Annotated in this window: 50 protein-coding genes and 1 riboswitch (2 of these 51 only partly in view); of the genes, 24 read left to right on the forward strand and 26 right to left on the reverse strand. The window is 70.0% G+C overall.

Annotation, left to right across the window (positions count from 1 at the left end):
• The 3 genes from ACIBVQ_RS08755 to ACIBVQ_RS08765 all read left to right on the forward strand — a co-directional run.
• On the forward strand, positions 1–1,826 hold the 3' portion of the coding sequence (locus ACIBVQ_RS08755; RefSeq protein WP_399176496.1) for an AAA family ATPase. It extends 1,015 nt beyond the left edge of the window; 1,826 of the gene's 2,841 nt are visible here — the last part of the coding sequence; its start codon lies off the left edge, out of view; it ends in the stop codon at positions 1,824–1,826.
• Positions 1,827–2,014: 188 nt separating this feature from the next.
• A complete protein-coding gene (locus tag ACIBVQ_RS08760; RefSeq protein ID WP_399176498.1) occupies positions 2,015–4,780 on the forward strand; it encodes a CDP-glycerol glycerophosphotransferase family protein in 2,766 nt (921 codons plus the stop codon).
• Complete coding sequence (locus ACIBVQ_RS08765) at positions 4,777–5,871, forward strand: glycosyltransferase (RefSeq protein ID WP_399176500.1); 1,095 nt, start codon at positions 4,777–4,779, stop codon at positions 5,869–5,871. Before ACIBVQ_RS08760 ends, ACIBVQ_RS08765 begins: the two co-directional genes overlap by 4 nt.
• On the opposite strand, the gene ACIBVQ_RS08770 is transcribed toward ACIBVQ_RS08765, so the two are convergent.
• The 3 genes from ACIBVQ_RS08770 to ACIBVQ_RS08780 are packed head-to-tail and all read right to left on the reverse strand — an operon-like array spanning position 5,863 to position 8,760.
• A complete protein-coding gene (locus ACIBVQ_RS08770) occupies positions 5,863–6,915 on the reverse strand; it encodes a sulfotransferase family protein (protein WP_386193772.1) in 1,053 nt (350 codons plus the stop codon). The genes ACIBVQ_RS08765 and ACIBVQ_RS08770 overlap by 9 nt on opposite strands.
• 2 nt (positions 6,916–6,917) lie before the next feature.
• Positions 6,918–7,928, reverse strand: coding sequence for a sulfotransferase (locus ACIBVQ_RS08775; protein ID WP_352010112.1), 1,011 nt, complete (start codon positions 7,926–7,928; stop codon positions 6,918–6,920).
• A gap of 25 nt (positions 7,929–7,953) precedes the next feature.
• Complete coding sequence (locus ACIBVQ_RS08780) at positions 7,954–8,760, reverse strand: CDP-alcohol phosphatidyltransferase family protein (protein ID WP_399176503.1); 807 nt, start codon at positions 8,758–8,760, stop codon at positions 7,954–7,956.
• Positions 8,761–9,011: 251 nt separating this feature from the next.
• Here ACIBVQ_RS08780 and ACIBVQ_RS08785 point away from each other — a divergent pair, with 251 nt between their 5' ends.
• Entirely contained in the window at positions 9,012–9,812 is an 801-nt protein-coding gene (locus ACIBVQ_RS08785) for a polysaccharide deacetylase family protein (RefSeq protein ID WP_386193781.1), read from the forward strand.
• On the opposite strand, the gene ACIBVQ_RS08790 is transcribed toward ACIBVQ_RS08785, so the two are convergent.
• Positions 9,719–10,978 carry an acyltransferase family protein gene (locus ACIBVQ_RS08790; RefSeq protein ID WP_399176505.1) on the reverse strand — a complete coding sequence of 420 codons (1,260 nt, stop codon included), beginning with the start codon at positions 10,976–10,978 and terminating at the stop codon, positions 9,719–9,721. The two genes, ACIBVQ_RS08785 and ACIBVQ_RS08790, sit on opposite strands and share 94 nt — an antisense overlap.
• Positions 10,979–11,173: 195 nt before the next feature.
• On the opposite strand from ACIBVQ_RS08790, the gene ACIBVQ_RS08795 reads away from it, so the two are divergent.
• A complete protein-coding gene (locus ACIBVQ_RS08795; protein ID WP_399176507.1) occupies positions 11,174–11,536 on the forward strand; it encodes a nuclear transport factor 2 family protein in 363 nt (120 codons plus the stop codon).
• A gap of 131 nt (positions 11,537–11,667) precedes the next feature.
• A complete protein-coding gene (locus ACIBVQ_RS08800; RefSeq protein ID WP_399176510.1) occupies positions 11,668–12,060 on the forward strand; it encodes a hypothetical protein in 393 nt (130 codons plus the stop codon).
• A 59-nt stretch (positions 12,061–12,119) separates the two neighbouring features.
• Here ACIBVQ_RS08800 and guaA read toward each other — a convergent pair whose 3' ends face one another.
• The 3 genes from guaA to ACIBVQ_RS08815 all read right to left on the reverse strand — a co-directional run bounded on the left by guaA (position 12,120) and on the right by ACIBVQ_RS08815 (position 15,511).
• A complete protein-coding gene (gene guaA / locus ACIBVQ_RS08805) occupies positions 12,120–13,670 on the reverse strand; it encodes a glutamine-hydrolyzing GMP synthase (protein WP_352010118.1) in 1,551 nt (516 codons plus the stop codon).
• A 146-nt stretch (positions 13,671–13,816) separates the two neighbouring features.
• Positions 13,817–15,346 (reverse strand): DUF885 family protein, encoded by a 1,530-nt coding sequence (locus ACIBVQ_RS08810; protein WP_399176512.1) that lies wholly within the window; start codon positions 15,344–15,346, stop codon positions 13,817–13,819.
• A 15-nt stretch (positions 15,347–15,361) separates the two neighbouring features.
• Positions 15,362–15,511: a hypothetical protein gene (locus tag ACIBVQ_RS08815; RefSeq protein ID WP_362916176.1), complete on the reverse strand. Its 150-nt coding sequence runs from the start codon at positions 15,509–15,511 to the stop codon at positions 15,362–15,364.
• Here ACIBVQ_RS08815 and ACIBVQ_RS08820 point away from each other — a divergent pair.
• Positions 15,510–15,917, forward strand: coding sequence for a hypothetical protein (locus ACIBVQ_RS08820; protein WP_352010120.1), 408 nt, complete (start codon positions 15,510–15,512; stop codon positions 15,915–15,917). The two genes, ACIBVQ_RS08815 and ACIBVQ_RS08820, sit on opposite strands and share 2 nt — an antisense overlap.
• A 59-nt stretch (positions 15,918–15,976) precedes the next feature.
• On the opposite strand, the gene ACIBVQ_RS08825 is transcribed toward ACIBVQ_RS08820, so the two are convergent.
• The 3 genes from ACIBVQ_RS08825 to ACIBVQ_RS08835 form a co-directional block, all read right to left on the reverse strand.
• Positions 15,977–17,353: a pyridoxal phosphate-dependent decarboxylase family protein gene (locus ACIBVQ_RS08825; RefSeq protein WP_386193792.1), complete on the reverse strand. Its 1,377-nt coding sequence runs from the start codon at positions 17,351–17,353 to the stop codon at positions 15,977–15,979.
• 113 nt (positions 17,354–17,466) lie between these two features.
• Positions 17,467–18,030, reverse strand: coding sequence for a PIN domain-containing protein (locus ACIBVQ_RS08830; RefSeq protein WP_386193795.1), 564 nt, complete (start codon positions 18,028–18,030; stop codon positions 17,467–17,469).
• A 19-nt stretch (positions 18,031–18,049) separates the two neighbouring features.
• Positions 18,050–18,496, reverse strand: coding sequence for an excisionase family DNA-binding protein (locus tag ACIBVQ_RS08835; RefSeq protein WP_399176515.1), 447 nt, complete (start codon positions 18,494–18,496; stop codon positions 18,050–18,052).
• Between the two features lie 99 nt (positions 18,497–18,595).
• Between ACIBVQ_RS08835 and ACIBVQ_RS08840 the strand changes: the two genes are divergently transcribed.
• Positions 18,596–18,991, forward strand: coding sequence for a VOC family protein (locus tag ACIBVQ_RS08840; protein ID WP_362772947.1), 396 nt, complete (start codon positions 18,596–18,598; stop codon positions 18,989–18,991).
• 54 nt (positions 18,992–19,045) lie between these two features.
• Here ACIBVQ_RS08840 and ACIBVQ_RS08845 read toward each other — a convergent pair whose 3' ends face one another.
• From ACIBVQ_RS08845 to ACIBVQ_RS08855, 3 genes are all read right to left on the reverse strand, one after another.
• Entirely contained in the window at positions 19,046–20,437 is a 1,392-nt protein-coding gene (locus ACIBVQ_RS08845) for an alpha/beta hydrolase family protein (RefSeq protein WP_399176517.1), read from the reverse strand.
• A gap of 435 nt (positions 20,438–20,872) precedes the next feature.
• Positions 20,873–21,328: an RloB family protein gene (locus ACIBVQ_RS08850; RefSeq protein ID WP_399176519.1), complete on the reverse strand. Its 456-nt coding sequence runs from the start codon at positions 21,326–21,328 to the stop codon at positions 20,873–20,875.
• A gap of 101 nt (positions 21,329–21,429) precedes the next feature.
• Positions 21,430–22,701 carry an ATP/GTP-binding protein gene (locus tag ACIBVQ_RS08855; protein WP_399176521.1) on the reverse strand — a complete coding sequence of 424 codons (1,272 nt, stop codon included), beginning with the start codon at positions 22,699–22,701 and terminating at the stop codon, positions 21,430–21,432.
• 341 nt (positions 22,702–23,042) lie between these two features.
• Here ACIBVQ_RS08855 and ACIBVQ_RS08860 point away from each other — a divergent pair, with 341 nt between their 5' ends.
• Positions 23,043–24,281, forward strand: coding sequence for a histidine kinase (locus ACIBVQ_RS08860; RefSeq protein ID WP_362916190.1), 1,239 nt, complete (start codon positions 23,043–23,045; stop codon positions 24,279–24,281).
• Positions 24,278–24,976, forward strand: coding sequence for a response regulator (locus ACIBVQ_RS08865; RefSeq protein ID WP_399176523.1), 699 nt, complete (start codon positions 24,278–24,280; stop codon positions 24,974–24,976). Before ACIBVQ_RS08860 ends, ACIBVQ_RS08865 begins: the two co-directional genes overlap by 4 nt.
• A 122-nt stretch (positions 24,977–25,098) precedes the next feature.
• Here ACIBVQ_RS08865 and ACIBVQ_RS08870 read toward each other — a convergent pair whose 3' ends face one another.
• Positions 25,099–25,455 carry a DUF5335 family protein gene (locus ACIBVQ_RS08870; RefSeq protein ID WP_352010128.1) on the reverse strand — a complete coding sequence of 119 codons (357 nt, stop codon included), beginning with the start codon at positions 25,453–25,455 and terminating at the stop codon, positions 25,099–25,101.
• An 87-nt stretch (positions 25,456–25,542) separates the two neighbouring features.
• Positions 25,543–27,243, reverse strand: a complete 1,701-nt coding sequence (thiC, locus tag ACIBVQ_RS08875) for a phosphomethylpyrimidine synthase ThiC (RefSeq protein WP_399176525.1) — start codon at positions 27,241–27,243, stop codon at positions 25,543–25,545.
• A riboswitch (TPP riboswitch) is annotated at positions 27,238–27,349 on the reverse strand. Its footprint overlaps the gene before it by 6 nt.
• A 209-nt stretch (positions 27,350–27,558) precedes the next feature.
• On the opposite strand from thiC, the gene ACIBVQ_RS08880 reads away from it, so the two are divergent.
• On the forward strand, positions 27,559–28,143 hold the full coding sequence (locus ACIBVQ_RS08880; protein WP_386193807.1) for a cysteine hydrolase family protein: 585 nt from the start codon (positions 27,559–27,561) through the stop codon (positions 28,141–28,143).
• Between the two features lie 12 nt (positions 28,144–28,155).
• A complete protein-coding gene (locus ACIBVQ_RS08885) occupies positions 28,156–29,088 on the forward strand; it encodes a GlxA family transcriptional regulator (protein WP_399176527.1) in 933 nt (310 codons plus the stop codon).
• Between the two features lie 39 nt (positions 29,089–29,127).
• Here the strand turns inward: ACIBVQ_RS08885 and ACIBVQ_RS08890 are convergent, their stop codons facing one another.
• The 3 genes from ACIBVQ_RS08890 to ACIBVQ_RS08900 all read right to left on the reverse strand — a co-directional run bounded on the left by ACIBVQ_RS08890 (position 29,128) and on the right by ACIBVQ_RS08900 (position 31,696).
• The gene (locus tag ACIBVQ_RS08890) at positions 29,128–29,700 is read right to left on the reverse strand and encodes a hypothetical protein (protein WP_399176529.1); all 573 of its coding nucleotides are present in this window, start codon (positions 29,698–29,700) and stop codon (positions 29,128–29,130) included.
• 108 nt (positions 29,701–29,808) lie between these two features.
• Positions 29,809–30,174 carry a hypothetical protein gene (locus ACIBVQ_RS08895; protein ID WP_362772965.1) on the reverse strand — a complete coding sequence of 122 codons (366 nt, stop codon included), beginning with the start codon at positions 30,172–30,174 and terminating at the stop codon, positions 29,809–29,811.
• Positions 30,175–30,346: 172 nt separating this feature from the next.
• On the reverse strand, positions 30,347–31,696 hold the full coding sequence (locus ACIBVQ_RS08900; RefSeq protein WP_399176531.1) for a hypothetical protein: 1,350 nt from the start codon (positions 31,694–31,696) through the stop codon (positions 30,347–30,349).
• Positions 31,697–32,340: 644 nt separating this feature from the next.
• Here ACIBVQ_RS08900 and ACIBVQ_RS08905 point away from each other — a divergent pair.
• The 8 genes from ACIBVQ_RS08905 to ACIBVQ_RS08940 all read left to right on the forward strand — a co-directional run bounded on the left by ACIBVQ_RS08905 (position 32,341) and on the right by ACIBVQ_RS08940 (position 36,698).
• Positions 32,341–32,556, forward strand: coding sequence for a hypothetical protein (locus ACIBVQ_RS08905; RefSeq protein ID WP_399176533.1), 216 nt, complete (start codon positions 32,341–32,343; stop codon positions 32,554–32,556).
• Positions 32,553–32,927: a hypothetical protein gene (locus ACIBVQ_RS08910; RefSeq protein ID WP_362772979.1), complete on the forward strand. Its 375-nt coding sequence runs from the start codon at positions 32,553–32,555 to the stop codon at positions 32,925–32,927. Before ACIBVQ_RS08905 ends, ACIBVQ_RS08910 begins: the two co-directional genes overlap by 4 nt.
• 59 nt (positions 32,928–32,986) lie before the next feature.
• Entirely contained in the window at positions 32,987–33,277 is a 291-nt protein-coding gene (locus tag ACIBVQ_RS08915; RefSeq protein ID WP_362772982.1) for a hypothetical protein, read from the forward strand.
• A gap of 414 nt (positions 33,278–33,691) precedes the next feature.
• The gene (locus ACIBVQ_RS08920; protein ID WP_362916217.1) at positions 33,692–33,925 is read left to right on the forward strand and encodes a hypothetical protein; all 234 of its coding nucleotides are present in this window, start codon (positions 33,692–33,694) and stop codon (positions 33,923–33,925) included.
• Positions 33,926–33,938: 13 nt separating this feature from the next.
• Complete coding sequence (locus ACIBVQ_RS08925; RefSeq protein ID WP_352010139.1) at positions 33,939–34,157, forward strand: BldC family transcriptional regulator; 219 nt, start codon at positions 33,939–33,941, stop codon at positions 34,155–34,157.
• A 54-nt stretch (positions 34,158–34,211) separates the two neighbouring features.
• Entirely contained in the window at positions 34,212–34,940 is a 729-nt protein-coding gene (locus ACIBVQ_RS08930) for an AAA family ATPase (RefSeq protein WP_399176536.1), read from the forward strand.
• 91 nt (positions 34,941–35,031) lie between these two features.
• Positions 35,032–35,355, forward strand: coding sequence for an ArsR/SmtB family transcription factor (locus ACIBVQ_RS08935; RefSeq protein WP_399176538.1), 324 nt, complete (start codon positions 35,032–35,034; stop codon positions 35,353–35,355).
• A gap of 11 nt (positions 35,356–35,366) precedes the next feature.
• Entirely contained in the window at positions 35,367–36,698 is a 1,332-nt protein-coding gene (locus tag ACIBVQ_RS08940; protein ID WP_399176540.1) for an alpha/beta fold hydrolase, read from the forward strand.
• A 93-nt stretch (positions 36,699–36,791) separates the two neighbouring features.
• Here ACIBVQ_RS08940 and ACIBVQ_RS08945 read toward each other — a convergent pair whose 3' ends face one another.
• Positions 36,792–37,205, reverse strand: a complete 414-nt coding sequence (locus ACIBVQ_RS08945) for a hypothetical protein (protein ID WP_399176542.1) — start codon at positions 37,203–37,205, stop codon at positions 36,792–36,794.
• 315 nt (positions 37,206–37,520) lie between these two features.
• Between ACIBVQ_RS08945 and ACIBVQ_RS08950 the strand changes: the two genes are divergently transcribed.
• Entirely contained in the window at positions 37,521–37,745 is a 225-nt protein-coding gene (locus ACIBVQ_RS08950) for a hypothetical protein (RefSeq protein ID WP_399176543.1), read from the forward strand.
• Between the two features lie 93 nt (positions 37,746–37,838).
• Here ACIBVQ_RS08950 and ACIBVQ_RS08955 read toward each other — a convergent pair whose 3' ends face one another.
• The 3 genes from ACIBVQ_RS08955 to ACIBVQ_RS08965 all read right to left on the reverse strand — a co-directional run bounded on the left by ACIBVQ_RS08955 (position 37,839) and on the right by ACIBVQ_RS08965 (position 42,938).
• A complete protein-coding gene (locus ACIBVQ_RS08955) occupies positions 37,839–41,483 on the reverse strand; it encodes a GDSL-type esterase/lipase family protein (protein WP_399176545.1) in 3,645 nt (1,214 codons plus the stop codon).
• 327 nt (positions 41,484–41,810) lie between these two features.
• The gene (locus ACIBVQ_RS08960; RefSeq protein WP_386194089.1) at positions 41,811–42,293 is read right to left on the reverse strand and encodes a DUF2690 domain-containing protein; all 483 of its coding nucleotides are present in this window, start codon (positions 42,291–42,293) and stop codon (positions 41,811–41,813) included.
• A gap of 327 nt (positions 42,294–42,620) precedes the next feature.
• A complete protein-coding gene (locus tag ACIBVQ_RS08965; protein ID WP_399176547.1) occupies positions 42,621–42,938 on the reverse strand; it encodes a hypothetical protein in 318 nt (105 codons plus the stop codon).
• Between the two features lie 136 nt (positions 42,939–43,074).
• Here ACIBVQ_RS08965 and ACIBVQ_RS08970 point away from each other — a divergent pair, with 136 nt between their 5' ends.
• Positions 43,075–43,986: a helix-turn-helix domain-containing protein gene (locus ACIBVQ_RS08970; RefSeq protein ID WP_399176549.1), complete on the forward strand. Its 912-nt coding sequence runs from the start codon at positions 43,075–43,077 to the stop codon at positions 43,984–43,986.
• 576 nt (positions 43,987–44,562) lie between these two features.
• Here the strand turns inward: ACIBVQ_RS08970 and ACIBVQ_RS08975 are convergent.
• Positions 44,563–46,128 carry a succinic semialdehyde dehydrogenase gene (locus tag ACIBVQ_RS08975; protein ID WP_399176551.1) on the reverse strand — a complete coding sequence of 522 codons (1,566 nt, stop codon included), beginning with the start codon at positions 46,126–46,128 and terminating at the stop codon, positions 44,563–44,565.
• A gap of 85 nt (positions 46,129–46,213) precedes the next feature.
• On the opposite strand from ACIBVQ_RS08975, the gene ACIBVQ_RS08980 reads away from it, so the two are divergent.
• Together ACIBVQ_RS08980 and ACIBVQ_RS08985 are read left to right on the forward strand one after the other, a co-directional pair.
• Positions 46,214–48,286, forward strand: a complete 2,073-nt coding sequence (locus tag ACIBVQ_RS08980; RefSeq protein ID WP_386193847.1) for a beta-propeller domain-containing protein — start codon at positions 46,214–46,216, stop codon at positions 48,284–48,286.
• A gap of 199 nt (positions 48,287–48,485) precedes the next feature.
• Positions 48,486–51,410, forward strand: coding sequence for a M36 family metallopeptidase (locus tag ACIBVQ_RS08985; protein WP_399176553.1), 2,925 nt, complete (start codon positions 48,486–48,488; stop codon positions 51,408–51,410).
• Between the two features lie 96 nt (positions 51,411–51,506).
• Here the strand turns inward: ACIBVQ_RS08985 and ACIBVQ_RS08990 are convergent, their stop codons facing one another.
• The 3 genes from ACIBVQ_RS08990 to ACIBVQ_RS09000 form a co-directional block, all read right to left on the reverse strand.
• Positions 51,507–52,007, reverse strand: coding sequence for an NUDIX hydrolase (locus tag ACIBVQ_RS08990; RefSeq protein ID WP_362916227.1), 501 nt, complete (start codon positions 52,005–52,007; stop codon positions 51,507–51,509).
• 64 nt (positions 52,008–52,071) lie between these two features.
• Positions 52,072–55,713 carry a CDP-glycerol glycerophosphotransferase family protein gene (locus ACIBVQ_RS08995; protein ID WP_399176555.1) on the reverse strand — a complete coding sequence of 1,214 codons (3,642 nt, stop codon included), beginning with the start codon at positions 55,711–55,713 and terminating at the stop codon, positions 52,072–52,074.
• 76 nt (positions 55,714–55,789) lie between these two features.
• Positions 55,790–56,877 carry the 3' portion of a glycosyltransferase gene (locus tag ACIBVQ_RS09000; protein ID WP_399176557.1) on the reverse strand. 631 nt of this gene lie beyond the right edge of the window, so only the last 1,088 of its 1,719 coding nucleotides appear in the window; the start codon falls outside the window, past its right edge — the gene reads right to left on this strand; it ends in the stop codon at positions 55,790–55,792.

The raw sequence follows: 56,877 nt of genomic DNA on the forward strand, positions 1-56,877 counted from the left end.
ACGCCCTGGCCCAGCAGGCGGTCTACGAGGCGATCCCGGGCCCGGAACGGCGGGCGGGGCACGAGCGGGCGATGGCGGCGCTGCAGGAGTCCGACCCGCTGGCGCTGGTGCAGCTCGCCTTCCACGCCAGGCAGGCGGGGATGCGCGAGGCCTGGCTGCGGTACGGCACCGCGGCGGCGGACCACGCCGCGAAACTGGGCGACACCCCCGTGGCGGTCGAGCTGATCGAGGACATGCTCGCCTCCCCCGACCTGCCCCCGCGCGACCGGGAACCACTGGTGCTGACGCTGAGCCGCCTGGCCACGACCGGGCTGTCCCACCAGCGGGTGGTACGGCTGCTGCGCCGCCTGCTCGGCGACGGCCTCCTCGAACCCGACGCGCGCGGTGAGGCGCGGCTCAACCTGGGGCTGCTGTTGTGCAACCAGGCCAACGACAGCGCGGCGGGCAGGCCGGAGATCACCACGGCGGTCGGGGAACTGCGGGACCGGCCGATGCTCGCCGCCCGCGCCTGTTCGGCGCTCGCGATGCCGTGGTGGGGCTCCGACCCCCTGTCGGCCCACCGGAAGTGGATCGACCGCGCCGAGGAGCTGATCGTGGGGGCCGACGATCCGGCGCTCGCGACCGCGGTCCTGGTCAACCGGGTCTCCTTCGAGATGACCCTCGGTTCCCCGCGCGCGTTCGACCTGGTGGCGAGGCTGCCGGTCACCGACGGGAACCCGAGTGTGCGCAGGGAGGTCGCCAGGGCCTACGCCAACCTCGTCGACGCGGCGGCGACCCTGGGGCACCTTGAGTGGGCCGAGCGCTTCGCCCGGGAGGGTGTACGGCTGGCCACGGCGGCCAACGCCCCGGTCTCCGCCTACCAGCTCAACGCGACGGCGATCCGCAGGGACTGGCTCGCCGGCCGCTGGGAGGGGCTGCGGGAACGGGCCCACGCCCTGGTCGAGCTGGTCCCGGAGAACCCCCTGTCCGCGGCGGACGTCTGGCTGGTCATGGGGATGCTGGCGCTGGCCAGGGGCGAGTGGGAGGAGGCCGCCAGGCACCTGCGCGCGACCGGCCTTGAGGAGCCGGACGGCCACTTCCTGCCGGTCACGTTCACCGCGGCGAGCGGCATGATCGAGCTGTGCCTGGCCAGGGGGCTGGCGCAGGAGGCCGTCGGCCACGCCGCGCGCGCGGTGGCCCGGCTGCGGCACAAGGACGTGTGGGTGTGGGGTGCCATGCTGGTGCCCTCCGCCGCCTCGGCGCTGGTCAGGACCGGCGGCACCGAGGAGGCCGCCGCCCTCGTGGCCGAGTTCGCCCGTGGGGTCGAGGGGTGTGACGCGCCCGCAGCGCGGGCCGGTCTCGCCCTCGCCGAGGGGACGATCTCCGCCGCGGCCGGGCGGCACGCCGCCGCGGCCGACCGTTTCGCCAGGGCCGACGAGGCCTACCGGGCTCTGCCGCAGCCCTACCAGGCGGCCAGGGCGCAGGAGGGCAGGGCGCGGTCCCTGCTCGCCCTGGGCGATCCGGCCGCCGCCTCGCTGCTGGCCGGGCTCGCCGGGTGGTACGACGAGTTCGGCGCGGTCCACGACGCGGCCCGGTGCAGGCGGACGCTGCGTGACACGGGGGTCGGCGTCGCGCCGCCGAGGTCCCGGGGCAGGGGCGGTTCCGGCGCGCTGTCCCGGCGGGAGCGAGAGGTGGCCAGGCTGGTCGCGCTCGGCAAGACCAACCGGGAGATCGCCGACGTGCTGTTCCTGTCGCCTCGTACGGTGGAGACCCATGTGGCGACCGTGCTGCGCAAACTGGGCGTGCGATCGAGGACCGAGGTGGTCGCCCTCGCTCCCCCGCTCTGAGGGATCCGCCCGACGTTCAACGGGCCGCATAAACGACATGAAAAGTTAGGAACGCCATGAAACTCATGATCAACGGAGGTGAGAGCAAAAAGAGGGACGCGTCCCCTTAAGACAGAAAGCCGCAAAAATAAATTCATAGGTCCATAAAGCGGACAATACCGATCACAGTCCAGGGAAAGCCCCATACTGTGATCAAGGCTCCCGAGTGCAGTGTGATCGTCATCACCTACAACGACTCCGCCCGGCTGCCCAGGGCCGTACGGTCCGCGCTCGGTCAGTCGTTGCGGAACATCGAAGTGATCATCTCCGACGACGGCAGCACGGACGGGACGGAAAGCGTCGCCCGCGCGCTCAGGCGGGAGGACCGCCGGGTGCGCTACCTGCGCAGGGACGTCAACAGCGGCGGCTGCGGGGCGCCGAGGAACGACGGGGTCGCCGCCGCCCGCGCGCCGTACGTGATGTTCCTCGACAGCGACGACGAGCTGCCCCCGCACGCCTGCAAGAGCATGCTCCTGGAGATGGAGCGCACCGGCGCCGACTTCGTCACCGGGCAGATCTCCCGGCTACACGAGTGGAACGGCAGGATCAAGCCCTACTATCCCGGGCTTTTCGCCTGCCGCAGGGTCGTCGAGGGGATCGCCGGGGAGCCGGACATGTTCCTCGACTCCTTCAGCACCAACAAGATCTACCGGACCTCGACGCTCCGGGGGCTGCCGTTCCTTGAGGACCTCCACTACGAGGACCACGTCTTCACCACGGAGCTGTACTGCGTGGCCCGGCGCTTCGCCGTCGTCCCGTGGGTCGTCTACCTCTGGCACCGGGCCGCCGAGGGGGACGGCAGGCCGTCGATCTCGCTGAACCTCCAGGAGATGGACAACATCGGGCACCGGATCAGGGCGGCCCGGCTGAGCGACGACATCCTGCGCGGCAACGGCCTGGCCGGGCTGGTCGCCGACCGGCAGCGCCGGTTCGTCCGCCACGACCTGCCGGTCTACCTCAACCCGCTGCCCGCGCGCGGCCCGGTCTGGGCGCGGGAGTTCACCCGGCTGGTCCGCCCCTACCTCGCGGGCCTCGACCCCGGCGTCATGGACGGCGCTGACCCGCTCGTGCGGGTCTGCTGCCGCCTGATCCTCGACGAGGACGCGGACGAGCTGGTGGTCGCCGCCCGGTCGCTGACCACCCCGAGGGCCGCGCCCCGCTTCGCCGTACGGCGGGCGGGACGCACCTACTGGGGCACCGTCCCGAAAGGGGAGCTGGACATCACCCCGCTCAGGATGGCCGAGCTGCCCTACGGCGCCGCCAGGCTGCGGCACGAGGCGGCCTTCCACGGCGACGGCCCCCGGCTGGCGCTGACGGTCAGGACCTACGACCCGTTCGGGGTGCTGGCCACGGCGCCGGACTGGCGCGCGTTCGCGCGTTTCGGCGGGCACCGGGTCGAGCTGGCGCCGCGCGCGCTCGACGACGGCTCCTACCTGAGCGAGGCGACCGTCGATCTGGCCAGGGCGGGCCGGGGGCGCTTCGGCCACGAGAGCTTCCGTGACCCGAGGATCTCCATCGTCCGCGCCGACGGCCGGGCCACCTCCGACCGGCTGCTCGTCGATCCGGCGGCCGAACCGGTCAGGGTCGCCGTCCCCGGTCACGAGATCGTCGCGGGGCCGGAGGGGCAGTCGGCGTTCCTGCGGGTGCGCTGGCGTCGCAGGGGGGCGCTGCGGTGGCTCGCGCCCAGGCTGGGCAGGCTCCGGGCCGGGCTGGTGCGGCGGCTCTGCGCCCCCCGGGTGAAGCTGCGCGTCTACCGGACGCTGATCAGGCTCCTCCCGCCGCGCGAGAACCTGGTGCTGTTCGAGGCGGACGTGGGCGCCGGATACACCGGCAACCCCCGCTACGTCTACGAGGAGCTGAAGCGCAGGCGGGCGCCGTTCGAGATGGTCTGGTCGGTCGCCGGGAACCGGCGCAACTTCCCCGCCGACGTCCGCCTGGTGCGGCGGATGAGCTGGCGCTACCTGTGGACCATGGCCAGGGCGGGGCACTGGGTGGACAGCCACGGCCTGCCGCTGGCCTATCCCAAGCCCGCCGGGACCCGCTACCTGCAGACCTGGCACGGGCAGGGCGTCAAGACGGTCGGCTTCGACGCCCCCGACCTGCGCGCCGACTTCGAGGCGCCCAGAAGGACCTGGCGTGGGGCCGTGGCCCGCTGGGACGCCCTCGTCATGCCGAGCGCCGAGTTCGAACGGATCTTCGTCACCTCCAACGGATACCGGGGACCGGTCCTGCGGCACGGCTCACCCCGGTGCGACGTGCTGGTCAACGGCGACCCCGAGGCCGTACGGCGGGCCAGGGAGCGGCTCGAACTGCCCGGCGACCGCAAAGTCCTGCTGTACGCGCCCACCTACCGGGACAGGGCCAAGTTCTCCGGCGCCTCGGTCAGGGCCGACCTGGCCATGATGGCCGAGGAACTGGCCGACGGCTGGGTGGTCGTCCTGCGCACCCACCCCGTCGAACGCTACGCCGTACCCGAACGGCTGCGGCACTTCGTACGGTTCGCGGGGGGTTATCCGGAGGTGAACGACCTGATGCTGGCCTCGGACGCGCTGCTGACCGACTACTCGTCGCTGATGTGCGACTACGCGGTCACCGGAAAGCCGATGTTCTTCCTGCTCGACGACTGGGAGGAGTACCGGCGCGCGGAACGGGGCGTCAACCACGACCTGCCCGCGATCGCCCCCGGCCCCTGCGTGACCGGGACCGAGGAACTGATCAGGGCGATCCGCTCCCTCGACGCCGACCCGGCCGCCTTCGCCGCCGAGCACGCCGCCCGCTACGCCGGCTTCCGCGCCACCTGGTGCGCCGAGGAGCGCGGGGACGCCTCGGCCAGGGTCGTCGACGCCTTCTTCGGCCCCGTGCCCGTGCCCGCCGTACGGCCGGCGGCGGCGCCCGAGGTGGAGGAGGTCCGGTGAGCGGCGAGACCGTGGTGTTCGCGTGCCTGGACGCGGACACGCTCGGCGGCGTGCAGCGGGTCACCCACACGCTGGCGCAGGGGCTGGCCGGGCGGGGGTACGACGTGCACGTGCTCGGCCTGCACCGCGCCGCCCGGCCGTTCCGCTACGTGGAACAACCCGGCTATCGGCGTCACGTGATCAACCACTTCCCCACCGGCAGGCTCTCCTGGACCGCCGCGCACCGGGAACGTCACCGGCTCCGCGGCATGCTGCGCACGCTCGGATCGGGCTTCGCCGTGCTCTCCTCGCCCGGGGTGGTCGCCCGGCTCAAGGACGTGATCCCCCGGCGGCTGCTGCCCATCGGGCAGTACCACGGGTCCTACGAGCACGCGCGGGGGTCGTGGCACCTGCGCTCGGTCGGCCGTGACTACGGGAGGCTGGAGAAGGCGGTCTTCCTCAGCGAGGAGGACGCCTGGTCCTTCTCCGAGCACGCGCTGCTGCCCAACGCCTGCGCGATCCCCAACCCGCTGCCCGGCTGGCCGTCCCGGATCTCGCCGCTGACCCGTCACCGGGTGCTCGGCGTCGGCAGGCTGGAGGGCGTCAAGCGCTTCGACCGGCTGATCACGGCCTTCGCCGGGGCGAGCCGTACGGTGGGGGACGACTGGGAGCTGCACCTGATCGGGGAGGGCGCCGAGCTGGGCAGGCTCAGGGCGCACGCGCGCGAGAGCGGGGTCCGCGACCGGGTGGTGTTCCGTGGCGCGGTACCCGCGGCCGAACTGGGCCGCGAGTACCTCGACGGGGCGATCGCCGCCCTGTCCAGCGAGCACGAGGGCCTGCCGCTCGTGCTCGCCGAGGCCGCCTCGTACGGCGTGCCCTCGGTCGCGTTCGACGTCTCCGGCGGGGTGCGCTCCCTGGTCCTCGACGGCGAGACCGGGCTGCTGGCGCCCGCGGCCGACGTGCCCGCGCTCACGGCGGCGCTGACCACCCTGATGACCTCGCACGAGGAGCGGCGGCGGCTCGGCGCCGCCGCCCGCGCCCACGTCGAGGCCTTCCGGCTGGAACGGGTCCTCGACCGCTGGGAGTCGCTGTTCGAGCAGGTCCTACGCTGACCGCTCGCTGACCGCCGCCGGTTCGTTGCGCGGCATGGGAACCCCGGCGAGCACGAGCTGGCCCGAGGTGAGCCTGGCGCCCAGCGGGTTCGGTTCGCGGAGCCGTACCAGACGGTCGAAGGCGACCCGTTTCACCCGGGCCAGCTTGCGTTTCGCGGCGATCCGCTCGTAGGCCACCATCCGGGAGGCCTCGGTCCTGGGCGCCCCGCTGAGCTCGTAGCCGTAGGTTTCCAGCCGGTCCCCCAGGACGCTCTCGCACAGCGAGATCTCCCAGGGTTCGAGCCGTTCACGCCAGGTGCCCGTCCGCGCGGCGGTCACCTCGCCGTGGGTGCGGGAGTGCCAGGTCTTGTGCGCGGGTACGGCCACGTCCGCGATCAGCCTCGGTTCGCACATCGCCGGGGCGAAGTCCTCACCCAGGAAGTCGCACAGCCTGCGCAGCTGGGCCTCGGGAGCGGCGGTCAGGTCCTCGTAGCGCAGCTCGTGATAGCTGCCCTCGGGGAGCTTCGGCGCGCCGTGCCTGGCGAAGTCGACCGCCTCGGCCCAGGCGGAGACGGCACTGTAGACGCTCCCGTTGTACCAGGGCATCTCCTTCAGCGAGGCGACGCAGTCACGGCCGTCCCTGATCAGGTGGACGAACTGCGCGTCGGGGAACAGCCTCAGCAGCACGTCGATGTTCTGGAAGTAGGAGGGCCGCTTGTCGCCCCAGCGGGGCTTGCCGTGCTGGGTCGCGTAGAAGCGCAGCACGATGCCCAGCGCGGAGCCCAGCGTCGGCGGCCCCTCGACGATCTGCCTGGTCACCTCCTCCCCGTCGAGTTTCAGCTCGTGGAAGCGTGACTGGCGGCGGCCGACCACCCAGTCGGCCAGTTCGCGTCTGCGCGCCGGGTCGTTCAGATCGCCGAAGCGCAGCCGCCTCTGGTAGGCGGCGACCATGAACCGGGTCTCCGGGGGAATCGCGATGCGGGGGTGGGAGTGCAGCATGAGCTGCAGCAGAGTCGTCCCCGAGCGGGGACAGCCCACGACGAAGATCGGTCGGTCCGACTGCATGCTCAGACCTTCGCCAGCTCGCCAAGCTGCCGGGTGGTGAGCTGCGCGGCCACCGGCCCCGGCTCGCGGAGACGGTTGATCCGGTCGCGGAACCCCTTGCGCCTGCGGGCCCAGCGCCGCTTCGCCGCGACGCTCGCGCACGCGTCCACGTGGGACCTGCCCGCCACGGGCGCGCCGCTCAGCTCGTAGCCGTTGGCCGTCAGCCGCTCACCGAGCACGGTCTCGCAGAGCGAGATCTCCCACGGTTCGAGCCTGTTGCGCCACGACCCGGTCCTGGCGGTCGTCACGTCGCCGTGGGTGTTGCTGTGCCAGACCTTGTGCTGCGGGATGGCCAGCCTGCCCACGTGGTACGGCTCGCTCATCGCCGGGTCGTACTCCTCGCCCAGGAAGTCGCAGAGCTTGCTCAGCTCGGTCTCCGGGTAGGCCGTCAGGTCCTCGTAGCGCAGCTCGTAGTAGGTGTCCGCGGGCAGGTTCCTGGCGTGCCTGCGGCCGTAGTCGATGGCCTCGGCCCAGTTGGTCACCGCGTGGAAGACGTCCTTGGTGTACCAGGGCATCTCCTTCAGCGAGGCGACGCAGTCGCGGCCGTCCCTGATCAGGTGGACGAACTGCGCGTCGGGGAACAGCCTCAGCAGCAGGTCCACGTGGTGGAAGTAGCTGGGCCGCTTGTCGCCCCAGCGGGACTTGCCGTACTGCTCGGCGTAGGAGCGGAAGGCGATGCCCAGCGCGGAGCCCAGCGTCGGCGGCCCCATGACGATGTCCTCGACCAGCTTGTCCCCGTCGAGCCTGAGCTCCTTGAACTTGGTGTCCTTGTCGCCGACGATCCACCGGGCCAGCCTGCGCCGGTTGACCTGCTCACGCAGGTTCCCGAAGGCCAGCCTGCGGTAGTAGCCGGGCACGACGAAACGGGTCTCCGGCGGCACCGCGATGCGCGGGTGGGAGTGCAGCATGAGCTGCAGCATGGTGGTGCCGGAACGCGGACATCCGATCACGAAGATCGGTCGATCGGACTGCATGACAACGAACCCCCGAAAAAGATGATCAAACAGGTACGCGCTGCGTGTTCTCCGGGCGCGGGACGAAAGGCGTCGACCGGGTGAACCGCCACATTCGGTAGATCAGCACGATCTCGTTCAGCAGCAGCAGCGATCCCGCGACGGCCGCGACGGGTATGAGCACCGCGGGCCCGGCCGGCGCGCTGAGCAACGGGCCGACCACGAAGACCGCGGCGTGGAACTCGATTCCGCTGATCAGGTGGGTGCGCACCCGGTGCCTGATGAGAAGACGGCCGATCCTGCGCCGCAGGCTCGGCGGCTTCGGTGGCCGGTAGGCGGCGGCACGGTCCTTCTGCGGCTGTTCCGCCCGGTTCTCCCTGACCGCCTCACGCACCCGCCTCATCTGCGGAGCGTTCACATATCTGAACAGGTCGAGCACCGCGACCCCGGCGCCGAGCAGGACGAACGAGACGTCCCCCGACGCGGCGTACTGACCGAACGCCAGGCCCGTGGCACAACAGACCACCCTGATGCGGTCGCCCACGTAGTCGAGCCAGAGCCCGAACGGGGTCCCCGTCCCCTTGAGACGGGCGATCTTCCCGTCCATACAGTCGACCATGAAACTCACGTAGAACAGCGCGGCCCCCGCCACGACCTGTCCCAACGCGAAACAGACCGCCGACCCCAGCCCGAGGAGCAGCGACAGCCGGGTGAGCCCGTTCGGCGTGACGTCTGTGCGGTTGGCGACGGCGAGCGTGAGCCTGCACGCCACCGGGTCGACCAGGAAGACAGTCCACCAGGAGTCTTTTCGTTTCCGGGTCGCGTGCACATCGTTCAACGAATAGGCCCTCATGCCTACCAGGATGACCACCTGGAGCGACCGGAGAGTCACACTCTGACGCCAAGAGAGGATCTCCATACTGGTTCTTGACCGGCCGTGGCATACCGTGCCGCCTCCACCCAACCGGTCACGACCCCGGCGGTACGGAAACCAGAGCTATCCGCTTTTCACAGGACATCGTGACACATGCCCCTCAATGGCGTTGACAGGCCTCGATAGGCTGTTTGCTTCCCAGAAGTCACTCGACCCGGAAGCTCACCCTCATGAAGTCTCCCGTCCGACTGCTCCTGGCCGCCGCGTGCACCGCGGCCCTGCTGTCCTCGCCCACCGCGGCATGGAGCGCGAACAAACCCAAAGCGGAAAAGGCACCCCCGGTGGACTGCGCGAAGGTCAAGTGCATCGCGCTGACGTTCGACGACGGCCCCGGCAAGTACGCCGACAAGCTGCTCGACACCCTCAAGAAGACCAACTCCAAGGCCACCTTCTTCCTTGAGGGCCAGTACGCGAAGTCCCGCAAGGCCTTCGCCAAGCGGATGGCCGTCGAGGGCCACGAACTCGGCAACCACAGCTACACCCACCCCCACCTGCGCGAGCTGAGCGAGGAGAAGATCCGCGAGGAGCTGACCCGGACCCAGGACATCGTCAAGCAGGCCACCGGCAAGGCCCCCACCCTGCTGCGCCCGCCGTACGGCGAGCTGGACGAGAGGGTCCGGGCGATCGCCGCGGAGATGCGCCTGCCGATCGTGCTGTGGAACGGCGGTTCCCGCGACTGGGCGACCAAGAACGAGAAGGCCATCTACGACGAGGTGCTCAAGAACGCCAAGCGTGACGGGGTCATCCTCATGCACGACTGGGTCGAGCAGACCGTCAAGGTGATGCCCAAGCTGATCGCGGCCCTGCAGAAGCAGGGCTACCACGTCGTCTCGGTCTCCTCGCTGCGCGGCGCTCAGGACCTCAAGGCCGGCGACATCTACCCGGTCGGCTCGGAGAAGGACGACGACCTGGCCTCCGAGACGCCCGACTCCCCCGGCCCCGAGGCGGCCTCCCCCGACGACGGCATGTGAGCCAGTCTCCGGCCGAAGCGCTGCATCGGTAGCTCGACGTAGCGGTAGGTCAGCCAGCTCAGCCCGACCACGACGGCGACACAGGCCGCCGAGACCGACAGCTGCACCGCCTGCGGCATGGCCCGTACGTCGCCGAGAACGGCGGGGACGAGCTTCAGCAGCGGGTGGTGCAGCAGGTAGAGCGAGTAGCTGATCAGCCCGAGCCAGACGACGGGCCGTGGCAGGCGGCGTCCGCGCAGGGCCATGGCCCCGGCGAACGTCGCCCCCGCCAGCACGAGCGTGGTGATCCACACGTCGGGCTGGACCCACCACCAGCCCGCCTGGATCGACCACACCGGGGCGAGCGCGACGAGCACGGCCGCGGCGGCCACCGGGAGCGGCCCGCCCACGCCCTGCTCCCAGCGGCGGATCGCGGTCCCGGTGAACATCACCGCCAGGATCGTCGCCCCCAGCCACGGGACGAACCCCGAAAAGAGCGTCAGCACGACGGCCATCACGCCGAGCACGCAGGCGGCGGCCGTACGGAACCGGCCGCCGACCACGCACACCATGCCCACGCAGAACAGCACCCCGGCGACGTAGGCGGGCCAGGGCCCCCCGAGCAGCGGCGCGGACAGCACCAGCCCCGCCCCGACCCCCATGACGCCGAAGAGAACGGCGAAGAGCCCGCTCCTGAGATGCAGGCCCCACACGAACAGCGCGGTCACCAGCAGGTAGAAGACCATCTCGTAGGAGAGCGTCCACATGGTGTCGGCCAGGCCGCCCATGTGCAGGACGTCCTGCAGCATCGTGACGTGCCCCGCCACGGCCGACAGGTCGCGCGGCACCTGCTCACGGACCGGGATCCAGAACCCCATGGCCAGGACGAGCCCGACGACCAGCAGGTAGATCGGGTAGAGCCGGAACGCCCTGCTGATCCAGAAGGCCCGCACGTCCCCCCGCCCCTCCAGGGAGACCGGGATGATGTAGCCGCTGACCAGGAAGAACACCAGGACGCCGTACATCCCGAGGTTGAACCAGTAGGGCCGCAGCGCCGGCATGAACCACGGCAGCAGGTGTTCGAGCAGCACCGCGACCGCGCCGACACCGCGAAGCGCGTCCAGCCACGCCAGCCGCTTGCCGGTCGTGGGCAGCGGAGACGTCGGAGGGAGGGCCGGGGGAGACATTCGCCCCAAGTTACCCCCTCATTCCCTCTGAAACAGGACCGATCCCCGTCGGGGTCCTCCATCCACAGGACACTCCCAGGTTGACCGATAGGGAGCGTCAGAAGTACCGGTCGATGACGGATTCCCCGTTCCGTGCCGCTCCGTAACGTTGTGACCTGCGAGAACGAGGCACGCGAACGACGAGGAGAGACCGACATGACCGACGCAGCCAAGCTGGTCGAGCGCTACCTGGCCATCTGGAACACCACCGACGCCGCCGGACGGCGCGCGGAGATCGACGCCGTCTGGACCGAGGACGCCCGCTACGTGGACCCCCTGGTCGACGTCACCGGGCGTGACGCGATCGACGCGACCATCGCCGCCGTCCAGCGGCAGTTCCCCGGCCTGGTCTTCACCCCGGGCGGCGACGTCGACGCCCACCACGACCTGGCCCGCTTCACCTGGAGGCTCGGCCCCGAGGGCGGCGAGGCGATCGTGGTCGGCTTCGACGTCGCGACGCTGACCGAGGACGGCCGGATCAGGACCGTGCACGGCTTCCTCGACCAGGTCCCCGCCTGACCGCTTCCGGCCCCTCCCTGGACGGCCCCCGCGGTGCCGTCCCGGGCCCGTTCCCGAACCCCCGGGAAACTTCCGGGAAAGCTCCCGGAAAGCCTTCACAGAATCCGAAGAACCCTGGAAAGGCCCCCGACATGACCACCACCGCCACCACCACCCCTCTCCTGCGCCTGGCCCTGAGGCTCGACGCCGTCGTCACCGGCGCCAACGGCCTGGCCCACCTGCTGCTCTCGGGCCCCGTCAACGACCTGCTCGGCCTGGCCGTACCCCTCCAGCGTGGCGTCGGCGTCTTCCTCCTGGTGTACGGCGTCGCGGTCTGGCTGCTGACCGTGCCCAGGGTCGTCAACCGGGGCGCCGCGGCCGCGGTCGTCGCCCTGAACGTCGTGTGGGCCGTGGTGAGCGTCGCCGAACTGGCGCTCGGCGGGCTGGGCACGACGACCCTCGGGGCCGTCTGGGTGGTCGCCCAGGCCCTCGTCGTCGGTGGCTTCGCCGCCCTGCAGTACGTCGCCCTCCGCCGCGAGCGGTGAGGGCCGAAGGAAACGGCACGGCCCCGGAGAGGTTCTCTCCGGGGCCGTGCCGTCGTGTCCTACTCCCACTCGATGGTGCCCGGGGGCTTGCTCGTCACGTCGAGGACGACCCGGTTGACCTCGCGGACCTCGTTGGTGATCCGGGTGGAGATGCGGGCCAGCACGTCGTAGGGAAGGCGGGACCAGTCGGCCGTCATGGCGTCCTCGCTGGAGACCGGGCGCAGCACGATCGGGTGACCGTAGGTGCGGCCGTCGCCCTGGACGCCGACCGAGCGGACGTCGGCGAGCAGCACGACCGGGCACTGCCAGATGTCCCGGTCGAGGCCGGCCCTGGACAGCTCCTCACGGGCGATGACGTCGGCCTCGCGCAGGATCTCCAGGCGCTCGCGGGTGACCGCGCCGACGATGCGGATGCCCAGGCCGGGGCCGGGGAACGGCTGGCGCCAGACCATCGCGGACGGCAGCCCGAGCTCCTCGCCCGCGCGGCGGACCTCGTCCTTGAACAGCGCGCGCAGCGGCTCGACCAGCGTGAACCGCAGGTCGTCCGGCAGGCCGCCCACGTTGTGGTGCGACTTGATGTTGGCGGTGCCGGTGCCGCCGCCGGACTCGACCACGTCGGGGTAGAGGGTGCCCTGGACGAGGAACTCGACCGGCCCGTCGGCGAGGATGGCGCGCTGCTCGTCCTCGAACACCCGGATGAACTCGCGCCCGATGATCTTGCGCTTCTCCTCGGGGTCGGTCACGCCGTCGAGGGCCTTCAGGAAGCGCTCCTGGGCGTCGACAACCCTGAGCTTGACCCCGGTCACATCGACGAAGTCGCGCTCGACCTGCTCGGCCTCGCCCTGACGCAGCAGGCCGTGGTCGACGAAGACGCAGGTCAGCCGGTCGCCGATGGCCCGCTGCACCATCGCCGCCGCCACCGCGGAGTCGACGCCGCCGGACAGGCCGCAGATCGCGCGGCCCTCGGGGCCGATCTGGGCGCGGATGGCCTCCACGGCGTCCTCGACGATGTTGAGCATCGTCCACGCGGGGCGGCAGCCCGCCGCGTCGAGGAAGTGCTTCAGCACGGCCTGACCGTGGTCGCTGTGCAGGACCTCGGGGTGGAACTGCACGCCGTACAGGCCGCGGCCGGGGTTCTCGAAGGCGGCGACCGGGGTCTCGGCCGTCGTGGCGGTGACCAGGAAGCCCTCGGGGGCGGCGGCGACGCTGTCACCGTGGGACATCCAGACCGACTGGGCGACGGGCAGCCCGGCGAAGAGCACGCCCTCGCTGACCACGTCGAGCCGCGTCCCGCCGTACTCGGCGACACCGGTCTTGGCCACCTGGCCGCCGAGCGCCTGGGCCATGGCCTGGAAGCCGTAGCAGATGCCGAAGGTGGGAACCCCGGTCTCGAACAGGCCCACGGGGGCGGCCGGGGCGCCCTCGGCGTAGACCGAGGAGGGACCTCCGGACAGGATGATGGCCTTGGGATTCTTGGCCATCATCTCCTCGACCGGCATCGTCGAGGGGACGATCTCGGAGTAGACGTGGCATTCACGCACTCGCCGCGCGATCAGCTGCGCGTACTGCGCGCCGAAGTCGACGACGAGGACCGTGTCGAACTCAGACACAAGACCCCCAAAGAAAACACAGCGGTCCTGTCAGTCTATCGGCGCCCGTCCGCACGCTTACTCACGAGCCGTTCCCCTCGGACGTGCCTGGACAGACGCCTAGGTTGCCGCCCAGGTAGTTGACTAGGCAACAACCCAGGCGGCAACTAGGCGGACGGCTGGGCGAGGGCGTCACCGAGGAGGCCGAGGGGCGGGGAGCCGAGGTCGAGCATCGCGGTGTGGAAGCGCTTGAGGGTGAACCCCGCGCCCCACTCCGCCCTGGCCCGTGAACGCAGGTCGAGGATCTCCAGCTTGCCCCACGTGTAACGGCCGTAGGTCGGGTCGAAGGTGGCCCTGGCCGCCTCGGAGAGCGCGGCGGGCCCCGCGAGGTGGGTGTCGGCCTCGAAGCGCCTGGCCCCCTCCTGGACGGTCATCGCGCCGCTGTGGACGCCGATCGCGCAGGCCAGCCGGGTCACCCTGATCAGCGCCTCAAGCCAGACGCCGATCTCGAAACGCGGGTCCTCGGGGGCGAAGCCCTCCTCGACGCACAGCTCCTCCGCGTAGTGCGCCCAGCCCTCCGCGAACGCCAGCGACATGAGCGTACGGCGCACCGGCGAGGGGGCGCGCCGCAGGGCACGAGCGTGGGAGAAGTGCCCGGGGGCGACCTCGTGCACATTGATCGCGGGAAGCGTGGTGGCGCTGAAGACCTCAAGCCACTCCTCGATGTCGCGTTCCGGCCACGACGGGTCGGGCGGGGTGACGTGGTACCACGAGGGGGCCTCGGGTTCACCGGGCGCCGCCCAGCTCATCATCGCCATCGCCCATCTGCGCGACTCCGGCGCGATCCCGACCAGGCACTCGCCGTCGTGGTAGGGCACCAGGTCCTTCTCCCTGGTGAAGGCGATGGCCCGCTCGGTGCCGACCCTGGCGGCCTCGATCACGCCGTCGATCCCGGGGTGGTCCTTGACCAGTTCGCGGGCGACGTCGAGCGGGGGCCTGCCGCCCTGCCCGAGGCGCTCGCAGGACTCGGCCAGCCTGGCCAGCAGCCGGTCGCGCTCGGCGTCGGCCCGTACGGCCAGCGCGCCGAGATCGACCGGGAGGCCGTCGCCCGTCCCCATCAGCCAGGCCAGCCCCGCCGCGCCGAGGGAGGCGTCGGGGTCGCCGGAGCGGCTGGCCTCCTCCACGTGCTCGACGAAGCGGGCGTGGGCCTTGAGCGCGGCCTCACGCACGGAGGCGTCGGCGTCGGCGGGCACCCCGGCGGCCAGGCCGCGCGCGGCGCCGAGCAGCGCGGTCGCGACGGGGGCGCTGAGCCGGTCGAGGGAGGCGATCGCGTGCTCGACGGCCTCGGGCCACCGGGCGAGGTGGGCGTTGCGCGCGGCGGCCCGTTCCGCCTCGGGGGCGTACTCGCGGTCGTAGGTCGCCAGGTCGAGGTTCGCCAGGTGCGGGAGCGGACTGCTCCGGTGCAGCTCCAGCTCGCCGTACCTGACCCGGGCGTCCTCCTCGAAGATCCGCAGGTGCGCCGCGTCGTGGGGGTCGGCGGGCGGCTCTCCCCTGCCGAGCGCGGCCAGTCCCGCGCGCACCCCCTCGGGGGAGAGGTCCTGGATCCGGCCGTCGTACTCGTGTCTGCCCGCCATCTCCCGGATCTCCGGGAGGGACAGGTCGCACACCGCGCGCAGGCGGCTGTCGAGTTCGGTCATGGCTTCGACGCTATATCAGACGATCAGGGCAGATCCCCTGTTTCCTCCCGGCGCATTTGGCAGGAAAACCGTGATTTTTGGCGCTTTATCCACTCGTGGAAGAACACCGGAGAAAAGTAGTTTGATGAACATCAAACCGTAATCGGCCAAGGAAAGAGGCTCCATGCGCAAGCTCTTCCTCACCGTGCTGGCCGTTCTCGCCGGCCTCACGCTCCTGTCCGTCCCCTCAACGGCCCAGGCCGCCCAGTCCAGCAAGGCGCTGGTCAGCTGCCCCGGCAGCAAGGCCGAGACCGGCGACGGCATCACCATCAGGGTCTACTACGTGGTCTACGGCAGTAACTGCCAGGTCAACCACGTGCAGGCCTGGAGCGCCGCCGGCTCCAAGTACGGGCACTTCAACCTCTTCGGCCCCTACGGCTGGTCGGACAACAGCCCCACCAAGAGCTGGGGCTGGGGCGAGCCGTACAACTCCTACCCCTGGGTGATCGCCTGGCCGGACCACCTGTGGTGCGCGAAGTTCTACAACGAGAACAACCAGCCCATCACGGACAACATCTGCGTCACCATCTGACGGACTCCCCGCGCCGCCGTCGTCTCACCGGCACGGCGGCGCGGTGATCCGTCCCCGTCTCACCCCGGCTCGGCGATCCGGTCGAGCAGCGCGTGCAACGTCTTGTCGTCGGTGGCCGGGGCCATCACACTGGCCCGCAGGTGACGGACCCCGCCGATCTCGGCGGAGGTCAGATGGAAGGCGCCGTCGGCCGTCAGCGACTCCCGGATCGCCGCCTGGTCGCCGGTGCCGTACCGGAAACAGACGATGTTGCTCTCCGGCTCGTACGGCAGCGCGAACCCGGGCCGTTCCCGGGCCAGTTCCCACAGGCGGCGCGCGGTGGCGTACCGCCCCGCGACGTACTCGCCCAGGCCCCGCTCCCCCCGCCAGGCCAGGTTGAGGAAGATCTTCAGACCGAGCTCGGCCTTGCTGCACTCGACGGTCCTGCCGATCGAGTCGAAGCCCTGGTCACCGTAGAACAGGTAGCTCGCCCGCTGCCTGAAGGCCGCGTCCAGGGCGCCTCCCCTCTTGACCAGCACGGCCGCCGCGAGACTTGAGGTACGCAGCATCTTGTGCGCGTCCCAGGTGAGCGAGTCGGCCAGTTCGACCCCGTCGAGCAGGTGCCGGTACCCCTCGGACAGCAGCGCCGAGGCCCCGTGGGCGCCGTCCACGTGGAACCACAGGCCGTTGGCCGCGCAGAACTCCCCGATCGGCCGCAGGTCGTCGTACAGACCGGTCCCGGTCGCGCAGGCCGCCGCGACCAGCGCCATCGGCCGCCGCCCCGCCCGCCGTACCCGGTCGAGGGCCTCCGGCAGCCGCGCCACGTCGATCCGGCCGAGGGGGTCGGTGTCCAGCGGCACGACGGCCCGCTCACCCAGTCCGAGGATCGCCGCGGCCCTGGTGAGCGAGTAGTGCGCCGACTCGGGGGCCAGCAGCGCCAGATCACCGGGAACCCCGTCCTCCCACGCCTCGGGCACGGCCGCCGCCCGCGCGGCCAGCAGGGCGGTGAGGTTGGCCAGCGACCCCCCGTGGGTGAGCACGCCCCCGCCCGCCGGGCCGTACCCGGCCTTGTCCAGCATCCAGCGCACGACCTCGAACTCGACGGTCGCCGCCGCCGCGCCCATCTCGTAGACCGCCATCGGGTTGTTGGCGGCGCCGTGCACGAGGTCGGCGAGCGCGGCGGGGAAGTCGGGCGCGGCGATCTGGTGCCCCAGGTGGCCGGGATGGTGGAACCTGGTCCCCTCGTCGAGGTAGACCGCCAGGAACTCGGCGTACGTCTCCGGCGTCATCCCGCCCTCGCGTATCCACCGCGCCAGCCCGAGCCGCTCGGCCAGTTCCCCCCGCGGACGCCGCCCGACGACCGGGGACAACCCCCGCTGACTGCCGTCCACGTAGGCCGCCAACCGCTCGACGGTCACACCCGCGGCGCCCACGAACTCCTCAACGTTCCAGATCACACCGGGGATACTGAAGGATTTCCCCGCGAATCTCCACTTCGGGGTACGGCTCCCGCCGACATCCCCGAGGGCCGTGGTCAGATCGTGCTGAGCGCGTTCGCCGGGGAGCCGGGTCAGACGAGCAGCCGATCGCGAACACTCCGCGCGAAAAGCTTCACTCCCGCCCGCTCCAGGGCATCGACGATGTCCAGCACGGTCATGGGCGGACGCCGCTTTCCCTCGGCCATTCGCCGCAGAACCTCTGTCACCTCACGAGGACTCCGGTTCGGCAACGAACACAGATAAGTGTCGGGATCGGCGACGGCCACTCCGTACCGGGCGAGGAAAGCCTCCGGAAAGTCCGCGAGATTCCAGGTCACCAGGACACGAACACGGCCTGCGACGGCAGCGGCCATATGGTGGCAGTCATCCGGGTCGGGACCTTCCATCCGATCGAGCAGGTGTTTGTAGTCGTCCTCCGGAATCCGGCCATCGGCGAAGAATTCTTGGATCGCCGCGCTGATACGCGTCGCCGCAGGGGCCGAGCGCTGCCGCTCGCGCACGATGACCCGCTCCCACTCCGCCGGCAGGTGATCGCTCCGAACCAGGGTGTGCACCGCGTCCTCGGTCAGGGCGAGCATCAGGTCCATCAGCGAGAACGGGAACAGCACGTTGGTGTCGACGAAGACACGGGCCATCGGCCAGTCTCCAGGGAGGTCAGTAGGGCAGGTCCGCCTCTTCGGCGAGTTCCATGATCCTGCGTCGCCCCTCCGCCCGCCGTTCACGCCGGGCCTGGAACTCCAGGACATCCGTGAGGCGGATCAGACGATGACGACTGCCGGGCAGGTGCTGGAAGGGGATCTCCCCCTCGTCGAGCAGACGTGCGACGAAGGGGCGCGACAACCCGAGCACCCGGGCGGCCTCACTCGGGGTCAGCCTGGCCTCCATCGGAAGCGCGAGAACGGCGTTGCCCTTGGCGAGATCGTGCGCCGCGGCCAACACGAGGGCGAGAAGCGACTCGGGCAGCACGACGTCGCGGCTGTCCGGGCCGCGCAACACCAGCTGCACATGCTCGGCGACGTCCCCGAGCCGGGCCAGCAGCTCACGATCATCGTTGTCGGCTTCGACACGGACGGCATTGGCGAGAACTCCGGCGCGAGCCATGAGCACCTCCTGCAGGCTATCTGCAATAAGTGTAATCGGCGGCGTCCCCAGAGAGGTGAACTCCGGCCAGGCCCTGCCGGCGCCCCTACGATCGGGGGCGTGCGAATCGATCTGTTCACGATCGTGGTGGACGACTACGACCCGGCCATCGAGTTCTTCGTCGGGGTGCTCGGGTTCGAGCTGGCCGAGGACTCGCCATCCCTGACGAACGACGGCCGCAGGAAGCGGTGGGTCGTCGTCCGCCCGCCGGGCGCGGAGACGGGCGTCCTCCTCGCCCGCGCGGACGGAGACCACCAGGCGACGGCCGTCGGGAACCAGGTGGCGGGACGGGTGGGCTTCTTCCTGCGGGTCGACGACTTCGACGCCGCCTACCGGCGGATGACGGCCGCCGGTGTCGAGTTCGTCACCGCACCGCGCGCTGAGCCGTACGGCCGGTTCGCCGTCTTCCTCGACATCGCGGGCAACCGCTGGGACCTGCTCGGCCCCAGACCCTAGAAGGGCCCGGGACCGGCAGGCCCGTCCGGGCGGCCGAAACGTCGGCTCCGGACCCTAGGAGCAGGTGCTCCGGGGCGGGGAGCAGTGCCCGACCTCGGGATAGCGGGCGGAGGGCCCGTCCAGCAGGGGTCGTGACCTGCCACGCAGGTGCCGGTCGAGGAAGGCCAGGACGTAGTCCCGGGTGATCCTCATGGAGCGGTCACCCGACAGCTCGCCCTCGTGCGGGACGCCGAGCTGGTCGGCCAGCGAGATGAGGTCGGTGAAGGAGGAGTGCTGGGCCCCGGCCACGGTGAGCCAGCGCTTCCAGCCGGTCATGAGCCCCCAGTCGCGGTCCCACGCCGGGCTCCCGCCTCCCGGGGTGTGTTCCGGCGAGGCCAGGAACATGAACGGCCGCGCGATCCCCTCCGGCGGGATCGGGGCGTAGGTGGTGCCGTCCATGTCGATCCCGGCCTTCACCCGGCCGTCCTTCAGCATCGCCGCCAGGGAGCTCGCGCCGCCCAGTGAGTGACCCGCCATCGCGATCCTGCCGGGGTCGATCAGGGAGGCACCCGCCCACTTCGGACGGGGACCGGTCAGCTCGTCGAGCACGAAGGAGACGTCGGCCGCCCGTACGGCCACGGCCTTCTCCCCGAAGCCCTTCTCGTGGTCGACCTCGCACGCGACACAGGTGGCGAGCCGCCCGTCGGGGAAGCTCGTGCCCCGGCTCTCGTAGGTGTGGTCGATCCCGGCCACCACGTATCCCCGGCTCGCCAGCTCCTCGGCCAGGCCCGTGAGGGTCTTGCGTGACCTGATGAAGCCCGGGGAGAGCACCACCAGCGGTGACCCGTGCCTACGCCCCACCGGCCGGGCCCCGAGGACGGCGCTGGTCCGCGTCTCGGCGAGGACACCGGGCGGCAGGTCGGTGAGCCCCTCCCCCTTGAGCAGCGCCTCCGACTCCTGCGGCGTCATGTACGGCGCCCGCCGTCCGTGCCTCGGCGCCGCCGGGTACCACAGGGAGACCATCAGCTCCCTGACCTTCACGGACGGAACCCACGGGTCGGGCCGGGAGGTGTCCCTCAGGTAGAGGGAGACGGTGCCGACCGGATGCGGCCCGGTCGGCGCGGGCAGCCGCGCCACCGTGACCGGAACGTCCCCGGTTCCGGTCACGGCGGGCTCCGGAGTCGTGCCGGGGCCGGAAGCCTTGGAGTTCTCGGACGCCGGATCGCCGGAACCTGAGGGCGCCGGGGTGGCGCTCGATCCGGTGCCGGAACCCGGTGCGGCGGCCGCCGGAGGAGCGCCGTCACCGAGGGTGGCGGGCGCCGGAGCGCCGCCGGAGGCGGAGGCCGGGGTCAGCGGGACGAGAAGGGCCAGCAGGCCGGCGGCGACGGCCAGGCCACCCCGTACGGCCCGCCCTCCCGTCCCCGGTGCCCGCCCTAAGGTGCCGTACCGCCTGGGTTCGTTGTCCATGTGATGTCCGTCCTTCCCCGTCGGGACGGCCGCCCTGTCAGGACGGCCGGATGACGGAAAGGTAGGCGCCACCGGTTCCCCCGCGCGTCGGCCATCACACCGATATTGGATACGCCCAGAAAACGACCGATTTCCCCCGTCGTCCGCGCGGTGTACTTCGCGGGAAGGTAAGCCTGGTCTTCCGGCGGATGTGGGCCGACTACGAGCCGATCCCCAGGGAGACCAGGAGGCGCCACACGTCGGTGGACGGATCGCGCCGGAGCATCTGGCATTCCACCGCGTGTCCGGAGCGGGCCGCCCACTCCTGGGAGGACACCGTTTTCCCGACCACCCCACCGGCCGGGACGGTCTCCGCACGGCCCGGCTCACAGGCCCCATGAGCGCAGGAGGACACAAGACTCCTGGCATGCGCCACCGCCCTGCTCTCCCGATCTCTCAGAGCCTCGCGCCGAGCGCCTCTGACGCTCTTGTCGCCCTTCTTGTCGTACTCCTTGAAGGCGTCCGCGCCTCTGGCCTGCGTAGCTTCTCGACCACGAGTTTGCTGCTGCCGCTCTGAGCTCCTCCGAAAGCCTGGAAGTGCAGTAACAGCCAAAGGTCGAACGAGGGGTGCGAAAGCGCCAGCTCGACCCTGCCCCTGGCCGCGGCCTCGGCCGCCTGCGGGATGTCCTTCCACTGGTCGCGATCGAAAAGTGCCCATGCCTCGTCCTCACCGGCGGCCTGGCGCGCGGCCTCGACGATTCCCGAAGGCGTCCTGCCGCTCCTGCGGGAGACCGGTTGGATCCGGAAAGGCCGTCTTCCCCGGCCGTCCCCATCCCCAAACCGTTCGTTGAGGTAGTCCAGATAGTCGGGTTCCGTGGCCTCGCCCTCGCAGGCCACGTACAGTATCCGCACCTCACGCGAGAACGGGCCCGGCCTGCGCGTCAGCGGACGTTCTTCCAGCCCACCGCGCCTTCTTCGCCCTGCACGTCCCTGCTCACGGTCGGTTCGCCCGTTCACGCCGTGGCCTCCGTTTCCTCCCAGGAGAGTTCGCGGGCGATCCGTCCCGCCGTAACTCGTGGCACACCGCCGTAACGGCCCCGCAGGTAGCCGCGCTCCAGGCTCTCCTCCTTGCGTGGTTTGGCGTCCGTCAACGGGTAGAGCTCCGTTTCCCCTGAGCTCTGTTTGACCGTGATCCAGACCTGGTCACGACTGAGCGGGCGGTCGAGCACCGCGCTTCCCAGAAGGGTCGCGTCGTGCGTGGTGAAGATCAGCTGTGCTCCACGCGGGTTGGACACGGGATCCTGGAACACCCGCACGACCTCGGCCGCCAGCGTGGGATGCAGGCTCGAATCCAGTTCGTCCACCAGCAAGACCGATCCCTCCTCCAACACGGTGAGCATGGGGCCCAGGAAGGCGAACCACGCGTGGGTGCCCAAGGACTCCTCCGTGTCGAAGTCCAGCTGTGTCTCCCCGCCGTCGGCCGTACGGTGCCACAGCCTGATCTCTCCGGTTCTCTGGTCGAGATCGAAACGGCTGACTCCCAGGTCAGCCGCCTGCAGCAGTCGTGTGATCCGCTGGTGGCGGCTCCGCGCCCGGTCCGAACGCGCCAGAAGCCGCCTGGTCCAGGCCACCCGGTCGCCAAGATCTCTTTCCGGTGTCACCGACCACGTGTCGAAGAACCATCTGTGCACCTGTGACAACTGGGGATCGTTGAGCGTCGCGCCGACGGACAGGAACAGGGCGTTCGGCCGGGTCAGCTTGATGAAGGCCTCTCGTTCTCCTCTGAAGCCCTCCCCCTTGAAGACGAACTCCCCGCCCTCGGACTCGGGCCGGTCCGCCTCCCGGTCGAACCAGACGTTACGTCGGCCGTGGGGATAGGCGTGCAGCCACTCCGCCTCCACCCGCTCGTCCGAAAGCTCGAAGCCGTAGGTGTAGCGGACGGGGTCGTGTCCCAGGACGAGATCCACCTCGAACAGGGTCGTCTCCCGACGAGACGTCCGGCCGAGTTTGAAGGGCTGGCGGGGCACCACCCCCGGTGTTTTGGCCCAGTCGGCGAAAGAGCCTCGTACCGCGTCGCGCATGAACCGGAATCCGCTGAGCAGGTTCGACTTTCCCGACGCGTTGGCACCGAAGATTCCCACAACGGGTTGCACGGAGACATCCCGGCCTCGGTGTCTGAGCCCGGTGCCGCGTGCCGTCCCCTCGTCGAACTCGGTCGCGATCAGGGACAGCTCGTGCTCTTCGTGAATGGACCGGTGGTTGGCCAACCGGAAGCGGATCAGCACTGCGGACCTCCCACATCAGACAGGCCACCTGCCATCTCGCGCGGGGAACCTGCGTGAAACACATTATGACCCACCAACTTCTCTGGCCAGCAAGAAAACCGGCTGAGTACGGTACGGGATTCAGACGTCCCGGAAAACGACCGGTTTCCCCCGTCGTCCGCGCGGTGTACTTCCCGGGAAGGTAAGCCTGGTCTTCCCGGCGGATGTGGGGGCCGGGTGGTGGAGGTCACAATGGGCGGGTGGTGGCAGAAGGACGACGATCATGGAAACGGTACGCGCTTGAGGTACTGCGACCGGCGGGAGAACCCGTCACACCGTCACGTCGGTCGATCGTCGTCGACGTGCTGCTGGCGGTCGCGCTGACCGCCCTCGCGGTGATCGCGGCGGTGAACCTCCCCGGTGGGAACCGTGACGACCACGGCGGCCCGCAGCCCCTGGTCGGGGTTCTGCGGCTGCGTCCCGACGGGCTGGGCAGCGGCACCCTGACCGTCATGCCACCCACCAGCGAGATCTACGACGAGGACGCCTGGTCCTGGGACTACGAGCCGCCGGTGGTCCTGGTGGTGCTGACGGCGCTGCCGCTGGCGTTGCGGCGCCGCTTTCCGCTGGCCGTCTTCTGGACGGTGCTGACCGCCGCGCTGGTCACCTACGCGGGGGCGACCTGGATCACCGTGCTGGCCTGCGCCGTCGCGGCCTACAGCGCCGTCGCGCACAGCCGTAACCGGGTGGCCGCGGTGGCCGGTCTGCTGCTGGCCGCCGTACTGGCCGGGGCCGCCTTCGAGGGCGTCGCCCCACGGTTGCCCGGCTGGTTCGGCCCCTCGGTCCTGCTGCTGGGGGCCGGGATCGTCGCGAGCCTCGTCCATGTCTGGCGGCAGCGGCTCAGGGCGAGCAGACGCAGGATCGAGGAGCTGCGCCAGGCCCAGGAGGAGACCACCCGCAGGGCCGTCGAGGCCGAACGCGCCCGCATCGCCGGAGAACTCCACGACGTCGTGACCCACAATGTGAGCGTGATGGTGATCCAGGCCGGTGCCGCGCGCAAGGTGATGGCGGCCGATCCCGGAATGTCCCGGGAGGCCATGCTCGCGATCGAGGCGAGCGGCAGGACCGCCCTGGCCGAGCTGCGGCACGTCATGGGCCTGCTCGCGGGGCCCGCCGGGGGACGCTACGCCGACCCCGGTGAGGGTCTCGAACCACAGCCGGGCCTCGACCGGCTGGACACCCTGGTCGAACGGGTCCGCGCCGCGGGGACGCCGGTGGACGTCACGCTGTCGTCGCCTCCCGGGCCGCTGCCCCCCGGGATCGACCTGGCCGCCTACCGCGTCGTCCAGGAGGCCCTGACCAACACGATCAAGCACGCCTCCGGCGCGGCGGCGTCCGTCGTGATCGGCCACGACGGCGACTGGCTGAGGATCGAGGTCACCGACACCGGAGCCGCACGTCCGGCCCTCTCCAGGACCGGCGACGGCCGGGGGCTGATCGGCCTGCGTGAACGGCTGGCCCTGTACGGCGGAAGCCTGGAGGCGGGCCCTCGGGGCCGTGGCTACCGTCTCGTCGCCCGCCTGCCCAGGACGACCTCGTGAACCGCCCCCCCGAGTGGGCCGTCGACCGGCCGCCGCGTGTCGTCATCGCCGACGACCAGGCTCTGGTCCGCACCGGTTTCCGGATGATCCTCACCGCCGACGGCGCCGAGGTCGTCGGCGAGGCCGCCGACGGGGCCGAGGCGATCGAGGCCGTACGGCGGACCAGCCCCGACGTGGTGCTCATGGACATCCGGATGCCGCAGATGGACGGCCTTGAGGCCACCCGGCGGCTCATGGCCGAGGAGTCCCAGGAGACCCGGGTGATCATCCTGACGACCTACGACCTCGACCACTACGTCTACGCGGCCCTCGCCGCGGGGGCCAGCGGCTTCCTGCTCAAGGACGTCACCCCGGAGCACCTGGTCGCGGCCGTACGGCTGGTGCGCACCGGGGACGCCCTGCTCGCGCCGTCCATCACCCGCCGCCTGGTCGAGCGTTTCGCCCGCCGGGAGGAGGCGGGGGCCGACACCCCGCACCGTGACCTGTCCGAGCTGACGCCACGGGAGCTTGAGGTGCTGCGCCTGCTCGCCACCGGGCTGAGCAACGCCGAACTCGCCGAACGGCTCACCCTCAGCACGACGACGGTCAAGACGCACGTCGCGCGCATCCTGTCCAAGCTGGGGCTGCGTGACCGGGTCCAGGCCGTCGTGCTGGCCTACGAGACCGGCCTGATCTCCCCCGGCGGCCACGCCTGACCTCCGGCCCGGGGAGGGGTACGCAGGGACGAGCCTTCGAGGGTACGGCGGCGCGAGCCGGGGAAGGGCGCCGCCGTACCGGCTCCGGTCCGGCCCCGCGACGACGGCGGGGCCGGACCAGGTCACGCGGCGTGCCGGTGGATGGTGATGATCGTCTGGGTGCCCTCCCCGTCCACGACGTCGAAGACCCGTGGCGTTTCCGGCGAGACGGTGTCGGCCAGGATCCGCCTCGGGTGTTCGATGCCGTGGCGGAGCACGACCGGGTAACGCGGATCGCGTCCTCCGACGCCCACGGAGAAGATGTCGTCCTTGTCGTCGTACTCGATGTAGGCCAGGGGGAGCTTCTCCGCCTGGTAGAGGTCACCGGCCGAGGCGTCCAGCACCTCGATGGTCACGTCCGAGCCCTCGTACTGTCTCGTCAGGCCGTCCAAGAACGGGCGCCACTCCTCGCGCGGCACCTCGGGTCGTTCCTGAGCCATCTGCCAGCCCCTCTCGTCGGAAACGACAACCGCCTCTGTCCATGCTCGTCGGCTCCCGGCCGCGCCACATCCCACGAACGGACGGGTCTACTCCTCGCCCGGGGGTGAGGGCATGGGGAGGTAGACCTTGCCGCCCTCCTTGCGGAACTCCTCGGCCTTGGCCCGCATCCCCGCCTCGATGGCCTCGGTGTCGGTCAGGCCGTTGCGTTCGGCGTAGGCCCGCACGTCCTGGGTGATCCGCATGGAGCAGAAGTGCGGACCGCACATGGAGCAGAAGTGCGCGGTCTTCGCCGGGGCGGCGGGCATGGTCTCGTCGTGGAAGGAGCGGGCGGTCTCCGGGTCGAGGGAGAGGTTGAACTGGTCCTCCCACCGGAACTCGAAACGGGCCTGTGACAGCGCGTCGTCCCAGGCCTGCGCCCCGGGGTGGCCCTTGGCCAGGTCCGCGGCGTGGGCCGCGATCTTGTAGGCGATCACCCCGGCCTTGACGTCGTCACGGTCCGGCAGGCCCAGGTGCTCCTTCGGGGTGACGTAGCACAGCATCGCCGTGCCGTACCAGCCGATCATCGCCGCGCCGATGGCCGAGGTGATGTGGTCGTAGCCCGGCGCGATGTCCGTGGTCAGCGGCCCCAGCGTGTAGAAGGGGGCCTCCGAGCACAGCTCCATCTGCAGGTCGACGTTCTCCTTGATCTTGTGCATGGGCACGTGGCCCGGCCCCTCGATCATGACCTGGCAGTCGTGTTCCCAGGCGACGTGGGTCAGCTCCCCCAGGGTGCGCAGCTCGGCGAACTGCGCCTCGTCGTTGGCGTCGTAGATCGAGCCGGGCCGCAGCCCGTCGCCGAGGGAGAAGGTCACGTCGTAGGCGGCGAGGATCTCGCACAGCTCCGCGAAGTTGGTGTAGATGAAGTTCTCCGCGTGGTGGGCCAGGCACCAGGCCGCCAGGATCGAGCCGCCTCGGGAGACGATGCCCGTCTTGCGGTTGGCGGTCAGCGGCACGTAGGCCAGCCGTACCCCCGCGTGCACGGTCATGTAGTCGACGCCCTGCTCGCACTGCTCGATCACCGTCTCGCGGAAGACCTCCCACGACAGGGCCTCCGGTCTGCCGCCGACCTTCTCCAGCGCCTGGTAGATCGGCACCGTGCCGACCGGCACCGGGGAGTTGCGCAGGATCCACTCTCGGGTCTCGTGGATCCGTTTCCCGGTGGACAGGTCCATGATCGTGTCGGCCCCCCAGCGGGTGGCCCAGCGCATCTTCTCCACCTCCTCCTCGATCGAGGAGGAGACGGCCGAGTTGCCGATGTTGGCGTTGACCTTCACCAGGAAGTTCCGGCCGATGATCATCGGCTCGCTCTCCGGGTGATTGACGTTCACCGGCAGTACGGCCCGGCCTCTGGCGATCTCGTCGCGGACGAACTCCGCGGCCACGCCCTCGCGCAGCGCGACGAACTCCATCTCCGGTGTGATCTCCCCGCGTCTGGCGCGGGCCAGCTGCGTGTGCCGTACCGGCTTGGGCAGCGTTCCGCCGCAGGACTCCGTCCCGCCGCAGGCGAGCGTCTCCCCGGTCCGCCGCCAGGACGACCTGAGCGGCGGCAGGCCCTTGGCCGGGTCGGCGTCGTACTCCGGATCGGTGTACGGACCCGAGGTGTCGTACAGGACGACGGACGACCCGTCGGTCAGCGGCACCTCGCGCATCGGCACGCGGATGTCCGGCCGCGAACCGGTGAGGTAGATCTTCCTTGCGTTCTGGACATTCTGGGCAGCCTTCTGGACATTCTTGGCAGGTGGCACCATAGGACAACTTCTCCCTACGCCGGCATTACCCGGTCAGGTTCAGCGGTCGGCAGCGGCGGTAGCTGCCCTCTCAGCCCGGTTGCCCCGAGCTCCCGCGTTGGCATACGTGCCGAACTGAGATGATCTCAGTTCGCGCCCCAATGATGCCCCATTCACCCCTTTGGGGCCACCTTCTGGCCTCTTGTGGCTATTTTTAGCGACACGGGTACGGGCCGCCTTGGGTACGGCGTGCGGGTGAGGCCCCTGACCGGATCGGTCCGCAGGCCGACCAGGTGATGCCTTCAGCCCGGACCCCCGCGTCGCCAGGCTGGGGGCATGACCGGCGCTCTCATCGTCATCGACGTCCAGAACTCCTTCCTCCAGCTCCCCGACTGGGGGTACACCTCACGACCCGACATCGTCCCCCAGGTCAACCGCCTCGCCATGGCCGCCAGGGCCGCCGGGGACACGGTCGTGTGGGTCCTCGGCTCACGCCCGGGATCGGGCTCCGTCTTCGACCCGGCCCGAGGATTCGTCCGTCTGATGGACGGCGTCGAGCCCCTTCCCGGGGAGCCGGTCCTCACCAAGACCGCGCACAACGCCTTCACCACCACCAACCTCCAGCAGTACCTCACCCAGCGCGGCATCAGGAAGCTGACCATCTGCGGAATCCGCACCGAGCAGTGCTGCGAGACCACCACCCGCATAGCCTCCGACCTGGGCTTCGAGGTCGACTTCGCCATCGACGCCACCGCGACCACACCGATCCCGCACCGCACCGCCCCGGACGACCTGTCCTTCGCCGAACTCGTACGGCACCCGCGCACACTCGGCGTCGACGAGATCATCGCCCGCACCGAATACGCTCTGTCGGGCCGTTTCGCCACCATCAGAACCGTGGACCAGCTCACCGGAAACTAGGAGGTGCCGGTCATGCCGAGGGTCGTCTTCCTGCTCATCCCGCGGGTGCACCTCCTCGACGTGGCCGGGCCCGCCCAGGTCTTCTCCACCGCCGACGACCTCGGGCACCCGTACACGCTCACCTACGTCGCCGAGGACGAAGAGGTCGCCACCGTCCAGGGGCTGCCCCTGCGGGCGGAGACCGGCTGGCCGGCCCTGACGCCCGACGATCTGGTCATCGTGCCGGGCTGGCGCGGCCCGACCCGCCCCGCGAGTCAGAAAACCCTGCGCCACCTGCGCGAACACCACGCTTCCGGCGGTACGGTCGCCAGCGTGTGCGCGGGCGCCGACGCGCTGGGCCGCGCCGGGCTGCTCGACGGCCGCCGCTGCACGACCCACCACGCCGTCCAGGACGAACTCGCCCGCCTCCACCCCCGGGCGACGGTCGTCAGGGACGCGCTGTACGTCGAGGACGACCGGATCGTCACCTCGGCGGGCGTGGCCAGCGGAACCGACATGGCACTGCACCTGGTGACCACCCGGCACGGGCCGTACGTCGCGGGGCAGGTGGCCCGCGCCATGCTCGTCCACACCCACCGCGACGGTACGGCGGAGCAGGTCAGCCCGCTGTTGCGCCGTCGCTCGCACGTGGACGAGACGGTCCACCGCGTCCAGGACCTGATCGAGGTCCGGTTCACCGAACGGCTGCCGCTGAGCCTGCTGGCCGAGGCCGCCGGATGCAGCGAACGGACCGTGACCCGGCTGTTCAGCAGGGCGACCGGGCTCACCCCCCTGGCCTACCAGACCGCCCTGCGCCTGGAACGCGCCGAACACCTCCTCGGTCGCGGCGCGACCGTCGAGACCGCCGCCCGCGCCGTGGGCTTCGCCGACGCCCGCATGCTCCGCAGGCTACGCGCCCGTACGACGCCCTCGGCGGGCCGCCGAAGCGTGGGGTTCCGCCGCTGATCCCGTCCCGGCGTACATACCCACCTGGACAGGACTCGATCAGCGAGACCAGGCGTCGCCGGGGACACGATAGAGAACGCGCGACGCCGCGAACCACTCCCGGTCGAGGAACCGGCCCGTGATCCGCCCCGCCAGGATGAGGTAGTACTCCACCTGCTCCCGGAATCCGGCGCCGTCCAGGTCCAGATCCAGCGCGTGATCCCGGAACGCCTCCTCGCCCACCCTGCCCATGTGCTCCCCGTCGTGGTAGTAGACCATCCCCTCGTCGGCGAGCTCATACAGGCCGGCCATGTGCCAGTGGGCGAGAACGCCCCTTCCTCCCGTGCTCGCTTCTTCGGACAGCGTGAAACCCCTGTTCATGGTGACCGCGACAGACCAACCTGGGGAGTGCGTCCCGATCCAGACCAGAGTCTCCTGCCCGTCGTTCTCAATCAGGTCGAACGCGGTATCGAGATCGCAGAGAACTCCAGAGCCCGGATCCACCCGGAAACGCTCCGCGGCTTCACCGATTTCCTCCGTGTCGATCCAGGCCACATCGAAGCGGCTGTTCAGAAGATGCTCCTCCAGAAGATCCCACTGGCTCTCCGCAGGCATCGCTCGCGACAGGCTCAACAGACAGATCCTTCTAGAGACCCTTTTACTGGAGGCGGACGACCGCCTCCATCCGCAGACGTTCGGCTGCGCGGCCCGCGCGCCGCCTGGGTCCATTGTGCCCGGCTGTCAGGACTCCAGTTCGATGCGTTCGAAGATGTCGGCGTCGGTCTGGCGCTGCCATTCGGGGAGGTCGTCCCAGTCGGCGACGTAGGACGGCTTGGGGTCGGGGATGTGCTTGTGGATCTGGGCGATCCAGCAGAGGGCCACGAAGCGCCCCTTCTGCTCACGGGTGAGCTTGCCGGTGTTCCCGTCGCTGACCCTGATGAACTCGGCCACCTGCCCGTAGACCGCCGCGGCGGCCTCTCGCTCCCATTCGGGGGTCTGGTCCCACGGGGTGACGTAACCGGGCTTGGGCTCACCGGGAAAGTGCTTCAGAACACCGGCGATCCAGGCCTCCCGAAAAACACGACCGTTTTCAGCCGTGGCACTCATCGAAAACTCCTCTCGTTCAGACGGAACCGGACAACCAGGTGTCCTTCCAGAGCGCACTGCGTCGTCACACGACAGCAGGAAGACCGCCTTCCGGTCGTGCCAAGCGGACCCGTACGGCGGTGTTGCTCACATGGGCAGGCCTTCTTGGTTCTGACCACGATGGGAATGGCGGTCAGACCGCTCGCGCGGTGCGTAGCTCCTCCTGGAAGTGGCGCACCTGCGGTTGTCTCGGCCACTGTCTCATCAGGGTGTCGGCGAGTTGGTCGAGTTCGGCCATGACGTGTTCGGAGGAGGATCTGCGTGCGTCGGCCAGGGCACCAAGTCCCGCGAAGGCCGCGGCGTCCGGTTCCCTGGCGGCGGCGTGGGCGGCGCCCAGCCGGGTCAGGTAGACGGCGCGGTCTCTGCGGTGAGCGGCCGGCATGGTGGTGATCTTGCTTTGCAGGATGGTGATCGCCCGTCCGGGTTCGCCCGCGTCCACGTAGCAGGTGGCCCGCTGCAGGTCGGCGAAGTCGCCGGTGAAGAACCTCAGGTAGGGCGGGTCGGTCTCGGAGCGTCCCGTGGTTATCAGCTCGGTCGCCTCGTCGAGCTGGGCGGCGGCCACCGTGCCGGTGAGCGCGTGCCCACGCGCCTCGTAGGCCTGCGCGACACCGCGCAGGACCGGCGGGATCCTCCAGGAGGCGTTGCGGGCGGCCGTGGTGAGGTCGATCACCCGGGCGTGGTCGCCCTTGTCGAGAGCCAGGCTCGCCGAGCGGATCATCATGTAGGCGGCCATGGAGGTGTCTCCTGCTTCCATGGCCCAGGTGGCGGCGCGGTTGGCCCACTGCTGGCAGCCGTTCAGGTCCGCGCTCTCGCGCAGGAGCCAGCTGATGTGCTCGGCGTACTCGCTTTGGATCCGCCGCAGTTCCTTCCGTGCGACACCGGGGACCTCCTGGCGGGCCTTTTCGATGCCGCGTAGCTCCCGCTGAAGCACGGAGAGGTGCGCGGCCGGAGGTAGAAGGTGGTGACCCGCCTGATGGGCGTTCAGGACATGCCGGTAGTACGTCGTGCCGGTGGCCGTCAATGGTTCGGCTGAAGCAGCGCCGGGGACCAGGGCCGCCAGTCCGCCCGCGGCCAGTAGTTCGGTGAATTCACGACGGGAAAGTTTCACGGCGACAGTCCCTTCGCCGGTCGGGACATCAAAAGTGATGACCGTGGCGTCATCGGCTTTTCCAGGGTAGCCGTCGCTTTCCACTATCGACAGGACGTCGGCCAGTAGTTCCCCGATTTCCGGGGGCGGCAGTGGCAGCTTCCGGTGCGGGCCGAGAAGAAGGTCGTCGATCAGGCACCTGTACAGGCTCGCCAGCCGTACCAGGTCCTCGTAGGAGGGCGGCCGGGCAGAGGCGGACGACTCGGAGCCGGGGCCCTGCCAGCACTCCCAGTAGGAGATCTGTTTGAAGGTCTTGGGAGGATCGCTGGGCCATTTCCTGTTGTACAGCTCGGCCACCTCGGCCTGGGTGAGGCCGGTGGCGTGCCGGAAGGCCATCAGCGGAGTAACGCCGAACCGTTCGGCTATCACCGCCGCGATCTGCCGGGTCGGAGCTCCGTGCTGTTGCAGTATCCGGCGCAGTTCCCTAACCTGGCGGCGACCACTTGCGGCTTCCATTCGGGTATGTCCCCTTTTCTTTATGGGTGAACAAACCAGAATCGACCGTACGCCGTTGACGGCTCTTCGTACTCCCCTTGTCGTGGGGAATTTCGAGTTTCACCGCTCCCCCTTCTCCGGGGTGGGAAAGCGCTTCGTTTCGATGTTCCGTACAGGGTGTTCACCGCCTTCGCCCGGAGAGACGAATGATCGCCGCTGCCTATCCGACCAGACGACCGTCGGCAACGACTCGACGCAATGTTCTCCCCACCGAGCCGTACGACCAACCTGGCCGCACCAGGACCGTTCCTCGCAGCTCTCGCCCCCAAGGAGCTGACGCCGAGCCACCGTGCCTCCGAATCGGGCAGCGCCGCTCCGGCGAGACCCAGCAGGAGATCATCCGTTTCCCCGGAATCGAGATAGCGCTCCAAGCGTAACGACGCCCAAGGTTCAGCGAACAACAACTTTCGCCATTCGCTCCGTATCGCGTTTTCCTACCCGCCGTTCCTTCCTGAACCGTGGAGGCCCGTTTCATGCACAACGACATGCCCGTTCCCTCTACCCCGGAGATCCCGGGGTGGCGGCTGATCATCAGTGATGCCGGGCGGTTCTGGGCCGTTCGCAACCGTGCCTTTCCGCGTACGGCGTTGCGGGCCGGGGCGGAGCCGGCGGTGGACGCCGACACCTTCGAGGAGGTCCGCGAGGCCGTGGCCAAGCAGGAGGAGAAGGCCCGGGGCGCCGTTGAGGGGGTGCCTTCGTGACGGGGCGTCATCGGGACGGCCTGCCGTACGCGCCGGTGTATCGGCGGGTGTGGGACGGCCCGGCCCGCGCTGAGGCTGAACGGATCAACCAGTCGTGGGCGGACTGGACCGTCCTCTACAGCCTGGGTCATCGCCGCTTCTACGCGATGGCGGGTTGGGACAACCCTCGGCCGGTGGTCGTCGAGGACATCACCGGTGAGGGGTTGGAGGAGCGGATGCGAGAGGCGGAGATGATCCGGGCGATCCGGCCCTCCCCGATGCCGGTTCGCGCGGAGGTTTCCCTCAGGCGGGGTGAGCCTTCCGGGGTGGCGGTCGTTGAGGAGACGGCGTCCACCGGTGGTCGGCGTTCACCGGACGGGAGGGCGGCATGATGTTCCCGTCCTGGGCACCTCGTCAAGTTTCTGAGTTTTCCGATCGAGCCTGTAACACCGTGCAGGCGGCTCATCCGGACTGGCTGGTCTTTCACAGCTCGCGGTCCGGGCTGTGGAGCGCCTATCGGAGTGTCCTGTCCGGCAGGCCGTACCCCGGGGCGGTGCTGTTGGTGCGGGCCGAGTCCGCCGAGGAACTGGACCGTAAGTTGAGCGCCCAGGTGTCTCCGGCGGTGCCGCCGAGCATCCAGGCCGTCGCCGTCGCCCGCGCCCTGCGGGCTCGAACCGCCCGGGGCTCCCGGGCCGTCATGCCGGGTCGGTCCACGACGTTGCGCAGACTTCTGCGCTCCTGAAGCCGGTACGGCGGGCGTGGACGTCATCCCACCCGTCGCGCGCCGTACCCCATGAACGTGCGGCTCAGGTGGGAGGGACCTGGGCCGCACACGCTCGCAAGACGGCTCCCATGCGCGTTGGGGAAGGGGAACCGTCTGGCGCACCGGCCCCGCGTATGTGGGGCCGGTCCTCCTCCAGGGTGCCCGGCCCGTGCTCCCCGGCTCCGGGCCGGGCACCCGCCCTCGCGTCACCGCTCCACTCGACCCGGACGATCAGAAGTCCCGGCCCGGACGATCGGGAGTCCCGGCCGGGTGAAGGCTCCGGCCTCATGGCCCGGATGAACGAAGGCGCCTGGACTTCACGGTTCGAGTGATCGGAAACCCCACCCGAACGATGACGGGCCGAGCGAAATCCGCCTCCCCACCAGGACGACCATGACCGACGACGAGCGACGACTGATCGACCTGCTGATCAGCACCCATCCCGGCTGGCGGTACGAGTACCTCCACCTGCCCGGCCTGCCCCGGTGGTGGGCCATCCGCTACGAACCACTGCGCCTCCACCAGCGCGAAGCAGGGGCCCGCGACATGCTCGGCCGTACGTCCCTGCGCCGCCTCGCCAGGGCCCTGGCCCGGCATGACGAGATCCTCCACCGAAGCCGCCACTGAAGGAGAGCCCTCCATGTCCCCACTCAAGGCCGTCGCCCCGGACGGCACCTTCGCCACCGGACCGGACACCACCGAACGGCTTCTCACCCCCGGCGAGGTGGCCCGCATCTTCGGCGTGGACCCCAAGACCGTCAACCGATGGGCCCTCACCGGGAAGATCCCCTCCGTCCGCACTCCCAGCAGGCAGCGCCGTTACCGGGAGAGCGACATCAACGCCCTCCTCAACGCCTGACGTCACCGACGTGCCCGGACGGCCATATCGTGAGCCGCGTCGAGGGGAGAGGGGATGACCTTGTTGCTCACTCGGTTGACCGCCAGGTGGGTGCCTGAGGGGTGGGCAGGGGCCGTACCCGCCATCCGGCACCTTGTTGAGAACGGGCTTGAGGTGACCACGCCGGTCACCTTCCTCGTCGGGGAGAACGGCTCGGGCAAGTCGACACTCGTCGAGGCCGTCGCCGATGTGTGCCGGGTCAACTCGGAGGGCGGCAAGGCGGGCACCATGTACTCCAGCACCGGGCCCGCCACACCGCTCGGGGAGGTGCTCGACGCCGAGCTGACCTCGAAGGGACTGCGGCTCGTCCACGGGCCGAGGCTGAAGCGGCGGGTGTTCTTCCTCCGGGCTGAGACACTGTTCAACCTGGGACAGAACGTGTCCGGCCGGTACGGCTTCTGGGAGCAGGACCTGACCCGGCAGTCCCACGGGGAGGGGTTCCTCACCGTCTTGGAGCGGATGGTCTCCGGCCCCGGGCTCTATCTGATGGACGAGCCCGAGGCGGCGCTGTCCTTCGCCTCCTGTCTGCGGCTGATGGCGCTGATGAACCGGGTGGCCGGAGAGGGCGGGCAGATCATCTGCGCCACCCACTCACCCGTCCTCTCCAGTCTTCCGGGCGCGCGGGTCCTGGAACTCGGCGACGACGGCATCCGGGAGACCGAGTGGGACCGGCTCCAGGTGGTCGACCACTGGCGCCGGTTCCTCGCCAGGCCGGACCTCTACCTGCGGTACGCCTTGGAGTAAACCGGGTCGCCACCTACGACCGCCGTCCCGGCCGGCCGATGGCGCAGTACATACACTTGAACATATATACACGGGCATGTATGTTCGAGGTGTGGTCAACAGCGTGCAACTGCGAATGACGGCGATCTCGGAGCCGAACCGGTTCCGGATCGTCGAGTTGCTCAGGGACGGTCCGCGGTCGGTGGGTGACATCGTCGAGGCGCTGGGCCTGGGCCAGCCGCAGGTGTCCCGGCATCTGCGACTGCTGTCCGAGGCGGGCGTGGTCGAAGTCACCAAACGGGCGCAGCAGCGGATCTACCGGCTGCATCCGAACGCGATGCGTGAGCTGAGTGACTGGGCACAAGGGTTCGCCGTTCTGTGGTCGGAGCGGATGGATCGTCTCGGTGCCTTTCTCGACGAAACGGCCGATCAGTGAGGAACTTGAGCATGTCCCCGGACATCACAGACGGGATCGTGGTCGACAGGTCGGCCAACACCCTCCACATCAGCCGCACCTACGCGGCCGGGGTCGAGCGTGTGTGGTGGGCCTGGACGGACGCCGAGGCGATCACCCGCTGGTGGGGGCCGCAGGGGTGGGCCGCGACCGTGCACGAGATGGACGTGCGGCCGGGAGGGCGCTGGCGCTTCGAGATCGCGCCGGTGGACGGCTCGGCCGCGCCGGTGCGCAGCGTCGCCACCTACACCGTCGTCGTCGATCGCCGCGAGCTCGCCTACGACGACGTGTTCGCCGACGCGGCGTGGCAACCCGACGGCACGGGCACCTTCCCGACCTCGGTCACCTTCACCTCCACCGACAACGGCTGCGTCGTCTCCGTCGCCGCGAGCTTCCCCGACGGCCAGGCACTGCAGCGGGCCGTCGAACTCCAGATGGCCGACGGTTACGCCGAAGCCCTCGACCGGCTCGGCGGCCTGCTGGACGGCCCGTCAACCAACGAAGGAAAAACGATCATGTCCGAACTCTCCACCGTCACCTCCGCCGACGGCACCACGATCGCGTACCGGAGGACCGGGTCCGGCCCAGCCGTCATCGTGATCAGCAACGTCGCCGAGGACCACACCGGTGTCGCGGGCTTGGCCGAGGCGTTGTCCAAGGACTTCACCGTGGTCAGCTTCGACCGGCGCGGCCGTGGGGCCAGCGGCGACCCGCAGCCCTACGACCCGGCGCGCGAGATCGAGGACATCGCCGCGCTCATCGAGGTCGCGGGCGGCTCCGCGGCTCTGACCAGCGGTTCCGGCGGGTGCGGGCTGGCCCTGGACGCGGCGAGCGCGCTGGGTGACAAGATCACGGGACTTTACCTGTACGAGCCTCCGTTCATCGTCGACGACTCCAGGCCCCCTGCGCCCGCCGACTACGTCGAACACCAGGACGCCCTGGTCGCGGCGGGTAGGCGCAGTGAGGCCGTCGAGTACTTCATGACCGAGATGATCGGCGTCCCGGCCGAGTACATCCCGGCCATGAAGCAGGACCCCTCCTGGGAGGCCATGGTCAGGTACGCCCACACCTACGCCTACGACGGCCGGATCATGCGTGGGCTCCAGGACGGCGGGCCGCTGCCCACCGACCGCTGGTCGATCAAGGCGCCGATCGCGGTGGCCGTCGGCGGCGACGGCGAGGCCTTCATCCGCGCCGGCGCCCAGGCGCTGGCCGCGATCCTGCCGAACGTGACCGTGCTGACGCTCGCCGACCAGGATCACTCCGCCTTCTGGACGGCCCCCGAGCCGGTCGCGGACCAGGCCCACGCGTTCCTGCTCGGCTGACGACCACAGGTCTGGCGGCCGGATGGAGAACGCCGCCTACTTGAGGTGGAGCCTCTGCCGCCTCGACCCCGTCGGGGAACGAGTGGGCCGCGGTCAGCCGCCTGTACCCCAGCAGGGCTGGGACTGCTTGGTGATGTCACCATGGGTGTTCACCCAGACGTCGGCCATCCAGCCTCTGGCGAACGGCTTGCCCGGAGAGCTTCCCGGGCCGTACACGGCGACCTTGTCCCAGTAGGGGTTGGACGGGTGGAACCAACCGGAGACATTCGAGCCACCGTCGACGTAGCACTCGACCTCGACACGCGTGCCGCCCTGGATATAGGGGCCGTCCTTGGCTCCCTTCTCGGGCCGTGCCCGTACGGCCACGAAGGCTTCGGAGCCGCCGAAGACGGTGCCGTCGACGGTCGACAAGCGGGTGGTCGCGGTGGGCTGTGCCTGGGCGGCGGCAGGGATGGGGGCGACTGCCAGCAGCAGCCCCGCCATCATGACCAGCGATCTGATACGCACTGTGGTACTCCATCTGATGTGTGAATCTCTTCAAGGCACCGTTCGCCCGACGTGTGGCGCCGGGCTTCGGGTGCGTCGATTGGCGATTCTGGTGTTCCGCGCGGTTGTCGCCCAGCGTGTGGATGCCGCGAGACAACGTGGAGACAACGAGATGGACGGCCGAGCCGCCCACGACCACTCCACGCACCAAGCCGTGCGCCGCAGCGACTGGCGACGGGCAGCGCGCCCGCCACCCTGGAACCACTCCTCGCCTACGTGACCGCCTGGTCAGACGCAGCTTCCAGCTCCGGGTGGAGGCGATCGCCTCTGCGGCCGGTGACCCTCGTCGAGCAGGAGTACGGCGGCCTGTCCGAGAACGACAGGCCACGAGCCACGCTCAGCATCGCCTGTATCAGGCTGTCCGTCTCCGCGGAAAGCCGCGGGCCCGAGCGGGAATGGCCACGGATCGGCGATCTGACCGGCGCGTCCACCCAGTACGGCGTGACCACCCGCCCTCCACCGGAGCGCCAACGTCATCCGGTCCTGGCAGCGCACGCATGAAGACCCCCAGCGCTCTGCTGGAGGTCTTCATGTCATGGCCGGCGACGTCGGCCGTTCATGAACGTCAGACGTGCTCTGGCATCCCGGAGGCTCTCAGGGAGTCTGCAGGGTGGCTCGTACCCTGTCGTACATGGCCTGGTGGCCGAGCCTGTTCGGATGCACCCATTCCTGCTTGCTCAACGTGTCCAGGATCCCCGTCATCCAGCTCTGATCCGTGCACAGCTCGTGGCCCTTGAGAACATCGCTCATGTCGATGGCGTTGACACCTGCCCTCGTGGCCTCTCTCACGATGAGGGCGTCCATCTGGCGAGTGAGGTAGTTGAACCACTGTCGATCACCCTCGCTGAAAACACCGTCATCTATGCACCCCTGTCGGCGTTCGCTGTCGTGCTCGACGAAGAAGACCGGATAGGTCAGTACGTTGATCTCGGCGTCGGGGGCGCGGCGCCGCAAATCAGTGAAGAATTCACTGAGCTTGGGCTGCAGGTCAAGGATGTCACGCAGCACCAGGTCCACGCCGGTGCCTGTCTCGGTGTACTTGTTGCGGCAGTCGCTGGTCCATCTGTTCAGGACGCAGTTGGCGAGGACGCGGGCGAACCCGGCGTCGTTTCCGCCGAGGGTCAGCATGACCATGCCGGTGTCCGTGTCGAGCACGTCGCGCTGTGGACCTTCCCCCTTGTTGCCGGAGTGATTGGGCTGCTCGTAGTCGGCAAGAAGGGCGCCGCTGCAGGCGACCTGCCGCCAGTCGATGTCGTGGTAGGCGCTGCTGCCGCTCTGGAAGCGCCGCTGCCACGACAGCCCGGAGCGGTGGCATTTGTTCTCGCTGGTATTGGTCTCCAGGTCGTACGTGAGTGTGCCCTCGCCTGCGGAAAAGGAGTCGCCCAGCAGTCGCAGCGTGCCCGGGGCGGAAACGGGGGCGAAGGCCACGGCGTCGAATCCTATGTCGTCGCCTTCCTCGAAGCCGTTGCTCGTGATGTTGTTCAGTGTGACCTTCGCCCCCGAGCCGAGCCAGTACGTACCGAGCGACGTCCACGAGTTCGGGTGAAGCTCCTGGTTCACATCCTTCGCCCAGGTGGCGCCCCTGCCGTTGTGGATGACATACCTCGCCATAGCCCAAGCACCGTCACTCGGAACGAACGCGTAGACCCGATAGCGGCCCCGTGCCAGGTTGTCGGGTTGCCAGGTCGCCTCGACCGACCATTGCGCGGGCACACCGTTGAGGTACGTGTGGGTGAACCACGCGTGCCCGCCGAACCCGACACCGAGCTGGTGCCAATCGACGTCGTTGCCGTCGGGGCCGCCCGGCTCGCTGATCCCGCGAGCGACGGAGAAACGCCCACCGTTGGTCCAGTCCGGGCGGGAGCAGCCGACGAGGTTGACCCCCGCCGCCTGGTTGTCCACGATGACCGTGTCCGGAGGAAGGCCGCTCTCCAGACGACCGCATACGGGCGGCGAGGGATTGAGGGCCGAGGGCTCCGGCGCGTTGTCGGCGACGGTATCGGTGCCTCCGTGGCACAGAACGACCACACAGACGATGATGGGGCGATGCCACCAGCAGTGATAGTCGGCGCGCTGGCAGATTCCCGCATGCGGCAGCGGATTCAGCACCTGCGAGTCGCAGGAGCTGGTCTGGTCGCACATGGCGAACAGGTTGGGTAGCGCCAGCAGGGCGCCCGTCTGGGTGGCGTAGTCGTAGGTGCCCTCGAACTTCAACCCTCCGTCGTACAGGTCCTGCTGGCCGCTCTCCATCCAGCCGAAGATCTTTTCTTGGTAGGGCCAGTCCTGCGGATGACGAGCGTCGTCGAACGTGCGCACCGCCGCGCCCTCGACGCCGACATGCAGGAACGGGTGCCGCTGGGGATCGTAGTTGGGGTTGGCCGGATTGTTGGTCCACCCCATACCCCAGTTGCCGTCCGCATCGGTGCAACCGGGACCCGGCGTGCACCCCGAGGTGTTGCCGGTACTGCCCTGGGGGTTCACACCGCTGTTGTACGCCCACACGGCGAAATACCAGTTCTCCAGGCTGCCGGGGTTGCCGGCGTCGACGGTGATGCCGGCCGCGCCGAGCTGGTTCCATTTCCGCGCCAGCACCTGCGCTGCGGCGGCCGCGTTCTCGGCGTAGTCCACGGCGATCTTACGCTGGAGGCCGCTGGGCTGACCGGTGGCACCCATGCGCATGAGGTCGGTGATCTGGCCCAGCCCGTAGCCGCAGTCGGCTTGGGAGTAGTCGATGTACTCGCTGGCGCGTGATCCGTAGTAGTCCGCGATCAGCGGGTTGCCGGACAGCCCGGGGCGCACGTGCCAGCTCGCCTGCGCCCAGTTCGTCTCCTGCGCGAACACCGCGCTGATCACCTCGCGAGGGATGTGGTCACCGTTCGTGCCGAAGGGAGCGGGCAACGGGAAGTCCCGGCTCGGTGAATATCCGGGCTGCGACAGGTTGAAAGCGCCTCCCGGCCGCAGGGCGCCTCCCCCGACCCCGACCAGAGTGCCGCGCCCGGCGCGGTTGGCGGCCCATTCCACCTGCTGGTAACTGGGCTGCGGCACCTGGTTGAAGATGTCGTTGCGCGGCACCGCGCACACCGGCTCGTCGGCGGCGAGCGCCTTGGTGCCACTGCTTCGCACAGCCTTCCGCCGGTCCGGCGCTGGTGGGAGCTTGGTGTAGGGACGGACTCGCTCCTTGGGAAGATCGGGCGTCAGAGTACGACCCTGCCCGTCCAGAAGACGCCGGCCGTCCACGCCACTGACAGTGGCGCCGAGCAGCGCCGTCCCGTCAAGCGAACCTGTCTCGATCCAGGTTCCGGCGGGAACGCCGACCGGTTCGGTCTCTGCCGTCTGGCGATTCTCCGCGGCGCCCACGATACGGTTGCGGCCGTTCCTGCCGGGGAGCAGGCGCAGATCGGCCAGGTCGCCCTCGGCGACCTCATGGGCGCTCTTGCTCCTCCCGTTCCAGTGCCATACCTGGGCCTTGCGATCCGCCTGGGCCACCAGCAGGTCCAGGCCCCTGCCGCCGGCGGCCGGTGTCAATCGGAACGCCTGGCCCGGTACGGAGAACACCTCCTGCGCCCTGTCACCGTTCAGGCGCACCACATGGTCGCCGCGGGCTGCGTAGACGCCGCCGCTCACCGGCACGGCCGCGGTGAGCTGCTGGGGCACCTCGCCGACCGTACGCGTGTTCCCCGTACTGGCTTGGGCGGTCAGCACCGTTGTCCGGCCGCTCTCCGCTCCGGTGAACCGGGTGAGAGCGACGTCGTCTCCGGCGCCGCAGCCTGGGTTGAAGTAGGTCAGTGCCATCTTCGCGGCCAGCGGACGCACCTTGCCGGTGGCGATGTCCACCGCATAGGCCAGGCCGCCGTGGCCCAGGCCGCCGGGGCTGTTGTTCGCATGCCAGGGGGCCACGACGGCGACAATTGATTTGCCGTCTCCGGTCAGGCAATGGTTACCGATCCAGGGTTCGCCCGAGTACCCGCCCGGCTGCAACGAGGCGAGCGGGCGCCAGCGCCAGCTCTGGCTGGAGTGTGCCGTGAACAGGTGGTATCCGTCCTTGTCCGCGGCTGCCGCCACGATGACGTCCCCGGAGCCGACGGCAGGCGGCGACGAGAGGAGCTTCTTGCGGCCCGGTCCCAGCGCCTGCCGATCGACGGGCGAATGCCTGGCGACGTTCGGGGCCGATGAGTGGTGTGCCTGCTGGGGGCCGTACGACGGGACGGCGGTGGCCGCCGGAGCCGACGTGACGAGCATGAGGGGAACGGCTAAGAGGAGCAACGGCGTCGGCAGCCTTCGCTGTCTGGACGACCGACGCCGAAGTGGGCGAAATGACTGTGGGGACATGAGTTTCCACCGTGCGCTTGGGCGAGTGCGGGGATTGCGGGATGAGCCGCGGTGCGACGAGAACTCACGGTCGGATGGGTCGGTCGTACAGGCACGCGCGAGTGAACGGTCGGCCAGGCGTGCGATTGTTCGCCGGTGTTTTTCACGGCATGCGGTGTGAACGGGGAGCATCGCAGAAGTCCCCGATCACACCGTCACGTGCTACGAATGTCGACGACCGGCTGCATCCTTATCCGGTCAGCCGGACACCTCGGCCCAGGCCGGACCGGCTCCGTTCCCCCAGCAGCACGCGCCGTATGCGGTCGCGGTGACGTTGCGGGCGTAGAGCTGATCGGAAAAGGCGAGAGTGCTGCCGTATACGGTGTACAGATCAGTACAGGTGTTGAAGCCGTCCCGACAGAGGTGAACCTGTACGGACGCCGCACCGTCGAAGACTCTGACTTTCGACCAGTTCGTTCCGCAATGCGGCGAATACCGCAGTTCGACGACGGCGTTCTCCTGGACGGTGGGCGTCCCGCCCTCGGTGTGGTGCCAGAGGTAGGCCTGCGACACCGTGAACGCGTCCTTGCCGCACCCGGACACCTCCGGGTCGGTGTTGTCGCACGTCGCCTCCGAAGGGTTGGCGTAGCAGGCGGCATCGCTTCCGGCCGCGCGCCGTCCCGAGGGGTCGTCCAACGCGAACGCCGGCCCGGAGGCCATGGCCACCGACCCCGCCAGCATCACCCCGAACAGTTTGAGTGCGAGTGAGACACCTCGCCGTGACATGAGCCGCTCCTTTCGAAAGCACCATCCGCTCGACGGTGGTGTCGGGCTTCGGGTGCGTCGATCAGATCGTGGTGTTCCACGCGGTTGTCGCCCAGCGTGTGGATGTCGCTAGACAACGTGGAGACAACGCGATGGACGGCCGAGCGCGATTGTGGAGATCCACTCGGTTGCCGCCCAGGGCCTGTCTGACAATTCGGAACGGCGGCGCCAGAGCATGACGGATGCCAGGGTGACGCCCGCGAGGTGGCGGTCGGCGAGCTTGTCGAAGCGCGTGGCGATGACTCACCACCGCTTGAGCTTGGCGAAACACCGTTCCACGAGGTCGAGGACGGCCACCCCGGCTGCCCTTGCGCTTGCGATTGGCGATCTGGTCTCTTCGCTCGGGAATGACCGCCTGGATGCCGCGCCGTCGCAGGCGCAAGCGGGCCTCTTGGAGGAGTGGCCCTTGTCGCCCGGCAGGCGATCGGGGCGGGTGCGGGGCAGGCCGGTGCGGCGGCGCATCCGGAAGGCGGCCATGACCGCGTCGAAGGCGGTGCGGTCCGCGATGTCGCCGCCGGTCAGGTGCGGGGTGAGTGGTACGCCTCGGGATTCGGTGATCAAGTGGAGTTCGGTGTCAGTTCACCTCATCGCACCACAAACGACCGTCTAGCCGTATCCGCCATGATCATCTATTGGACATTCGCCTAGCATGTGTGATCATCGAGACAACATGTAGACAACGAGGAGAGCTCTGCGGATGGCTCGTCCTGAGAAGCCCTTGGACCCTGAAGCGGGGCCCCTGCAGGCTTTCGCCTTCGACCTGCGGAGACTGAGGGAGAAGGCCGGCAGCCCGTCCTACCGCAAGCTCGCCGAACACGCCCATTACTCGGCCGCCGCACTTGCCCGTGCCGCAGCCGGGAACGCGCTCCCCACTCTGGACCTGACCCTTGCCTATGTGACGGCCTGCGGCGGCGATGTCGAGGAATGGCAACAGCGCTGGCACGCCATCGAGAATCAGCAAAGACCTCCGGCCACCGCCGAACCCATCTCACCCCCCTCCCCGACAACACCGTCTCCCAAAGAGACGCCTCCCGAGGAGACACCGCCACCGGCCGAAGAGACGCCGCAGCGACCAGCGGGACGTGGAAGACGGTCCTGGCTGATGACGCTGGGCGCCGCCACCCTCCTCACCGTCGGCACGGCCGTCGCACTGGTCGTCTGGCCGGACGGTCCCCCCTCCATGAGCTGGGCCGACGCGTCCAACGTTCTGCCACGCCCCGACAAACTCGGCCAAGCCCAGGTTGACGGCGCCGACCCCAAGCGAGTGGGCTGCCCGGATGCGGTGACGGCGGTCGGCCAGGAGGTGTGGCTCGGCTCGGTGGCTTACGGCACCCTGGAGCTCAGATACTCACAGAAGTGCGTCTCGGCCTGGGCTCGGCTGAACCCCTACGGTTCTCTGATCAACAACTCGTCGCAGGGCATCCGGATCCGGCTGGAGACGTTCCGTCCGGACGACAGCACCGCCAGCCGTGTCGACGAGGCTTTCCTCAGGGATCAGCACTGGGCGGGAATGCTCCGCACCGACAAGGGATGCGTGAAGGCCCGTGGACAGATCACCATCGATGCGAACGCCTCTGAGGTAGTGGAGACCATCTGCGTGAAGCGGTGACACACGGGCAGCGCGGGCACGTTCGGGGCTCAGCCGGCCGCCGCGGCCGGGCTCCTGCTCAGCGTTGACGCCGTCTACTGATCGGGAAATGCGACCGTGATCCGAGGACGGGTGCCTGCTATAGGCCGTTTGTCCAGGTGGCAGCCTGGAAGCATGAGATCTCCGATAGAAGCGGAGGACCGTCCGCGCGAGAACGGGGCCGGCGCGAGGCGCTGCGGTTCCAGGCCGCGGACTTGTTCGCCGGAAAGATCCCGCCACCGCGGGTGGCCCGACCGCTGAACGTCACCCGCACATCCGCCTACGAGTGACACGCACTGTGGAAGCGGGGCGGCGAGAACGCGTTGACCTCCAAAGGCGCCACCGGGACCGGGTGCGAACGCACCGACGACCAAAGGCGCCCTCGCGCGCGGCCGAGACGATCGGCGCTGGACGAGCGCGTCGCCCCGCTGATCGCCGAGGGGGTGCCTTCGCGACCGGGCGGCATCGGGACGGCCTGCCGTACGCGCCGGTGTATCGGCGACGGTCCGGCTCGTGCCGATGCTGAGCGGATCGACCAGGTGTGGGCGGGACGGTGCTCTACTTGAGGTGGAACCTCTTCATGGTCTTCAGAAGGCTCGTCAGGGTGTCGGCGTATTTGTCGTAGGTCATCCCGAGGATGGGTTCGAAGCCGAGCCAGGAGGCCTGACTGGCTATGGTCTGCGCCTCGGTGAACTTCAGCAGGCCCTCGGAGCCGTGACGACGACCCAGGCCGGAGGACTTCATGCCGCCCATGGGCGCGTCGTAGGAGGCGTAGGCGGAGCCGTACCCCTCGTTGAGGTTGACCGTCCCTGCCTTGACCCGGGCGGCGAGGGCACGGCCCCGGGCCAGGTTCCCGGTCCAGATCGAGGCGTTGAGGCCGTAGGCGGTGTCGTTGGCCCGCTCGACCGCCTCCTCCTCGTCGCCGACGCGGTAGACGGAGACGACGGGGCCGAAGGTCTCGTCACGGCACAGCGCCATGCCGTCCTCGACGCCGGTCAGGATCGTGGGCTCGTAGAACAGCGGGCCGAGGTCGGGGCGCGCCTTTCCTCCGGCGAGGACCTTGGCTCCCTTGGCGACGGCGTCGTCCACGTGGGCGCTGACGGCGTCGAGCTGGCGGCGGGAGGTGAGCGAGCCCATCTGCACGGCCCAGTCGAGGCCGGAGCCGAGCTTCATGTTCCTGGTCTGGCGGACGAACCGGTCGACGAAGGCGTCGTACACGGCGTCGTGGACGTAGAGCCGTTCGATGGAGATGCACAGCTGCCCGGCGTTGGTGAAGCAGGCGCGCAGCGCGCCCTGGGCGGCCACGTCGAGGTCGGCGTCGTCGAGCACGATCATCGGGTTCTTGCCGCCGAGTTCGAGGGAGCAGCCGACCAGCCGGGAGGCGGCGGCCTCGGCGATCTTCCTGCCGCCCCGGGTCGAGCCGGTGAACGCCACGTAGTCGGCCTCGTCGATCAGCGGGTCGCCGACCTCGTCAGGCTCGCCGAGGACGACCTGCCAGATGTCGCGGGGCATCCCGAGGGAGACGAGCAGGTCGATCGTCCACAGGGTGGACAGGGCGGTCTGGGTGTCGGGCTTGTGGACCACGGCGTTGCCCGCGAGCAGGGCGGGGACGAGGTCGGTCACCCCGAGGGACAGGGGGTAGTTCCACGGGGAGATCAGCGCCACGACGCCCTTGGGGTGGCGGGTCTCGGTCACCTTGGTCGCCATGGGGAAGATGCCCGCCCTGCGCCGGGGGGCGAGGAGGGCGGGCGCGCGCCGTACGTAGTGGAGCGTGCAGCCCGCGACGTCGAGCACCTCCTCGAAGGCGTGCCTGCGGGCCTTGCCGGTCTCCCACTGGACCACGTCGAGGATCTCCTCGCGCCGGTCGAGGATGGCGTCGTGCAGCAGCAGGAACGGCCTGGCCCGCTCGTGCACCGGCAGCGCGGCCCACTCCCGCTGGGCCGCGCGGGCCTTGGCGTACGCGGCGCGGACGTCCTGCGCGGTCGAGACGGGCATGTCCGCGAGGGGTTCCTCGGTGAACGGCGCGACGATCGTCCGTTTCCCTCCGCCGGAGGTCACCTGCTGAACGATGCGTGCGATCATCGCCGGGTCGAGGGTCCGGTTCACACCGACAGTGACAGCCATGTTCGAAGAGTATTCCGGGTGACCGCCGCTGACTACCGGGCGGTAATGGCATGAACCGGACGCGATGACGATCCGTGTAGGGGGCATGAGGACATCCATTCGTACGGCGGGCGCCGTCACTCTCGCCGCCGCGCTGTTCACCACGGGGTGCAGCGGTTCGACGGGGTCGGCGGACGGGGAGAGCCGTACGGCACCGGTCGTGGAGCTGGGGAAGGTCAAACTGGTCTCCTACAGCGGCTGCGACGACATGCTGGCCGGGCTGCGGGCCGCGGCGGCCAAGCAGGTCGGTCCGTGGGGGTTCGGGGGGCCGCAGATCATGTACGCCCGTTCCGACGTCGCCGAGGCCAAGGCCATCGGGTCGGGGCAGGACCAGGCGAACCAGGAGCACTCGACCACGAACACCCACGAGGCCGGGGTCGACGAACCCGACATGGTCAAGACCGACGGCAACCGGGTGATCACGGTGAACCGCGGGGTGCTGCGGGTGATCGACGCCGCGACCAAGAAGATCACCGGAACGCTCAAGCTGGTCAGCCCCGAGCAGTCGTGGGCCCCGGCCGACCTGCTGGTCAGCGGGGACAGGGCGCTGGTGCTCTTCTCCGGCGGCGGGATCATCCCCTACGGCGCCGTGGCCAAGCAGGCGCCGAGCCCGGGACCGCGTTACGTGCTCGTCGACCTGTCCGGGGAGCCGAAGGTCATCGGCTCGCTGACCCCGAACGGCTCGCACGTGGACGCCAGGATGATCGGCTCGACGGTGCGGATCGTGGTCCGCAGCCAGCCCGACATCCCCTTCCCCGACCTGGGCCCCAAGCTCTCCGAGCAGGAGCGGACCCTGAAGAACAGGGCGACCGTCAACGGCGCGCCGATCACGGCGTGGCTGCCGACGTTCGAGACGGCCGACGCCAAGGGCGTCTCCGTCAAGAAGTCGGTCGGCTGTGAGCGGGTCAGCCACCCTGACGACTACACCGGCACCTCGCTGCTGACCGTGCACACCCTCGACCTGTCCCAGGGGCTCGCCGACACCGCGCCGATCAGCGTCGCCGCCGACGGCGACACGGTGTACGGCACCGGCACCAGCCTGTACGTGGCCAGCAACCCGCGCTGGTGGTGGTGGCCGAGGCCGATCGACGACGTCGTCCCGATGGAGGACGCTCCGACCGGCACCCCGGCCGAGAGCGGCTCCGCGCAGGCTCCGCAGGTCGAGCCGACGCAGGAGGACCCGTCGGCTCCCCCGGTCGATCCGTCGGCCGACCCGACTCCCACCCCTGAGGAGACGCCGAAGCAGCCGCCGGAGGAGACCGAGATCCACCGGTTCGACATCAGCGCGCCGGGAGCGCCCCGTTACGTCGCCTCGGGGAAGGTGTCGGGACGGCTGATCAACCAGTACGCCATGTCGGAGTACCAGGGGCACCTGCGGGTCGCGACGACCACGAACTCCACCGTCTTCCGCTCCGCCGAGAACAGTTCGAGCACCGTCCACGTCCTGAAGGACGACACGCTGGCCAAGGTCGGCGAGGTCGGCGGCCTGGGCGACGGCGAGCGGATCTACTCGGTCAGGTTCATCGGCCCGGTCGGCTACGTGGTCACCTTCAAGCAGGTCGACCCGCTCTACACGCTCGACCTGAGCGACCCGGCCAACCCGAGGAAGACCGGCGAGCTGAAGATCACCGGTTACTCCGCCTACCTGCACCCCGCCGGTGACGGACGGCTGATCGGCATCGGCCAGGAGGCGAACACCGAGGGCCGTACGCTCGGCACCCAGGTCTCGCTCTTCGACGTGAGCGACCCGGCCAACCCGCGCCGTCTGTCGCAGATGTTCCAGAAGGACTCCGGCTCGGAGGCCGAGTGGGACCCGCACGCCTTCCTGTACTGGGCGAAGACGGGCATGGCGGTGCTGCCGCTGAACACCTGGGACGGTACGGCGAACACCACCGGCTCCGCCCTGGTCCTCAAGATCGACGACTCCGCCGTCACCAGGACGGGGACCGTCGTCCACCCCAAGCCGAAGCCCGTGAAGAAAGGTGAGCCGATCCTGTTCGACCCGACCGTCCGCCGCGCGGTCGTCATCGGCGACGGCCTGTGGACGTTCTCCGAGCAGGGCGTGAAGGTCAACGCCATGGACGGCCTCGCCGAGCGGTCCTGGATCCCGTTCGACTGACGGTACGGCGGCACGCCCCGGCCTTCCCCCGGGGCGTGCCGGCCGTGCTTTCACAGCCCCGCTGGGACGTGCTTTTACACGGACATATCCCCCTTTACAAGATCTTGTCAGGTCACTTCGGGGGGTGTTACCTCTTGCGCAACGCACGTGACCCACGTGCCGCATGGCCAACGACGGCCAACTCTGCGCAGGAGGATCGGTGTCGACCAAACCCTGGTTACGCATCACCGTCATAGCCGCCGCGACAGCGGCGCTCGCACTTCCCCTCCCGGGACTCGCCCAGGAAAAGCCCGGCGGGCAGGCCCAGGGAACGCATGACTTCCAGGCCGAGGAGCACGAGAAGCCCGACCTGGACAACCGCAGGGGCACCGTGGCCCCGCCCGCCTCGCTGGCCAAGGCCGCAGGGGCGACGATCCGCTGGAACTCCCTGGGCACCCCGGCCGTCGTCACCGGCGCGCTGGACACGGCCGCGGGGGTCGTACCGCTCGCCGAGGGTCTCGGCGCCGACCCCGAGCAGGCCGCCCGCGCCTACCTCAAGGCCAACGAACCGCTCTTCGGCCTGTCCGCCGAGGAGGTGGACGCCCTGGAGAAGGTCGCGGTCAACCCCATCGGGGACGGCCACGCCGTACTGCTCCGGCAGCGGTTCGGTGACCTGCCCGCCGGTGTGGACGGGCAGGTCGCGATCGGCGTGGTGGGCGGCAAGGTCCTGCACGTCACCTCGACCCTGGCCCGTTCGAGCGCGGCGCCGCCCGCCGCGAGGATCACCGAGCAGCGGGCGCTTGAGGTCGCCGCCGCCGACGGCGCGATCGACCTGGCCACCGCGAGCGTGAAGAAGGTCACCCTCGTCGCGGTGCCCGCCCCCGACGGCACGCACAGCGCCTTCCAGGTCACCCTCATCGGTGGCGGCCAGGGTGAGGCCGCCGCCTACACCACCCACGTGGACGCGGTCAGCGGCGAGATCCTCACCCGCGAGAACCTGGTCGACCACGCCTTCCAGCCGGACAACCCGCGCTGGAAGGGCTTCACCGCCAACCCTCCGGCCGACTACTCCTCGACCGACAACCGGGTGACCTGGTGTCTCAGGCCGGGACGCGGCTGTGACCTGGCGCCCGTCGGCGACGCCGCGACCGGCAAGGCCTGGGACGTGGACCACGCCACGGGCACGCCGAGCGGCACCAGCGTCGGCAACTCCGCCAAGACCTTCGAGAACCGCGCCAGCAACGATCCCTACACCGTCGGCACCCGCAGCAACGTGGCCACGCCCTCCCGCGAGTACGCCTACCCGTGGACCAACGCGTGGTACAAGGCCAAGTGCGACCCGGCGACCTTCGACCGGCCCGGCGAGGCCGACCTCGAAGCGGCCATCGCGAACCTGCACGTCATGCACAACCGGATGCACGACTGGTCCTACAAGCTCGGTTTCACCGAGACCGCGTGGAACATGCAGAGCGACAACGGCGACCGCGGCGGCCTCGGCGGCGACCCCGAGCAGGGCAACGCCCAGGCGGGCGCCAGGGATCTCACCGTCCGCGACAACGCCAACCAGATCACCGGCCCCGACGGGCTCGCGCCGATCACCAACATGTACCTCTGGCAGCCCATCGCGGGTTCGTTCTACGCGCCGTGCGTGGACGGCGACTACGACATGTCGGTGATCGGGCACGAGTACACCCACGCCATCTCCGGCCGCATGGTCGGCGGCCCTGACGCCGGGTGGAGCGGCGCCCAGGCGGGTGCCATGAACGAGAGCACCTCCGACCTGTTCGCCATGGAGTACCTCTTCGAGAACGGCTTCCGCCCCGCGGGCGACACGCCGTACGTCACGGGTGGCTACGTCACCGGCGACAAGAAGGCCGGAATCCGCAACTACGACATGTCGAAGTCACCGCTCAACTACAGCGACATCGCCTACGACCTGGTCGGACAGCAGGTGCACGCCGACGGTGAGATCTGGACCGCCACCCAGTACGACGTGCGCCAGGCCTTCGTCGACAAGTACGGCAAGGGCGTCCCGGCCCAGCAGCGGGCCTGCGCCGACGGCGTCCTGTCCGTCAACCACTGCCCGGGCAACCGGCGCTGGGCGCAGGTCTCCTTCGACGCGCTGCTGCTGATGGCCTCCGGGTCGGTCAGCTACGTCGACCACCGTGACGCGCTGCTGGCGGCCGACGCCATCCGCTTCGGCGGCAGGGACAAGGACATCATGTGGCGGGCCTTCGCCGAGCACGGCCTCGGCAAGGGCGCGGCGAGCAACGGCCCCGGCGACCCCGACCCGACGCCCAGCTTCGTCGACCCCGAGGGCAAAAACGGCAAGGTACGGCTCGGCCCGCTCGTCGGCGCCGGGGACGCCAAGCTGCGCCTGTACGTCGGCGACTACGAGGGCCGCGCCGTACCGGTGGCCGACACCGACCCGGCGACCCCCCTCGGCGACACCGCGGAGCTGACCCCCGGCACCTACGGCTTCCTCGTGGTCGGTGAGGGCTTCGGCCACACCCGCCTCAAGCTGACCGTACGGCCCGGCAGGACGCTGGCCGTGCCGTCGGTCCTGGGGCGCAACCACGCCTCCGCCGCCCTGGGCGCGACGGCCTCGGGCGACGGCGTGAACCAGGCCAAGCTGATCGACGAGACCGAGGCGACCGACTGGGCCTCGCTCACCGGGCCGGTCAAGGGCAGGTCGGTGACCGTGGACCTGGCCGGGACCGCGCCGGTCACGATCCGCAGGGTCCAGGTCAGCTCCCTGCTGCGGCCCAACGTCAACGACCCCGCCGACCCCGGCGGCCAGAACCGCTTCAGCGCCCTGCGCGCCTTCGAGGTGCTGGCCTGCGACGCGACCAGGAAGGACTGCTCCTCCCCCGCGTCGTACTCGGTCGTCTACACCAGCCCCGCCGACGCCTTCCAGACCCGTCTGCCGCGCCCCCGCGCCTCGGACCTGATCATCAAGTCCTTCCGCATCCCCGCGACCACCGCGACCCACCTGACCCTGCGGGCCGTCTCGTCCCAGTGCACCGGCAACCCGCTCTACGCCGGTGAGCAGGACAACGACCCCAACTCCTCGACCGACTGCGCCACCGCCAGCCCCCTGCGGGACCAGCTCAGGGCCGCCGAGTTCCAGGCCTTCTCCCGCTAGACCGCCCTGTCCGACGGAGCCGGGAAGGGCGGCTCCGGCCCCTGACCTTCCGACGCGCCGCTGAAAGCCCTCGAACCTCGGGGGCTTTCAGCCCGTTCAGACGCCGGTTGGCCGGTAGACGGTGGTGTGCCGCTCGCGGGCGGCGAGCGCCGCGGGGATCCGGGCCGCCGTGGCGGAGGACAGCATCGTGACGGCCCTGTCCACGGGCACGAAGGCGTGGTCGTCGAGTTCGGCGGTCTGCAGGCGGATGGGGGTGTCCCTCAGCGTTCCGCCGTCGAACAACAGGTGGACGAGGGGACGCGTGCGATACCCGTACGGCGGCGCCCAGTCCACGGTCAGGAGCCGGCCGAGCCGGATGGAGATCCCGAGTTCCTCGTCGAGTTCGCGGACACAGGCGTCCTCCGGGGCCTCGCCCTCCTCGGCCATCCCCCCGGGGACCAGCCAGTAGGGCTGGTAGTTGGGCTTGACCAGCAGGACATGCCCGTTCTCGTCGGTGATGAGGGCACCGGCGGCGACGTGCACGGTGGCGAGCCCGGCGTAGTAGATCTCCGGCTCGACCCAGGTGGACGACGCGGCCGGGACTGTGGGATCGGTCATCGGGTGATTTTTCCCTCCTCCTGCCGACTCTTCACATCGCCGGGAGCCCACCCGTTCCGAGCCGTCATGAGGGGCGTTCGTGGATGGCCTTTCGGGTTTGGCGGGGGATGTCGATCTCCGGGCGGTGGCCGAAGAGGTTGTCCACGAGTCTGGCGGCGGCCGCGCCGTCGGCCGGGGGCCGGAGGTCCGTCACGAAGGCGCGGTAGCGCTCGCCGTACTCGGCCCGCACCCCGTCGAGGTCGCGTACGGCCGCCGCCACCTCCCGCGTCGTGCGCAGCAACGGCCCGGGGGCCAGGGACTCCAGGTCGAAGGAGAAGCCGCGTACCTCGTCCCGGTAGTGCTCGAAGTCGTAGGTGTACAGCAGGATGGGCCGTCCGGTGATCGCGAAGTCGAACATCGCCGAGGAGTAGTCGGTGACGAGCACGTCGGCGACCAGGTAGAGGTCCCGGATGTCGGGATAGGCCGTGACGTCCAGGACGAACCCCGTCCCGGCCCGGGGAATCCGGTCGAAGGTGTTGGGGTGCCTGCGCACCATGACCACGTGGTCGTCGCCGAGGGCGCGCCACAGACGGTACAGGTCGAGACGCAGGTCGAAACGGGAACGGCCCTTGCCGTGGTACCTGTCGTCGCGCCAGGTCGGCGCGTACAGCACGACCTTCTTGCCCTCGGGCAGGCCGAGCCGTTCCCTGACGGCCGCGGCGGCACCAAGGGCGGCAGGGCCAGAGGCCGTGGGACCACAGGCACCGGAGGCCACGAGCCCGGAGACCGCGGAGCCGGAGGCCCCGGGGCCGGGAGGTGTCATGGGTTCCGGAGGCGCCACCAGGCCGAGGGGTGCCCCGGGATCGAGCGCCACGGAGCCGGGGACAGCGGAGCCGGGGCGGGCCAGGGCGTCGTCGCGGGGACTGCCGGTCTCCAGCACCTCCCCCTCGAAGCGGAAGGCCTCACGCAGGACCCGGGTGCTCCACGGTCCCTGCGTGACCAGGTGGGTCCACTGCCCGACCTCCCTGGTCAGCCGTTCCATGTGGATCGGCGCGGCCAGCGGTCCCCTGTCGATGCCGAAGCCGACCCGTTTGGGGGTGGCCCCGGGCCAGGTCTGCACGACCACCTGTCCCGGTCTTCGCCGGAACCACCTGGGCAGTGAGCCGTCGGTGACGACGTACCTGCAGGTCGCCAGCGCCTCGAAGTGCTCGCGGGACGAGGTCGCGACCTGCGTGACCGTCTCCGGCAGCGTCACCTGACGGTCCCTGACGTGCCAGAGGAACTCAAGGGCGGTCCCCCGGCGCCGCAGTTCCTCGTAGATCGCCCTGGGGTCGCCGCAGAAGCCCCGGCCCGCGCGGCTGTCGAAGAGGACGGCCTCACGCAGCGGCTCCTCCTCCCGCAGCCGGACGTGGAACCGGTCGCGCAGCACCCTTCTGTCCCTGACGCCCTGTCCCTCGCCGCGCAGGTCGCCGCCCACGGTGAGGGTGGGCACGCCGTCCCCACCGGTGTCGAAGGTCACCTCGCGCCACGCCCCGGTGTGGGTGACCGGCCCGCCGAGACGTGACAGGAGCCGCCGTTCACGTCCTCCCGCCCGTACGGCCAGGCCGTACGCCCCGGCGGGCAGGGGAAGCCGTCCGGCGAGGGTGGCGACCTCGCCCGGGGTGATCGTGACGGTGAAGCGCCCGCAGGACACGCGCAGCGGGAAGGTGTGTTCGTCGAAGCGGCTGCGTGAGGTCACGACCAGGTGGGCGGGTTCCGTCCCGGCGGCGGTCCCGGTCAGTTCCAGGTCGCCGTCCCGCGTCCACTCGGCCCGCAGGACGTGGTAGGCGTGGGCGTGCGCACGCAGGACGAGGGCCCCGGAGAGGGAGGGGCCCACGGTGAGGTCGCGGCCCGCGTGGCTGTGGCGGCTCCCGGCCACGGGGTCGGCGGCGACGGAGCCCGCGCCCGCCCCCTCGACCTCGATCCGCCACTCGGCCGGCACGTCGAGGAGCGTGGCCTCCGGGTTCGAGGCGGGCAGCGCGGGCAGCCGGGAGGTCAGCAGTTCGCCCAGTTCGACCATGGACAGGAAGCGTTCACCCATGACGTCGACGGGGAAGCGGTGCACGGCCCCGCCTCCGGCGTGGGAGACCAGCAGCACGGGGTTGGGGCCCGGGTCGTCGGCGACGTGGCCGGCCAGCAGCAGCCGGTCGTCGTCGAAGGAGCATCCGGTGACCACGAGCCGGTCGCGTTCGACGCGGACGCGGAACTCCCCCGACTCCGTCCAGTGGGGCCACAGCCGTACCCCCGGGCGTGGCTCGTGGTGGCCGGTCGGCGTCTCGACCGGGCCGTGCCTGCGCAGCCGGTCCCGCCTGAGCATGCCGCGGTGCACGATCCACAGGTCGACGTGCCAGTCCGTCCCGGCGGTCAGTTCGTCCGCGTCGACGGAGAGGCTGAAGCCGCACCAGTCCTGTTCCTCGCGGGAGACCAGCGAGTCGGCGGGGAAGACGGAGACGGGGACCCTGACGCCACGGCCCGTGTCCCGCCTGACGAACCAGGCGAACACGTGCTGGTGCCTGCGTTCGCGCGGGCTGAGGTACCTCAGCGTCACCCGGCCGTGCACGTGGAGCCTGCCGGCCTCCCAGCGGACGTCGTCGATCCGCTGGCGGGGTTCGAGTTCGCCGCGCAGCCGGGTCACCCTGGAGGGAAGCGGCACGGGGGCGGCGAGGTGGTGACGGCCGCGGCGCCTGACGGCCTTGGCGTCCGGCGGGGCCGTACGCTCCCATTCGAGGAGTTCGATCAGTTCGGACATGCGGCGTTCGCGGACGAGGCGCCAGCGGGCCCGTTTCTGCGCGGGCAGCCGCGCGAAGACCTTCGGCCCCGCGTCGTCGAGATACTCGCGCGCCAGGTCGAGGAAGCGCCGCCGGAAGTCCTCCCCGCCCCGTTCCAGCGCGGGCAGGAAGACCGGCAGGTCGCCGTCGAGGACGGTCAGGTCCCAGGCGGGCACGTGCCTGGCGCGCCCGGTGGTGAGCAGGAAGTCCCGTACGGCGCGCACCGAGGCGAAGCGGTCCTCGACGCCCCTGACGTGCGCGCGGTCCTGGGTGATGGACAGGGAGTCACCGTCCCGCTCCCGCCACAGGTAGATCGGGCGGGCGAGCACGTCCACGGCCTCGGCGAGGAAGTGGGCGGGCAGGGCGACCGAGGTGTCCTCGTAGAGCACGCCCTCGGGGAAGCGCAGCCCGTACTTCTCCCAGAACGAGCGCCGCCACAGCTTGTTGGTGACCAGGCGGTCCCGCAGCAGGACCTGCGCGCGGGTGACGTGGGTGCGGGCGAGACGTTCGGCGAAGGCGTCGCGGTGCATGTTCGACTGCCGGGCTCCCCTGCCGTTGAACCGGTGCACGTTGCCCGTGACGAGGTCGGAACCGCTCTCGGCGAGGGTGACCGCCATGGTCTCCAGCGCGTACGGCGGAAGCATGTCGTCGCTGTCGACGAAGGCGAACAGTTCCCCCGAGGCGGCCCGCAGTCCCGCGTTGCGCGCCGCGCCGAGCCCGGCGTTCGCCTGACGCACCAGCAGGAAGCGCCCGTCCCGTTCGGCGAACCGCGCGGCGATCTCCGCGCCCGCGTCGGGGGACCCGTCGTCGACCATGACGACCTCGATGTCCCGCCAGGTCTGGCAGGCGAGTGATTCCAGGCAGGCCGCGAGGTACGGCTCCACGTCGTAGATCGGAACGATCACACTCAGAGCTGGCATGGTGTGGACTCCCATGGCTGGAGTGGACGGGATCCGGCATTCCGGCCTGCCCGGTTGAATGTCGTCTGCCCGGTTCTCATCCCGGACGGCTCCCGCCACGGGAGCGGGAGTGCCTGCTACGGCGGATGCCCGCGACGGTCAGCGCCTTCCTGGCGGCCCTGCTGAGGAAGCGGTACAGCCCCCGGGCGGGAGTGCGGGCGAGTACGGCCCGCAGCCGGGTCCTCTTCCGCTTGCGCCGTTTCGCCTTGGCGGAGGACTTGGCAGAGGCTTTGGCGGAGGCTTTGGCGGGCTTCTTCTCCTCGGCCCGTTCCATCGGCAGCAGGCCCCAGGTCTCCCCGTCGAGCCACTGCGTGCCGAAGGTGGCCTCGACGAGGTCCTCCAGTTCGGGGCCGCCGCCCCGCTCGGCGAGCAGTCCGGCGCGGCCGAAGGCGGCCGTCCTTTCGAGCCTGGCGGCCACCACCCCGCCCGCTCCCGTGTCGCTCCGTTCGGCCAGCGCCAGGGAGACCAGCCCGTAGCCGTTGTCGTCGGCCAGCCGTACGAGACGGGTCAGGCAGTCGGCCGCGGGCACCCAGCCCGGGGGGCAGGCGAATCTGAAGGGGGCGGGGAAGGCGCTCTCCGCCACGCTCTCCACGAGTTCGACACGCCTCTCGTGCGTGTAGAGCTCGTGGACGAGCCGCAGGTCGACGGTCGGGTCGTCCAGGGGCGCGCGGCGCCCGTCCCGCAGGGCGGACCACGGCCCGGCGACGGCGATCCTGACGTCGGCGACCGAGCCGCGCAGGAACCCGTCGACCGTGGCGCGGACCTGCTCGTAGGAGGCGTCCCCCACCTCGACCACGACCTCGACGTACGGCACCGCCCACTGCCTGACCGGGGGTTTGCGCAGCCACCTGAAGGTCGGCACCCGGTTGGCGAGGAAGACCCAGTTGTGCCGTTTGACCTCCTGCTCCCTGCGCATCACCGTGGAGGCGCCCAGGTGGCGGCTGTGGGACTCCCGGTCGGCGACGAAGACGGCGCCGGCCTGCGCGAGGCGGTAGCCGAGTTCGGTGTCCTCGGCCAGGACCAGGGAGGTGTCCATCCCCCCGGCGCGGCGCAGCAGGGAGGCGGGCAGGGACGCGCTGGCGCCGACGTGCACCTTGAAGGCCTCGAAGCGCGCCTCCCGAAGCC

The organism is Streptosporangium sp. NPDC049376 (assembly GCF_044466505.1).
In the GTDB taxonomy this organism is placed as follows: Bacteria; Actinomycetota; Actinomycetes; order Streptosporangiales; family Streptosporangiaceae; genus Streptosporangium.

Bases quoted from the DNA above. Each gene is read 5' to 3' on its own strand.
- ACIBVQ_RS08880 (WP_386193807.1), top strand. From the start codon at position 27,559: ATGACCGGCGCTCTCATCGTCATCGACGTCCAGAACTCCTTCCTCCAG.
- ACIBVQ_RS08785 (WP_386193781.1), top strand. From the start codon at position 9,012: ATGAAGTCTCCCGTCCGACTGCTCCTGGCCGCCGCGTGCACCGCGGCC.
- ACIBVQ_RS08885 (WP_399176527.1), top strand. From the start codon at position 28,156: ATGCCGAGGGTCGTCTTCCTGCTCATCCCGCGGGTGCACCTCCTCGAC.
- ACIBVQ_RS08845 (WP_399176517.1), bottom strand. From the start codon at position 20,437: ATGGACAACGAACCCAGGCGGTACGGCACCTTAGGGCGGGCACCGGGG.
- ACIBVQ_RS08870 (WP_352010128.1), bottom strand. From the start codon at position 25,455: ATGGCTCAGGAACGACCCGAGGTGCCGCGCGAGGAGTGGCGCCCGTTC.
- ACIBVQ_RS08990 (WP_362916227.1), bottom strand. From the start codon at position 52,007: ATGACCGATCCCACAGTCCCGGCCGCGTCGTCCACCTGGGTCGAGCCG.
- ACIBVQ_RS08895 (WP_362772965.1), bottom strand. From the start codon at position 30,174: ATGAGTGCCACGGCTGAAAACGGTCGTGTTTTTCGGGAGGCCTGGATC.
- ACIBVQ_RS08940 (WP_399176540.1), top strand. From the start codon at position 35,367: ATGTCCCCGGACATCACAGACGGGATCGTGGTCGACAGGTCGGCCAAC.
- ACIBVQ_RS08995 (WP_399176555.1), bottom strand. From the start codon at position 55,713: ATGCCAGCTCTGAGTGTGATCGTTCCGATCTACGACGTGGAGCCGTAC.
- ACIBVQ_RS08775 (WP_352010112.1), bottom strand. From the start codon at position 7,928: ATGCAGTCCGATCGACCGATCTTCGTGATCGGATGTCCGCGTTCCGGC.
- ACIBVQ_RS08905 (WP_399176533.1), top strand. From the start codon at position 32,341: ATGCCCGTTCCCTCTACCCCGGAGATCCCGGGGTGGCGGCTGATCATC.
- ACIBVQ_RS08900 (WP_399176531.1), bottom strand. From the start codon at position 31,696: ATGGCCTTCCGGCACGCCACCGGCCTCACCCAGGCCGAGGTGGCCGAG.
- ACIBVQ_RS08960 (WP_386194089.1), bottom strand. From the start codon at position 42,293: ATGCTGGCGGGGTCGGTGGCCATGGCCTCCGGGCCGGCGTTCGCGTTG.
- ACIBVQ_RS08780 (WP_399176503.1), bottom strand. From the start codon at position 8,760: ATGAGGGCCTATTCGTTGAACGATGTGCACGCGACCCGGAAACGAAAA.
- ACIBVQ_RS08970 (WP_399176549.1), top strand. From the start codon at position 43,075: ATGGCTCGTCCTGAGAAGCCCTTGGACCCTGAAGCGGGGCCCCTGCAG.
- ACIBVQ_RS08830 (WP_386193795.1), bottom strand. From the start codon at position 18,030: ATGGCCCGTGTCTTCGTCGACACCAACGTGCTGTTCCCGTTCTCGCTG.
- ACIBVQ_RS08975 (WP_399176551.1), bottom strand. From the start codon at position 46,128: ATGGCTGTCACTGTCGGTGTGAACCGGACCCTCGACCCGGCGATGATC.
- ACIBVQ_RS08820 (WP_352010120.1), top strand. From the start codon at position 15,510: ATGCGCAAGCTCTTCCTCACCGTGCTGGCCGTTCTCGCCGGCCTCACG.
- ACIBVQ_RS08980 (WP_386193847.1), top strand. From the start codon at position 46,214: ATGAGGACATCCATTCGTACGGCGGGCGCCGTCACTCTCGCCGCCGCG.
- ACIBVQ_RS08835 (WP_399176515.1), bottom strand. From the start codon at position 18,496: ATGGCTCGCGCCGGAGTTCTCGCCAATGCCGTCCGTGTCGAAGCCGAC.
- ACIBVQ_RS08925 (WP_352010139.1), top strand. From the start codon at position 33,939: ATGTCCCCACTCAAGGCCGTCGCCCCGGACGGCACCTTCGCCACCGGA.
- ACIBVQ_RS08930 (WP_399176536.1), top strand. From the start codon at position 34,212: ATGACCTTGTTGCTCACTCGGTTGACCGCCAGGTGGGTGCCTGAGGGG.
- ACIBVQ_RS08790 (WP_399176505.1), bottom strand. From the start codon at position 10,978: ATGTCTCCCCCGGCCCTCCCTCCGACGTCTCCGCTGCCCACGACCGGC.
- ACIBVQ_RS08770 (WP_386193772.1), bottom strand. From the start codon at position 6,915: ATGCAGTCGGACCGACCGATCTTCGTCGTGGGCTGTCCCCGCTCGGGG.
- thiC (WP_399176525.1), bottom strand. From the start codon at position 27,243: ATGGTGCCACCTGCCAAGAATGTCCAGAAGGCTGCCCAGAATGTCCAG.
- ACIBVQ_RS08920 (WP_362916217.1), top strand. From the start codon at position 33,692: ATGACCGACGACGAGCGACGACTGATCGACCTGCTGATCAGCACCCAT.
- ACIBVQ_RS08810 (WP_399176512.1), bottom strand. From the start codon at position 15,346: ATGACCGAACTCGACAGCCGCCTGCGCGCGGTGTGCGACCTGTCCCTC.
- ACIBVQ_RS08795 (WP_399176507.1), top strand. From the start codon at position 11,174: ATGACCGACGCAGCCAAGCTGGTCGAGCGCTACCTGGCCATCTGGAAC.
- ACIBVQ_RS08815 (WP_362916176.1), bottom strand. From the start codon at position 15,511: ATGGAGCCTCTTTCCTTGGCCGATTACGGTTTGATGTTCATCAAACTA.
- ACIBVQ_RS08800 (WP_399176510.1), top strand. From the start codon at position 11,668: ATGACCACCACCGCCACCACCACCCCTCTCCTGCGCCTGGCCCTGAGG.
- ACIBVQ_RS08955 (WP_399176545.1), bottom strand. From the start codon at position 41,483: ATGCTCGTCACGTCGGCTCCGGCGGCCACCGCCGTCCCGTCGTACGGC.